Source organism: Bacillus mesophilum (assembly GCF_008923265.1).
Lineage (GTDB): Bacteria > Bacillota > Bacilli > Bacillales > Cytobacillaceae > Cytobacillus > Cytobacillus mesophilum.
In genome coordinates, this window is record NZ_WBOT01000012.1 from 1 (window position 1) to 57,671 (window position 57,671).

A 57,671-nucleotide genomic window follows, 5' to 3' on the forward strand; every position below is an offset into this window, starting at 1 on the left:
CCTTTTTTATAAGTTTCAGTAGGTATTACTTCTAACTTTTCAGTTACGTCATTTATTGGAAAGTCATCTCCAAACAAGCTGAAATAAACCTTTACTTGAGTCTTATTCAAGAGTAAAACACTTCAAACTAAGCCTTATATTTTTACGTTTATATACATTTATGATATCATTCCCTATTCATCTAAATGCCCCGTTAATACAATAAGCATAGCTAGACAATTATGTATAAATATAAAAATCTATACAGTTCTGCCTTGAGTAATGATTCAAAATCATTAATGAACATACTGCCAAAACATGCAATATTTAAATGCCAGAAACAGCTTTATGAGTATTTATTGTAAAGGACATTAAAATAGTTATATAGCTTTATTAGTTATTTGATCAGCTGCCATTCCAGGCAGCTTTTTTATGTAACAAACAAGACAGTTAATTTGAAGATCAGTAGTAGAAAAATGTGGTAATATATAAAAACGTTAAAGGTAATAATACCATATCAATTCTATCAATCTAAATAGGAAGTGGGAAGAAGGATGGAACAGAGTTTAGCAACACTAGCTGAAGGTATTTATCATCAAAAAACAAAGGAATATTTTGAAGAAGTTCTAAGCTCCTACGAAAACAGAAATTACAGATCAGCTATAGTAATGTTATATACCGTAGTTATTTGCGATTTAGTTTTTAAATTAAATGATCTAAGAGATGTTCACAATGATGAAAAAGCTAAAAAAATATTAGAGGACTTGGAAGTAGAAAAAGAAGAAGATCCAGTTTCACCAGCTTGGGAAAATGAACTTATTGAAAAATCGTTTAGAGAAGCTAAACTATTGGAAAACGATGTTTACACACATATTACAACTTTAAAAAAATACCGTAATCTTTCTGGACATCCAGTATTAAATTCATTAGAAATTTTATATCGACCTAATAAGGAAATGACACGTTCCCTAATTATTAATGTATTAGAAGGTTTGCTTAATAAACACCCTCTACTTACTAAAAATGTATTTATTCCATTCATGGTGGAAATGGAAAGGGTTAAAGACGATTTTTCTACTGAAGAACGGTTGCAGACGTATCTAGAATCAAAGTTTTTAGTTTATTTCAATAAGGAACTTGTTGAATACATATTTAAGCACTTATGGAAGCTTGTCTTTAAAAAGAATGACGTAAGAGAAAATAATAATAGGGATATAAATTATCGAGTACTTTTAATCTTATATAAGAAATATCAAGAATTTCTCTCTGAATATATTAAGAAAGAATCTGCTCATTTTAGTGATTTCTTAGATGGAAATACTGGAATACTAAATAAACTGGTAGATTTCTTAGCGAAATATCCAAATGTATACGGTGAATTGCAAGAACACACAAAAGAAATATTAAAAAACCGAATAAAAAGCTCGGATAAATTAGCTATTAAAAGCATCTTCTTGTTCGATACTACAAAAGAGCATTTTACACACCTAGATTCTAAAATCCATGGATACGGACATTATTATAATCAACCTTATATTCAATCATATTTGTTACAAAGCAACGATATATCCTTCTTGTTATCTAAAGCAGGAGAGGAAGATATAGACATTTTTTGTGATCTAATGATAAGTCATTATTATCACAGTGGTTCTTATGGTGCGGCTGATATTACGTTTGATCGCTGTATTAGACCCTTCCATACCAATTTTAATAAAGAACAAATGGAGCAGTTACTCGATAATGTTAACGATAATCCACAATGTTACGAGGGAAGATACGGTAGCAGGAATAAGATTCTTTTAGAAACGGCTAAAAGTTTATTAGGTGATGATGTGGAAGATAAATATTCAAACATCTTTGGATAATAGCAAAGATTGAGTTCCTGACTGTAAAAAAGTTCAGTAAGTATGGTGTTCCACTACTCTTTTCCTTATTTGTATAAAGGTTTGAAATATTGCGATTTGCACTTAAACTATCATAGTAGATAAGGAAGTTCAGTATTAGTTTTTTATAAAATTTTGAACCTATTTAATAAATAGGTTCAAAATTGATTTAAAGCCTTGTACATCTCCAGATTTTCAGGGTTTCTTGAAAGAAACCGATCCTGACGATTAAGGAAGGATCGGCACTTTGGTTGTAGTTTTCTACGTTTTAAAATATATTCAAATCGATCATTATTATAAAAGGTGATATAATCATCATTCCAAATTTTCAATTCTTCTTCATCAGTTTGAAGAAATTCGGCTAAAACATTTAATTTATCCCACATGCTTTTATTTCCTCCTCATAAGGAGAAGGTTTCCCTCCTCCATGAATATGTGAAATGCGCTACTTATTTTTATATTCTTTTTCACACGCTCCACACAAATCAATTTCATAATCAATCATATTAATATCCGATTCAGGATAATCTTCTCCGCAATTTCCGCATGTTGCCATTTCTTCATATGAATAGACTTCCTCGCCATTCAAGAAAATACGTGCATCATCACAGTGAGGATCAAATCCTGAATTTTTATATGCTTCTAGCAGTCTATCTTTGGCTTTATTAAAGTCTACTTCTTCGAATACAGTATCTATTAACCCACCTATTACACATACGCCTATATATTTAAATTGCATTTGAATACTCCTCTTCGTTTCATATTTTCTTATATAAAGCAGAAGGCGTTAGCCTTCTGCTTTGAATTTGGTTCCTAATATGTAGTCGGCTGCTTTTTGCGCCTGTGCTGCAGCTTGTACAATCATTCGACTATCATCTTTTAATTGGCGTAGCCATGACTGTATGTAAGATGCTGAATTTTCAATTGTATGATTATCAATCCCAGCAACACCGCACAGCATCGATGCTCCCAGCTCTGCTACTAGCTCCTCTTTGCTGTACACTTCATCACCAAAGGCAACACCTGCAGTTGTAATCCCTTTACGTTTTAACCTTGTTTGGTGTCCGGTACTGTGGATCATCTCATGAAAGAGAACAGAATAATGTTCCTCAGCTACTTTAAAATCTTTTATAGGCGGACAATTGATTTTGTCTAATGTCGGGTAGTAAACTGCTCTGCCCGGCATATATGTTATATCTGGAGAATTAATATATCCTTTTTTAATCTCTTCAGCCTTTTGAATTGGATCGTGATCGTATTCAATCGATTCACGCTTACTATTCAACCCATCCACTTGTGTATTAATTTCAAAGACTCGGTAATATCTCAAAAAAGGAATTTTTTCAATTTCGCCTGTGTCTGGATCTTTTTTATCCATCCAGTTCCAAAAAACAATAATTTGTGATTTTGCACCCTTTTTAACCTTACCGCCAGCATCTTTTATTTGTTTAAATGTGGCATACTCCCCAGGCTCTAATAGCATGACGTTAATTCCTCTATATGGTTTCTGAGTTACCCAATTCACAGCATTAGCATTTGTCCAAGGTTTTCTCCAAGGAATAACACCATTTTCTAATTTTTCGATTATGTTCTGAGTCACAATTTCATAAACGTTTAGTTTTTCTTTTTTTGCACTTTTTTCTTTTGAATTTGTTGTTGTTGTTTTCATGTTTTTGTCTCCTTCCTTTTGCCATGCGTAGCGTGGCATGCCCGAAAGGGTGAATTTTTCCCCTTTTGACATGGAGCACGAATCAGTAGGATAGACAACCTGTAAAGGGAACAGCACTCAAAAATTTTTCTTCCTTGCTCTTTATAAAATGGGAAGAAAAAATTTTGATGCCCCTTTACAGGTTGGCTGGCCGTCACGGGAGGGAGCTGGGAAGAGAAGCGAAGCCGAGGCTCGCCCAGCTCAAAACCGATGTCGGCCCCGTACTGATACGCTGCGCAAGGCAAAAGGGGGAAAAGGAGACAGGTTTTGACTTTATTCTTTAAAAATAAAAAAGCAGCCGGATGGCTGCTATCATTTTGATATTTAAAGGTCTTATTCGCCTTTCGGCTCGTTCAGTACGGCCGGAGGTAAATGGACCAGGAACCTACCAGGTGTAGCCGATAGGCGTACAGATGGTGGTTATCGGGGCATTTAGTGCTGAAGCGACACGTTACAGCTGGTCGAAAAGGCGATCTTCCTTTTCGTTTCAGCTGTAGTGCTGCCACCCAAAGTGCTCTTAAATCCTTCTTTTACTTGATCTTGACCTTTTAATAGCATCTAAATAGGACCACTTTCAGGACGAATTTGGAAAATTTCATCCTACAAAACACTTTATTGGATAGAAGAACCATTTTTTTACATAAGGAGAAAAGAAATTCTTATTAAAACAATATAAAACCATGGTAACTGAATATGTCTAAAGAATTTATCTATCATCTTAATAAGCCAGAACGAAATCAAAAGATCTCGGCCGGCAAACCAATTTATTAGGTGTAAAGGATCGTAAATTAACTTTTTTTCATTAATTTTAAAAAAAAACATGGAATTAGGGAGTAAACTTTGGACTTTTTTCTTTTATTTATATGAGGACTTTTTTAAGACAAACACATTGCATCAAAAAGCTCAATTGTGTTTGAACAAGTTTTCTTTAAAAGGCTTCGAACAGAGAAATCTTGAAGCTATAATGTTTCAAGCAAAACGATACAAAAAAAAGAAAACTGTCTAATCTACGATCAGTTCAAAAAAACATTAAAACAAAAGGAGCAATTTAAAATGAAAATATCAAATTCAATAGCACTTATCGCTTTAATTGTAATAACTTCTGATTCTATGTATCCGGCTCTATTCCCCACAGTGGGTAGCTTTTTATTGGAAATTAAATGGTATGTATGGGTTATCTCTATACTCATAATCATTGTTTTGGGACAAACGTATATTATTATTTTTAAAAGGGGAGCCGTACCATAAAAAAATCCCCTAATATAGGGGACAAAACAATTAGCAGATGAATAAAATACTGTAAAAAGGGAAACTATAAGCAACAAGAGTGGAATTTCAGACATTCATCATGGTGAATCCCCTGCGTTTAACAGGGGATCCAGTAAGGCTTACTGCCTGCGCCAATGACCTTCTACTTCACAGCCACTACGTAAATAGGCTTTTATCCATGTCCCTTTCCTTGAATGTGCTTTTACCATATGGCTTCTTCTATAATGCTTCGTTACGTATGTCATTTGACATACCTCCTGTTAAATTTATTCAGGAGTGAGAAGAAAGCCATGCTTGCCAAAACCGTACCCAATTTTCTCCTTTCTTGGTCAGATTTTCAGAGAAATGCTGATAATTCTATAAGATATGTCGAAAAAATCGTATGATTTCCTATATTTTCATCATGAAATGCTTTGACATCTACATATTGCATTGGTATACTCTAAAAGTAATTCAAAAAAACATACCGAAAGATACAAAGTTTTCTGACATTCTCTGTTGTTTACGGATGTTGCCCCATCTATAAACAAGCGACTAGGATAGGGAAAATGACAAACTCGTCTTTTGACCCACTCCTGTACATTTCATAGTACCAAAATTTCCAACAATTTTCAACAGAAAATCTGTTTTTTATTTGCGTGCTCTTGTCAGAAAATTCAGAAAGACATCGAATAGATGTCTTTTTTTTTGGTCTAATATACATTATCAACGCAATTTTATAGAATGAATCCAATTTTTTAAAAAATATCATTCTTCATGTTAATAATCCCACTATGTTTGCTAGTATATTATAATCTCCTTTTTTAATCTCTTTTAACACATCTCTCAATCGCAAGGCTATTAAATCCTCAACTGTCATTTCAAGATTAGGATGCAGCTCAGCCAGATCATGCAGCAACAATTCTCCTCTCAATACAGATTGTTTATACACCTTAAAAGTAACAACAGAATAAGACATACGTTTCTTCTTTTGAGCTTTTACTCTTTGCTTCAAGGAATCTAAGTCCATATCCTCTTCTAATGCTAAATAATGCTTCACTTTCAGCGTTTTATTTTCAAGTGCTGCCATCTTTGCTCTAATGGCATTTGCCAGTGTTTCAAGATCCATTCCCTGGTCAACCTGTCTTAAAAAATCCCTATATAGGAGCACAATAAGCTTGTCTACAGTAAAATACTCGTCCACTTCATCCTCAATCAGTTCATTCACTGTATTTACAAAAACTTGTGCACGTTTCAGGTCAGAAGTAGGAATTTCAATTTCTAAACGTGCATATTTGGATTCAAATATACGGTTTATAATTTCACCAGTATTATCAAGGACTGCATTACTTAATAGGTTTAAACGGCTGTATTTCTTCATTATTCAACGATCCTCCTTTTTGCATGTACAAAACAACTGAAAATACGATGCTGTAAAAAACCTTTCTTTCTGACATATTTAAACGTATGGCCAATTCCTCTGTTTCCGTTTTTTCAAGTTGATTAGGTTTGATGGTCTTGTAAATTCCGGTATCTTTATAAGCTAAAGAATCATTTATCAGTTCAGGATGCCTAAGTCCAAACCGTAGCAGCATTGTTATAAATTCAGTAATGGTTTTTGCTTGCAGCTGATCTTTTCTCATTTTAAACATGCGCTTTAGTAATATGTTTTCTTGCTCGCTTACAGGAAATTTCCTTGGATCGGTTTTATCAAAACGAGTTTTGCGTAATGAAGGTTCCTTTTTTGCATTGTTTTTTGCTGGAACGTTAATCGGCACGATTGGTTTTATTCTCATGCTGCCCCTTCCCTCCCTTCTTTCAAAACTGTCTTCCTGGTGTTTTTCTCAGAGTCGTAATTCCATAATTCCAGTTTGTATATATCTATGAGAGAGAGTAGGAGAGTATGATGTTTACTACAAATTATTTATGGCCATAATAATGCTAAAAAATTAAGAGGATGGATCGTATTGAAACTGGATAAAAACTTGGCCAAAAAAATAGCATCTGCAGCTAATAAAGCATCTAAAGATTTGGGTCTACTATCTGATAAAAAAGCTAAAAAATGATCGTAAGAGGTATGCAGCTACTAGTTGAACAATCAATATAACAAAAAACCCTCACTCTTAAGGAGCAAGGGCGAAATCATATTCAATATTTTAATTCCCTCTAAAATCGTGGAGCTTAGTACTTAATTCTTCATTCAAGTTAATGAAATCTAATAAGTATTCCTTCGTAATGACAAACTGAGTTCTATCTTCTTCAAAAGCGAGTAACTTTTGCTCGCCATCACTCGTTACTTGCACACTATTAATAATTTTATTTCTCATTTTAACAATTTCGTAAAATAATGAGGAAATAGATTCATCTGAATGTTTTGTTATAGTTTCCTGTATTGGTTCCCTAAGCCCTCCGGCAGGAGTTTCAATTAACTCATACCAGGTGTATGCTTTATCAACATCCTTTTTTAAGATGTTTTCAATGATAAACCCTTTGTTTGAGTTAAACGCACAGACTGCGCTTCCAATCAGTTCTCTATATTCATCAGATGGTAAAGCTTGCTTCGTGTAATTTTCGTACATCTCCATCTTCCCTTCAGATCTTATATCACAGCAATTAGCGATCCATACCACGCTCTTGCGGAGATAAGAAGTTTTTTTTCAAAGCTAAATTAGGTTGTCTACTTTCTAAACAGTTTTCAATTAGATCTGCCAGAGGATGATGATCTACTTTAGATCTAATAAATGTTTCTAAAGCCTTGTTTTTATCAACCTTGCTCCAATCTAGGTTATAACCATTTCTACAAGCTAATGTTCGAATAAATTCTCTTTGGGATCTCCCATTTCCTTCACGGAAGGGATGAAGTACATTTATTTCGGCCATATAATAGGCAGCACGTTCAGAAAAACTTTTATAATCCAAGCCGGCTAAATGTTTTTCTTTTTTTAACTGGTTAAAAATAACGTCAGCTGCAGGTTGAAGGTAATTTACGTCTGCAAACGGAAAGCCTTTTGAAATATTTTCCGTTCTTATCTCCCCAGCAAATGAGTATAAGTCTTGAAAAATATAGGCATGAATCTTTTTCAGATGCTGCATGTCAAAGGATCCCTTAATAGGATTCTTTTGAAGATCCAACAACCTTTTTGCTGTTAATCCAGCATCCAATGTGTCTAGCACCTGTTGATCCTTCACATTGAACTTATTTTTTAATATTTCTGTTCCTGGATAACAGTATTTAGATTGATATTCACCCATTACCTTTGGCTACCTTCAATAATTCTTTTTTATATTCCTCAAACGAGATTTCTCCCTTAGACTCTTTGATTAGTAACTCTTCCATTTGTCCTGTTAAATACAGGTCTTCAATACCTAACGATGCTTTAACTGATGCGATTTGCTTTTCTAATTTGCTCATAACTTCACCTCGTTATTGTATATAATAATTATAATATAATTATATATAAAAGTCAATATTTCCATTTTTATATGCCTATTTTACCACATTTAACTAGTTATATATTTAGATCGAAATCAGATTGAATAAAGAACTTATGTTCGTATATAATAATAATCATTAAAGGAGTTGGCGATATGTTGCGTGATAGAGGTCTTAAAAAATGGCAGGGTTTTTTTATGCACGAGCATACAGGACTACTTCAAATGGATGCCCAGGAAGATAAAAAAATTGCTAAGCCTGTACTAGATCAGCAAGAGCTAGAAGAGATTGGAATTGTCGTTATGGAGTCTCTTCACTACACATTGGATATAAAGGTAACTGTGTGGCAAAATGGTTATTTTATGAATCATTTAGGTATTGTAAACAAACTAGATTATTTAATGAAGTATATAGTCCTTGAAAAAGATGATGAAAGTATAAAAATTATGATTGTTGATATTACTGCTGTAGAGAGGTATTAATCATGACCAGGATACCTGAAAAAGATCGAGATTTGATTGAAAAAGCTATGTATCTTCCAATGCTGATCGTTGTTTTGGAAAAAGATCTTAAAGTGATTGATAAGGCCTTATTTAAACTTAAGCAGCCGTATATTAACCTTGTTGAGGATACACTAAAGGCTGTTCAGCGTGATCTTAAAGTAGTAAAAGAACGGATGAGAAAAGAAAATATGAAGGTGCAGCAGACCTCTCACGACGAAGCGTTTACGCAATTCAGCTTTATATGGAAGGGTTATGAGGAAAAACACAGCTATTTTAATCCAGCAATAAGAAATAGAGTACATTCATTATTAGAATACTACCTTTACAAGCGATTTAATTCATAATTAAAATTTTCGTATAGCAAAAAAAAGAATTTTCACTATGTTTAAGATGCTGTCATTATGCTATATACTGGTAATATCAGAAAATTCAAATTACGAGGTGGTGTTCATAGTGGAAAAAAGTCAGTCCGAAAAGGTTTCAAATATTAAATACAAAAGAATGGATAATGACCCAGACATAAAAAGGACTATAACAGAAATAGAGCGCTTAATCTTAGGTGAAAAAGGTATCGGTTTAATGGATGCTTTAAAAATAACACCAGGAAGAGTCCAAAAGCAGCTTGATGATGAATGGGATCAGGAGTTTGAACGTATTTTAGAAGACAATAAGGATTATATTTTTTGGGAAGCTCGTAAACGAAGTGCAGCACATGTACATAAATGGATTGAAGAGCAAAAAAATGAAATTAATGAGGAGGATCTTCTAAGCAGAATGCAAGAAGGTCTAAAACTAGCAGAAATTGAAGTTGTCCGTGAGTTACTAGAAAGAGAAGGTTTAATTTAGATTAGTATATTTAAAAATTTCTAAAAACGTATATTGGATAACTCTTTTAATGGTATAATAATAAATAGAGCTATGTGACGGGGTGGCGATCAATATCCTCCGATTGGAGGTGAGATCATGGATTTGCCTACAGCTACATTCGTAGTATTATTTATCGGATTAGTCGTACAAATCATCATTGCAACAAAAAAATAACCCACCCTGTCCTGACCGACTAAGTGGATTATTCTATCCCAATAGTTTATTTCAGATCGCTACTGCGACACATAGTTTGACCAGGGTATGTCCGTACCTTGGTCTTTTTTATTATGCACTAAAACATTTAAAACTAAACGTATTCTCTAGGTGCAGTTATAACATTAATGCATCTTATAATGTTTCATCTGACTTGATTATAGCATATATTACTATGTAATATACAAAAATGAGTAACATGGATCAATTATTTTATATAAAAAATATATAAATTTCATATAAGATGATGATTTGTATCAAGTTATTGTTTTGATTTCTTCTTAGGGAAGATAAAAGTCAGCCTTTTTTCAGTCGTGTTATAGGATAACTTTGCATCAAATGTACCTGTTCCGTCTTTCTTTTTAAACCCTTTAATAACATCTGTCATATTTTGATCCAACAATTTAATTGCTTGCTTAGTTGTTAATTGTTTTTCTAAAAAGATTCCAGGTAATATGAATTCGCATGTTTTTTTATAGTTCTCACAAAGATAATATTGCTTTCCTATCAGCACTTTTCCCCCACATAAACGACATTTCCCTATAGTCCGGTCCTCTACCGTTGGGAATTTAAAAGTGATTTTATTGTCTGAATTAATATGTAGGGATGCCGTATACTCCTTCCCTCCCTTGTTCTGAAATCCAGGCAGGAAATCTGTATAGCCCTTTGTAAGCAACTTCTTCACCTGCACTGTCGGTAACTTTAATCCAGCCACTTCTGCAGGAATACTAAACTGGCAGCCACTTTTAAATTCTGAGCAAGCATAGAATTGTTTCTTATCCTTTGTTTTTACATTCACTATATGACCTTTATTACACTTTGGGCAAACCCCTAAGGATCGATCTTCAGCCGTAGGAAATTTAAACTTAAAGTTACCATCTTCAGCAATTAAAAACGCCTCAAATGTACCCTGTTCACCTTTAAACCCCTTGATAAGATCCGTCTTTCCTTCTTCTATCAATTTCTTTATCTGACCTTCAGGAATTGCTTTTCCTTTTATCTCTTTAGGAAAAGTAATTTTACATTCAGGATAGCAACTGCAGCCGTAAAATTTCCCTTTATTTATGAGCCTTCCCTCTTTGCAAAGGCAGGAGCAAATTTCAATTTGCTCATTGTACTTGACCATTAAATAATTGGTAACATCCTCACTTAAATTGCTCATATTCTTCACAATGAGGTTGGCCAACTCTTTTGATTTTGCAATAAACGCTTCATAAGATAGTTCTTCGTCTTTAATCTGCTCTATGCTGCCCTCTAATTCTGCTGTGAAGTCAGGATTTTTCAATTCTTCGACTGGAAAAGAATCTATATATGCTTTACCTACTTTTGAACATGTAAAAAATCCTTTTTGATCGCTTTCAATGTATCCTCTGTTTAAGAGCTTTGGTAAGAAAGTATGTTCCGTAGCTGTGGTTCCTATACGCTTTCCTTTCAATAAGTGGCTAATATCTTCATCTTCAATGTGTTTACCGGCATTCTCCATAAAAGATAGAATCGATAGCTCATTATGATATGAGGGTTTTCTTGTTTTCCCTTCTTTTATGGTAAAGTCTTTTACACTTATTTTTTGTCCTTCTTTCAACGTTGGTAGTTTAAATGTACTCTTTGTACCATCTTCTACCTCATCTTTAAATAAAGTTAGGTAACCAGGTGACTGAAGTATTTTTTCAGTACAGAAAAACTCATTACCTCTCTCATCGATTAAAATAATACTTCTTGCTAAATAGCTTGCTGACGGTAGAAACTTCCCTAAGAATCTCTTTACAACCATGTCATATAACTTTTTTTCCAAGTCAGGACGATCTTCGGAGTTATAGACTTTAGAGGTCGGCACAATAGCATAGTGAGCTGTAACCTTTTCATCATTGAATACACTATGCTTTTCCGTCACATTATTAGTGTCGATGTTGCTTATAAGCTGCTCGTATTTTTCATTTTTCTGCAACTGCCCTATTGCTTCTTTTACCTTCTCCAATCTAGATGTAGGCAAATACCTGGAATCAGATCTTGGATATGTAATATATCCTGAATCATATAAGTGCTGAATATGTTTCTGAACCACTGCAGTATTGGCTTTTAATTTAGTAATTGCATCTTTATATATGTCTGTTAAATTATAAAGATTTTTAGGGTTTTTCTTCTTTTTCTTTTCTTCAAAACTTTTCACTATTAATTGTTGGCCAACTAATTGCTCCCCTTTCTCTTTCAATGGCTCTGGATTTAATTGCTGCTTTTCTGTTTTTAGTTCTGCCGTGAATCCTTCAGATAGATCAATTTCTAAATTATAAAAAGAGCTTTCTTTAAAACTTTCAACTTCAATTTCACGCTTCCTAATCTCTGCTAATAAACACATTTGAATTCTTCCGGAAGAAAGTAAGAATTGATTGTTAGCTAATTTTGTTGTACTGGCCCTTGTTATAGTAGTACCTAATAAATGATCAAGATATTGCCTTGCCCTTGCAGCTGCAGCTAAAGAATCAAATTGAGATCCAGGTAATAACGCATTAAAAGCAGCCTCTAATTCATCAGCTTCATGAGAAGACTTAAAGATACGTGAGACAGGCTTATTGCTTTGAGCATATTCATATATCTCTCGAAAGATAAGTTCACCTTCACGGTCATTATCTGCAGCATTAATAATGTGTTCTACATCATTTCTGTTGATTAATTTGGTGATAAATTCTAATTGTTCCTTTGTATCCAATTTAGGTTGATATTTTAAATCTAAAAATATGGGAAGATCCTCAAATAAAAACCTTTTATATTTAGGATCGTGATTCTCTGGATTCTGGACTTCTAATAAATGGCCACTAGCCCACGTTACTATATAATCTTTGTTTTCTACATATCCAAAGTAAGGTTTGCTACCTATTTCTCTTTTGGACCCATTAAATCTAGGCAATTGTAAAATTTGGTTAGCTACTTTCGGTTTTTCTGCAATTATTAAAGTTTTACTCAAATTCTCCACCTCCATTTTGTTAATATCATTATAACATAATGATATTTACAAAAAGACGAAGATATTTAAGTTAATGTTGTTTAACAATAAGTAAAAAAAACATTTCGTATCCGACACTTATTAAGAAAATAAGGTCAAACTTTAAAAATTATTTAAAATTTGACCTTACAATATAGAAAATTCTCAATATAATATGTATATCTTTCTCACTTCCCGGTAATACTAGTATAGAAGTTTCTAATGCCACACCTTTGACCATTGATAATTACATATGTCTGAGAATCTCATTTTAAGAGAATTAGATGAGTAACTCATCGAAGGGACACACTTAATTTCGTTCTACTGTTTTACTGGAGACGGAGGGCTTCCGAAGGACTCACCTGTCGAAAATATTACTACTTAAAGTTCTCGTACAGAAGTACATATAATGGTAAAATGAAATCGGCAGGTGCTCATCTTCATCTTTTTTTGAAAGGAGGATGAGCTTTATGAGAAAAAAGAGTATGTCTGAAAAAGAGGCTAACGCTTACAAAGTCCAAGCAGAAGGAAAAGCCGCCCTTGTGGCAGCTTGGGTCCCATTCCTAACACGACTAGTCACCGTTGCAGGTTTGGTTGTCCTGGCCTTACTTGGCATGGATGCTGGACCACTTAAACCAGTTCTCGACCTAGTTACAAGTTTCATGCAGTAATACCTAAACATATTATAAGGATTTATTAACCAAAATATACGAGCCGTAAAGCTGTGAAGTACGTTTTGATGTGGCCTCGTCACCCATATTAAGACTTGAAAAGCAGTATGCCCCTGTCATCGAATACTCCACTCAAAAAGATGGGAGTATATGAGGCGAACGATCCTTTCTAATATGTATATGCGAACACGAAAAAAAGCCCTCTAGTCAGGAGGACTTTTTTAATTGTTGGAATCATTTGCAGTGATGCCAACTAGAACACTCGGTCAAAAGTGTTCTTAACCCCTTGGTTAATTACCTAGTAGGGCTCACCTATGAGCTTCTACTCTATGCTTGTTGGTGGGGATCGAACCCATTACCCAACTTTCTGCGATCTTCGAATGGTTCACACCCATACGAATTCGTAACGATTTCTAAAAAACTCGAAGTCGACTCCACTCGGCTTCATGAGAAAAATATGTCCAATATCAGTATATCACTCCACGAAGGATTGTAAACAATAAAAGATATGACATATGATACCAAGAGTTTTCGACAAAACGAACTTTATTTAACTCTTCTGACATATTAGGCTCCCTATTCAGTAGAAAGGCTATCTACTGCATCTTGTAATCCCTTCTTTTTTGGTGATGTGTAGATTCTTGTAGTATCTAAATCATTATGACCAAGTAATGCTGCCACGTAGGTTATCGGTTGATTATTTTGTAGTAAATCATTCGCAAATGTATGACGCAAAGTGTGCGGTGTTAGATCTTTTATATTGGTTTTTTCTACAAGCTTCTCAAACAAATAATAAATTCCACTAGTCGTTAATCTAGAACCTTTCTGAGAAACCAGCAAAGCATCTGTCTGAAACTTAATATCTTTTCGGACCTTCATCCACTCACTAAGGACGTTTGATAAATTTTTGTTCATCGGAATGTCTCTAGCTGCTTGTCCTTTCCCTTCTCTAACTTGTATATAGCCATCTTTAAAATCATAAATACTTAAATTTACAATTTCACTTATTCTCAGGCCAGCATGTAAACCTAAATAAATGATTAGCTTATTCCTAAGATATCTCGAATAATTTTTAGTTTTAAGTACTGGATCATCTATTACTCTAAGTAGTATTCTTTTTTCCTTATTTTCTAACCATCTAGGAGTATACTCTGTTTTTAATAACTGGGGTTTAATAGCTTCTGCTGGATTATCAAGTATAATGTTTGATTCTTGTAAAAAACGAAAAAAGGATTTTATTCCTTCAATATAATTATTGATAGTTTTAATAGATAAAGGCTCACCATTTTTCTTTTTCTTTTCTTTTAATAAATACTTTTTCCATTCCTCCAAATCAATAGATCTAACTTTTTGAATGTCTATTTCCTCTTTATATAGTTGGAGGAACCATGTACTAAAATAATTAATTACTTTAATATAGCTGTTTGCTGTATTTTCCGTTTTCCCATTCTTTCTTAACCACTCCAAATATTTACCAATTTGAGTTTCAATCAATTTCATCCATATTTGCCACCTTTGTGTTATTCTTTAAAATAGGTGGCTCCTGGAAAAGGATAGTGCTGTAACACTACCCTTTCAATTATTCTTTTTGCTGACCGCAAAGTACCAGGGGCTGCTTTCGTAATAACAAATGAACATTCATCTACACTACAAATATACAGAGGCATCATGCCTTCATCCTCTTCACTTTGTGAAAAAATCAACTCAATCTCTTCACCAGAAATGTATATCCTAACAAACCCAAACTGCTCCAATACCCCATACTTACAATATGGACAATTCATTAGTATACCTTCAATTCATGATTATTTTTATCCCATAATCTAACCTTTAAGCTATCATCAGTGCAAGTAGGCTCTATCCAGGCTATTTCGTTATTTTTATATTTTCCTCCAAATAATTTCTGATATAACTTTGAGTCATACATCAACCTAATTTTTTCAATTTGTTTTGACTCAACGTTTTCATGTACCATTTGACTATGCTGCAGCCCTAAAAACTCGTCGTTATTTACAATTCTCATTTCAGGGATTTCAGAAAGTACCTCTATCCTTTTACGCCCAATGTTCTTTTCTGTTACTTCATCAGCAAAATAATAGTCGCTTGAATACGCTGAAGCAGATCCGAAAATTAACACAAAACCAATATGTACTGTTGAAGTTCCAATTGATTGGTTAGTAAAAAGATCTACTAAGATTTTCAATAGCTTGGTTTTCTCTGTCTTAGCGTTAATTTGATACGAACAATTATTTCTCAGATGACTGACACTAGAAATAGGGTAAATCCATTCTGCTCTGTCTAAATAGATGGGCTTCCTAATAATTAATGGTAAAGACTGTTCTTTCTCAAAGGCCATTATGCAATCCTTAAAATTATTTTCTTCCATCGTTCCCTCCAATTATTCTTTATTAAAACAAAAACGAATTATCTACTGTTTTTGTTAATTATATTATACCGAATTATCTACTGTTTTTCCATGAATAAGCATAAATAAAGAGAAGATAATTCTACATTATCTTCTCTTTATTTTTATGTTAGCTGCAGCCAACTTGTACATTCCAATGTGCTTGTCATTTAGACTAATTTAAATGATATCCAATTTATTCGACAAATGTTCATTTAAGTCTTATTTGAATGAAACTAATTTCTTTATACTTCGTATATGAAATAAAAAAAATTAAGGAGTATTGACTATGCTAAACATCGTTCAAATTTTCAGCATTATTGTTCCAGTAATATTCACCATTTCTGGCGCTTTAATGGGTGTTAATACGTTAAATGCAAAAACAAGTATTGGTAGATCATTAATGACAGATGAGCAAAGAATTAAAGTAAAGTATTACAATTACATACAAATCTCAATTTTATTAGCAACAACAGCTACTTTTATTATGGCATCACACACACTTCCAAATGATATTTCTACCTTTATAGGTGTATTCTTGATTAACCTTGCTTTATTTCTTTTAGCTGTTCCTGTAATTATTATGTGGATTGTCAACTTTTGCTTTAAAAGTCATTATAAATATAAATTTCATCATGATGACCTCGGAGATTTATATATAATAAGAATGCTTGATCAAGAAACCTGTATTTGTTCTACCGATGCTAATTTAATGTACACTGAAGATCCTAACGAATATTATTTAATCCCATTGGAAAAAGTTAAAGATAAGAAACTTATCCAAGAAAAAATCACTAAGCCCAACCGTAAATTTTGGCAAAATTTAATGGACTACTAGTATTAGTTATAAATCAATTTTAATTAAATGGAAATATCATCTCTCTTAACAAAGTTTCCTTTTTCTAAGTCTTTATAAATCGGATGATCCATTGCATCCCACCAAAACAACATCTTAAGATCTGATGGTAATACCTTTTCAATTGCTAACACTAAATCCGTACATGTTTCTAAAACAGAAGGCAAGTCATTATAATTTGAATTTATTAACGGCAATAAGTGTGAACTGTCGCTTTCCTCAAAAGCTGAAGCATGGATAAGTCTATTTCTAGTCTGGTTTAGAGTTTTATAACTCTTATGCAATTTCTTAATGTTAGCAATATCACTTTTATTATGTTCTGTTTTAAATTCTGGAATTATTAACTTATCAATAATCTGATTATCGTCTGGTAATTGAGACTTAATGAACCCTTTTGCCTTTTCTGTTTTTAGAGGGTATTCACCTTTTTGAATATTATAAAATACATAATATATATAAGATTCAACAAAAGTGACACCTTGTATCCATGAAGAGATAAATAAAGCTTGTAACTCACTGTTAAGAAGTCGGAGCTTTTTCATGTCTTTATTAAAAACTTGTTCTATTTGTTCTATTTTCAACTCTTCCTGTTTATCTAAAAACATATTCCATAAAGAAACTAAGTTTGCATATGTAAGAAAGTCCGGAAAAGACGGTACAAGTCCCTGCTTTAGATCAAACTCAATCCAATGGTGATTACTCATATTGGGATTGAAATTTTTTTGTATATGTGAAAATAATAATTTTAAATCTATTATTCGGTCTAATTCTTCAAACTTTAATAAATAGCGTTTGCCTTTTAACTTATGATCAATCGCTTTTCTCATTAATTCTATTATGGTATCTGCTGTTTTTTTTGTACTTGGATCTTTCACAAATAAATTCTTCAATTGACCTTGAACAATTTTTTCAATCTCTTTTGAGTGTTCTTCAGCCAAATACAACTTAGGAAAAGCCAGTATTCCTTCACAAAATTGCATATTTTCTAAGAGTGTATGTTGTTTTTTTTGTTCATTTCCAACCATTAAAGATGCAACAAAAATCATTACTAAGCCATTTTTATATGATTTTTTAGGATTACCACTTAATCTTGATATAGACTTGCTACTATATAAAACCTTCAAAACTTGGTAATTTATCATAAGCTTCTTCCCTCAACTCTTTATCTAGATGTTCCAGTTACGTCTATACATATACTATTTAACTGTTAAAAAAGCTTGAATGATTCTTCCGGAATTTATGAATATACTGTAGTTGGTGTGATGAATCACTTTCAAGTAAACCATCAATATTTCTCCAAAACACCAAAATCTCAGGAATAGTATCTCTTATGTACTTAACATCCTTTTGGAATAATGCGTTTGGCAGCCCTCTTGTTTCTCTAGCGATCCTATTAACAATCCATTGTCGAGTATAAAGATTGGAGCCCATAAGACCAAGGCTAAGTAATTCAATTGTATCTAAGCCACTTTGTAAAAGATCTGCAGTTAGCTTGAATAGGTCCTCACTACTCATTTTTCCGACTTTACTTTCAAACATAAAAATTTCTTCATACGTTATCGGCTGATTCAAGTCTTTAATTTTTTGTTTATTCTGCGTATTCCTGGTTACTTCTTCGAGTATATACTCGCTTACACCTCTTATAGTAGCCAAACTATAATCATACACGCCACTAGGCAGGTCTTTTTGTAGATGAGTCAACAAATCAATTATAACTCGATAAATATAATCCAATTGTCCGGATGATAATGAAACGGATTCCCTATCAATGTTTAAGTAATCTTGGACAACATCCGCCAAAATCATTAATTCATATTTACTTGGCTGATCTGCCAAAGCTTTTAGTTTTTTGACTGGTTCATCTTTGGAATACTTAGTCTGTATATCGAAAGATATATCTCTATATTTTTTTTCTTCATTATGTCTATATATTTCAGGATTTAGTTTTCTATTAAACATATTAACCTCCAATTTTTAAAATGAAAAATTCTATCTTTGATTTAGTAGCTACATACATTAACATGTAGGTAAGACCAGTACTTAGTGACTGGTGGAAGTCTTTTTGTAGAACACATGAAACATTAAAGACTGAGCTTGCAAGTTAGCAGTACCTAAAAATTTATAACCATTTGTAAGATTAGTATCAATGTCATGACCTGTTCCATAAGTTCTAACCTCTACTTTTTGTTGTTTGTCTTCTTTTGTATTCACTAAAGCGTATATAACTATATCTTCTCCTTGTGTTTCTACCGAAAGCAGCTCACAACCAAAAGGCATATCAATTTCATTCAATGTTCCTGCTTTAAGAACATACTTCCAAATTGTATTGTTCATTATAAAAACCTCTTTCCAAATTAGTTGTATTGTTTTTATTACGATTCTAAAATCCCAAACGTTTGCTATTTTCATTATCTATTTAAAATTAATAACTTTACCTTTTCACTCGGACCAGGTGACCTTCTTTAATTAAAAGTTCATCATTACCCGAATGTAACCTTATAGGATCTCCCGTTTTAAAAGACCATTCATATCTACCAGGTATCCAGCCTGTACCAAACTTAATTTCTAATAAAGAACCTGCGTGAATTGGTTTACCATTAATGAAGTGCCTCAATCCCCCTCCATCTGGTCCTACTTCAATCGTTCCCTCTATGTATGAATCATCTACCTTCGTAATCATTGGATCAGTTTCTTTTGTATATTTATAGCATTCATTCCTTGGTCCATTTGATTTAGGTTCTAACCAGTCAACATCATCATATAGTGTTCCATAATTTGAAAAAATCTCTGGACGGAAAAGAAGTCTTACATTATGAAATCCAGGATTTCTTTCCCAATCTTCTTTCTCGTGTTCTCTTCTTAAAGCAAACCAGGTATCTGCAATAAAGCCATCATTACCAATTAATCGAAATTCAGGAATACTGTTATACAAATCAACTCTCTTTTTCCCAATTAAATTCTCTTTTATGTCATCACGAATATAATCACTAAAATATTGGCCATAAATATAAAAGAAACCAAGATGAATAAGGTGTATAGGAGTTTCTCCAAGCTTGTGTAAATCTAATAATTCCTTCAGTTGCTGCCTTCTCACTTCCAGATTGGATGCAAAGTGATAATGAGCTTGATCACGATTAACTAAGTTATAAAAGGTATCACTTGGATAGACATAAGATTGATCTGTTCTATTTCCATAATCTCTGTAAATGCTAGGAATATAGTATCTACTTACTTTTTGTAAAAAACCTGATACATTTAATTTTGTTTCCTCCAATTCCTCAACCCCTTTTATTTAGCTTCCCCTTGATTAGTGCTGCCTTTATTTAGAATGTGATTTCCTTTAACCCATGCCAATACAAAATAAATAACGAATAGCAATCCAATACAGAAAGAAATTATTTCACTCATAGATAATTGTGAAAAAGCATCTACTATCATCTGAATAACACTAAAAACGAAATCAAACATTGTAAGCATAATCCCTCCTTATACAATTGTCGTTACTTCCCAATCATAAAAGTACAAGCAATGACCATTGCCCTTCACCTTAATCATGTCTTTGCGATCGTTAATAAAAACAACCTTTCCACTCATTTGTTTAAGTTCACCATTAATATCTTCAAATTCAATAGTAACCTTTTGATTTGCATTAACTTCTTTAAATGAAACTGTCATGAATAGCAGCTCCTTTCAAATGATAATACAATTTATTTATTTGACTCTTCTTGATCCAATTCTACTTTATATTCTTCTGTTTCATTATAAGGCATAACAATAATTTCCTCTTGCAAATAATAAGTAAATAACATTATTTATCCTCCTTTGTTAAATTATGAAGCCGATCCTAAGACCGGCTTCCCATCCTTTGTTCTTGAATAGAATATATTAATTTATCCAATTTTTGACTAACTTCAATTACACGTTCATCCATGAACCCATATTCATCCGCCAATCCGATCAGTTCACTTCTTAACTTTTCAACTTGCTGATTTATAGAAAACATCTGAAATTTACTCAATACTTCACACTCCCATCTTTCACTTTTACAGCATCTAATTCACGCTCACGTAATGCTTTAGCCTCATGCGAAAAGTTAAAATGTTTTGATAGACACATAGGACAATTTTCGGGTTCTACATTGTTCATCACAGCAAAAAGCTGACCACAATGTCTTTCTCCACAAAAATACATGTCAATTGAGTAAGGCAAGGTCTACACCTCTTTCTTCACTCTCTACTGGAACAATAATTTTTTGGCCAGGATAAATCATTTGATTATGTAGATTATTTTCTTCAACTATCCAATCTGCAATATTATTGGTATTTTTATTCATACTAACATCTAAAGTTTCAGCAATAGACCACACTGTATCACCTGATTCAACTACTATTTCTATGTAATCTTTCTCTTCAAATATATAACTTAGAACAGGGAATAAAAATACTTGTAAAAGTAATATTAACAAAACGGTTTTAACCCATTTTTTCAGTTTCATAATATAACCACCTTTATAATTATAATATAATTATATATAATTTAATATTGAAATTACTTACCATTCTTTAAAATGGTAACTCTACTAAAAACTCTAATGGCATACAGAGTAGACTGTTTATCATCCTTCCTTTTTCCTTAATGATTTGTTGTTTGTTCCGATTTTATAAACCTTTTGCTCACCTCTCTTATTATAATTATAATATAATAATATACAAAAGTCAAAGTCTAATTTTATATTTAATAGAATGATTACTAAAATCTTATATAATTCTTTTCTTTCCTTGCAAGATTTGGCTGCTGCAGCAGACTTACAAAAGATGCTATTAAATTTATTTAATCTTGCCTCGGTAATCAACCTGACAACCATCACCATAAACGAAAAGAGTTTAATATGTAGATTTAAAAGAGAGTTGTACTGTTTGAAAAAATGACGCACCGTTTTAAATAAAGTTATACTGTTCTTATGTAGCAAAGGGTGCAGATTAGTTTGAATATAATGTTAAAATCAGATAAAAAGAGCAATAACGATGCTTACTCTTTCTTTTATAGCGATGATAGAAATGATAGCACACTTTGGTGATATATATACGGAGAATGGGGGAAATAGTCAATGACATTGATAGTCGCTTATACATGGCAGGACAAAATCATTATTATGGCAGACAGCAGGTCATCTGCAAGGAATGATGAAGGGAAAATGATAGATTACAGTGACGAAGAGTATAAAATCATTCCTGTTCAGAACAAAATTGCCATTGGACATGCTGGATTACAAAAAGCGTATCTAGGCGAAGGTCAATATTTCAACTTAAATAAAATAACGGAATATTTTATTGAAGTTAATCAACAAATTATAACGGAGGCAACAGGAGAACAATTGCTAACAGGCCTTGTGGAGATGTGGAACAGAACACTAAGTGAAAAGTTGAAACGAAATCCTTTTACCTTAGACAATCGTTTTTCCCTATTACTAGCAAAGTTTGAAGTAATCGAAGGCGGGGAATTAAAGCCCCAAATCCATGCCTATCAATCACATTTCCAAGAATTTAATTGGCGAGGAAGCAAGGCAATCATAGGAGATGATGCGGTGTATCCAATTATGATGTCATATTATGAAACTAATACAGATGATTGGACATTTAAAAAGACATTAGATTTTTATCTTAAAGGATTTGAGGAAGTTATGGAACAAGTAGAAACCGTCGGAGGTCCAATTGACGTCTATGTACTGGACGCGATTCATAATAATTCCTATTGGCAAAAACATAAACCTAACAACTAGGTTGTTATTGCATATCGAGTTCTTTTTGGCTTAATTAAAGTATTTCTTATTGAACTAAGGGTGTGTTAGTAGTATAAGTTAATTGCATTTTTTCACTATAACTTTACAAATCTACATAATAAAGGTGTCTTCATAATGAAGACACCTTTATTAAACTCCCGATCAATACATAGATTCTATTGGTGTTATTATTTTTCCATCCTTGGTTTTTAAACTAATAAACTTTTTCATGCCATCCCTAAATTCTAACTCAATCTGATATTCTGTAGCTCCATCATCCAAAACCTCCACTGTTAATACTCTTGCTATAACTAGCTCCTTATTGATCTTTATTTTCTCTCCGGCTTCTTTGGCATACTTTATAAATTCTTCTTCACTCATTGGACCAATATCTTTATCTAACATTTCCAGTTCAAACAAATTAATAAGAAGGGTGTAATCTTTCCCTACTAATTCTTGTAAGAAAGCCTTCATAACATAATCGTCAAGTTCTTCAGGTTTTATGTATTCAGTCTCCCCTTCAATTCCTTCAAACTCTTCTTCGTCAGCGTCTTTAGCAGCTGTTGCAGATTCTTGCTGTTGTTGCTGATCTTTATCGAATGAAATGTTATTTAATGCATAAAATACAATCGTCAATATAATGAAAAGGACTATTAGCATTATATTTCGTAACTTCTCATTTTTTAAGAGATTCATATATTCCACCTATCTAATATTAGGGAAGAATTGCAACGGATCCACAGGCTCCCCATTAACTTTAATTTGAAAATCTAAATGGACAGCATAGGCATTGTCTATAATCGTCGTTCTTGTACCTCCTGAACCTCCCATTACACCAATAACTTGGCCTTTTGTTACCTTCTGTCCTACATTGACGTTATATGCTTGCAAATGAATATATCTAGAAATCACATTATTATCATGTTGAACAAACACGCTGCGGCCACCACCTGTTATGGGACCAACTTGAATGACTACACCATCTGCCATACTCCAAACTTGGTCACCAGCAACCCCAGGTGTTACAGCTCCAATGTCTACTGCCCCATGTACTTCACCATATCTAAAATCTGCTGTAGAAATGAATGTGTCGGTAACTCTTGTTGATTTAGTTGGCCATACCCAGTTATTAGCTCCAATCATTTCAGGCGATATACTCCCAGCTGTACAACCAGGATGCTCATAGTACTGAGTTAAAATCTTTTGAGCGTGTGTAGGCGTTCCTAAGCCTTGGCCAGCATTTGCCATTATAGTACTTGAATATAGCTGTGCTACTTCAACTGAATACTTACCTCCATTTTCTTTAATCCAAGTCGCAAAATACGGCCCGAAATTGTAAGTTTGTAATGCTATAGCTATATCATAATTAGCATGTTGGATTACAGATTTAAATTCCAAAACACCTACATGAATAGAATCTTCAGGATTAGTAATACATCCAATTCTGGCTGCACCAAACTTTCCTTTACATGATGATATTATATTGGCACTGCCACTTTCTGAAGCTTGCATTGGATCATTCCCTTTACCTCCGGACTCAGCCATCATCATTGATTTGATTATCTCTGTATATTGGCCAATACCGTAACGATCAGCGTATTTTTTTATTGTAGCTGTATATGCTTGCACTGTAGCATTAGCTTTCGCCTTTCCATCGGGTGACACATTGTTTACACAGGCTCCAGGTATTAATCCCATATACTGATGTTCAGGATATAATTCTTGAAAAACACCACTTTTTTGAATATCGTAAAATTCTTCTATCTGTTTCTTAGTGAAATTCGCATCTGCCATCGCTTCTTCAGCTGTTAGTTGTATTAAAGTAACTCGCCTGGAATTACTGCTATTTATTGAATCAATAATAGCTTTAATTGATGATTCAGATGACATTCCACGTAAAAATGCTTTTACTTGACTATAACCTTTTGCAGTTTCAGAATAAGTTACTTTCTCAGGAATGTGTTCAAACCCTATACACTCACCATCTTTCACTTCTGTACAGTCATACCTAGCTGGCTCAAATTCTTCATAACGTAGTTCTATAAAATGTTTTGCTGAGTCATTAGGATCTCTTCCAACAAGCTCATTATTATACTTCACCATGTCTAAGGTAATAAGATCTTGCCACGATATAGATAACTCATTTCCTACTTGAATATATTTTTGAATATCCTCATCTTCTCCTCCTGGTAAAAAGGCAGCCATCAAGAGAACCGGAATCATTAAAATTAAAGTGATTGCTATAAATAGTACAACTAGTATGTGTTTCCAATATTTCTTTAATAGCAGCCCTGTTTTCACCAAAGCTCCAACTGACAAAATTTCTCCTCCTTTGAAAAAAAGGAGCTAACGCTCCTTTAAATTACTTTTCTATATCTTGATGGTTTCTTATAAATATTTTCATATTCATCTGGATCTACCATTTCTAATTCCCAAGGACTCGCTTTAACTTGCAGCTCCACTCGTTGCGAACCGGCAATAAATATACCTCGCCCTTTTCGCTGCTGTTTTTTCTTTTTTCGCTTTAAAATCTTCATTTCATGCTCAGAGAAGTTGTAAAGTTTCTTAACTAATTCATGGTCATTTTCACCAATACTCAGGAATAACTTGAAATGACTATTATCAATAATAGCTTGTCCATAGCGTTCTATAGATAAGAAGTCTGGTAGGTTTTGTGTAGCTGTGACGATACTAACTCCATATTTACGGCCACGTTTAATAAGAGTCGAAATAAATTCAAGCGTTTGTGGTCGCTTCGGATCAGCAAATTCATGCGCTTCATCGATATAGATCCTTTTTTGCTTTCCTTTTTCAGTTTTGCAAAACTGCCATAAATCCTTCAGGATTAAGTCATATAAAGGCTTTCTAATAGCTTCAGCCACTTTGGAGATATCCAAGACGGTAAAAGGATCGAAATCCCAATTGGTTTGTCCATTAAACATTGGAGCGTAGGCTCCATTTGTATATGGATTAAATACAGCTTTCATGTTGATTAGATGCTCAATTTCTTTGTCAGACCTTGATTCCTCAATCATTTCTTCTAGAACCGTTTCTAACGTAGACAATGTAGGAAATTCAGATGGTAATTCACTGCTGCTAAACGTTAAGTTAAATGGTGGTTTTGCATAGGATTTTCTGATAGCCATTTCTAAAAGTGACTCATCATAAGAGGTCATTTCATGATAAATCCATTTAAAGAAAGTAATTGAATCCATTATTTTTTTAGCTAAATATCCACCAACGTCATGATTTTCGCCACTATTTGTTTCCACTATTGTATTTCTTATATGAAAAGGATTGGTTGTATAAGATTTTGTTGGAGAAAACGAAACTGTTGTCGCAAACGGAAAGTTTAAATCATTTTCCTCATCTTCAACTTTGAACATAATAATGTAATCACGATATGGCATATGCCGAATGGCATCACATGAGAGATAAAATGTTTTTCCCGATCCTGAATAGGCAATGATAGCCATATGAGAGTTGTCATATTTCTTCTTATCGAACGGATCACATATAACTACTCCGTTCGATGTAACATTATCCCCTTGAAGGATCCCTTTACGTTCCATTAGCTCACTGGAATCAAACGGAATCAAGGAAGCAATATCTGAAGTTGTTAAATTCCAGACTATATTTTTATTAATCTCTGATTCATACAAAATAGGCAATGTGAGCCAAAATGGTTCTAACTCTTTGTTTCTTAATACAAAAGATTTACAGCCTATACCAGACAACCTATTTCTCACCATATTGAATAGAGCTTTAAGTTTTTCCTTACTTTCTGCCCGTATACCAATAGTAAAATTGACATCATATAGTGAATTATTATCGTCTGCGATTTCTTCAATCAGCCTATCAGCTGTTTGCTGCTCTTTTTCATATTTGTTTTGATCTTTTTTCTTTTTAGCTTCTCTTGCCTTAACTCCTAATTCTGAAGATGCTGCGGAAAGTTCATCTTGTATCTTTCCTTTATTTTTAGGGTTTAAAGTAATTGCTACATCAATATCACCTTTAACCGTGAAAAGCTTTCGCATCCATCTGAATTCATCAACGGTTTTTGGGAAACGTTCAATGGTTAAATACTTATAGTACATACCATCATTAAAGATAAGATCTCCTTCTGCACTTGAAAACTCTAGAACCTTTGGTTGTATATCTCTTAGAGTAAAATCTTCGTGAAAGTATTCAATTTCAGAAGTTTGAGGATTTATCTGTTCATAGAGAAACCTTTTTAACTCTAAAGAGTTTAATGGTGTAATCTCCATATCTTCATTTGCGAATTCGTGTTTTATTGAATTCATATCATCTTCAAGCATTTGTTTAGCTGTTTCAAATTTTTTCTGCTTACTTTCGATGGTGATATAGAAATTAAAAACGTTTCTACTTTTATCTGTCATTCCTTCTAGGAATGTTTTTTGGTCCTCTAAACCATCTACCTTATGTTCCTCATTAACCTGGGATTTGTAGTCTTCTATAAATCTAATATTTGATTCAATATTAATCTTTTCAGATTGTACATAAATCCCTACTCTTCCATTATCATAACTAGACAGACCAGCCTTTATTGCCTCATATACATCAACTAATTCATCATCAGATATTAACTCTCCATTAATAGCAGAGACTTTTCCTGTAACTCTATAATTTTTATCGGCCAGCTGATAGACTGCACCATCTGGAAAAGCTTCACTTGTTACACCATTGTCTTCAATGAAGATTATCGGGAATTGATTGTATTGCTTCACGTTCTTTGATTTTTCGTCTTTTTCTCTCGTTGATTTCAAAGGTTTTTTCGTTGAACGTGAACTTTTCAAGAATGGTATCATCTACCATACTCCTTTCAAATTGAACATGTTTCTGCTTAATTACTTCAGGAAAAAAGTCTGCTAATAATCCTCTTAAGTCATAAATAATTAATTCTTTTAAAAAGTGTCCACCCGTTTGTTTAAATCGAAACTCCATAAAAGGAATGGCAGATAAGCCAATACCTATAATATTTAGCATTAAGGATATTTCGCCTGGCACTTTGAAAAAAATGAATATAAAAATAGCAGGCAATGGTATCCACATGAAAAAGTTCTTTATAGGGAATGGGCCAACCTTCAACCTTCCATCGACGTTATGAGGTAATGTTCTTTTATTACGCATATTTCCCCCTATTTAACAGCACCCGATGAAATTGCTTTGTATACTGCCATTCTTCCGGCACTTCCGATTTGCTTTACACCAGCCGAACCCGCACCTGTGTTATATACAAATTTCCGTAGCGCATTCGGTCCCATAATCATTATTACCGTTAAACCTATAGCAGGAATAAACATTTCTAAAGGTGCAGAATTCATCTTCCCTATAACATTTGCTAGTACTTGTAATAGGAATATTTGAAGAGCCTGGGTAAATACTATGGCAATCGTTTCTCTTATCCAAGTATCTAATAGCTCTCCTCCTCTTACGATTGAAACTGCAGCAAGTGGAGCAATGAGAGTTAAAATAATAATTTCGATATATCTCATGCCTGCAACTATGCTTAGTCCTATTAAAGCTATAGAAAATATTAAAAGCATTATTATTATCATTTGACTCAGTTGTCTTGGAGCCAACAAAGCTGCGAAAATGTTATCCCCTGGTGTAATGTCAACTCCAACCGATGTAATAAAGTTCACTAAATAGTTGTTTATTCTTACGAAAAAATTCTCAACCGACCAAGGGAGAAAGTAAATACAAACACCTGCAAATCCGGTACGCATGATTAATGTTTGCAATGTAATTTCTTCACCTAATGATCCACTTTGATATTTAACACCTTCCCAGGATATTGCCACTAGTAAAAGTGCCAATGCTATGGCTTGCATAGCATTGAGATATTGAGAGTATTGAAATAGTTCGTCTGGATCTGTCTCGATAACTATATATTTAACGACAAATTCAAAAGCTTCAGAAGCAAAGTTTGAGGCTGCTTGATATATGACTCCCCATATCGCTTCATTTGCTTTTTCACCAAACCAGCTCAATCCATCTTTAATCTGATCAAAATCCATCTTTAAGCAATACCAGAAGCTTTAGTGTATAGGTATGTAGCCAACCAAAGAGCAAATGGTAATCCCATAAACCATAAAACACTTCCACGTATAGCCTTTTTCGCATCTAATTTTTCATCATCTGTTCCAGATTTATACTTTATACCATGAATTACAATGCTTACTGTTCCAATGGCCACGAAAATTAAAAGTAAGTACGTTTTAGCACTATTTATTTCAGTGACAATCATATTTCCCCAAGTTCCCATTTTTACACTCTCCCTAATTTTAAATAAGTATCGATGACAAACCTTAAACCTTCTGATTTCTTCCGATTTGGAAACTTACTTTCAAACCACATGTATTGCTTTTGAGTCATATTTATCTGCACTTTTCGTAAAGATCTTTTAGGATCTCTGTTAGATTTAAACTTTTTGTTCAACTGATTTTCCATTCCAAAATCAATAGAGCGCCTAACTACTTCACTCAATGATTTACCATCTTTACATTCTTCAAAAATGGTTTCGTATTGATCGAGATAAATATTCCACAAAACATCACGGATTGTGTTTCTTTCTTGATGAACTCTCCTCACTTAACCAAGCCCTTTCTTTTCGTGCAGGAAATAAAAAAAGATTGTCTCGATTAGAGACAATCACATGAGTATTATTTGAATTTAACCATGGTTAAACTATAGCGATTTTCATGTTATTTAAACCGAAGAAGTTTTGTTCATCTTCTGTTAAGCGCTCTTTAGCACTTAAATAAATCATAATCTCGAAACATTCTTGAATTTGCCAATTTTGTTTATCGCATAAGTCCATAACAATATTGTTTGTTTCAGTTGATAGATTACCACCAATTACATATCTTTTCCCTTTGTAGTTAGGAAAAAGAATAGTTTTTCCATCTTTAGTGATTTCATCAACTTTATTAATACCTTCAAGAATTATTTTTTCAAAGACATATGATTCACTTTCATTCGATTCTATTTTGAAAGTCGCTCTCAAATAATAATATGCTTTTAATGTTGTTTCTCTAACACGACAAGTACGTGATATTCTCATTTTATTATTACCCCATTACATTTTTATGTTATTTTCACCTCCTATAATATCAAATTTCTGCGCAATTAATATACTACCTTTGTGTATTTGTTAAAAAAATACAATATATACAAAAGGCATATTAATTACAAACTTCTTAATAAAATCATTTTAAAAAACAAAATCTCCTTATTAACTAGATACTAATTGTGAAAAATTTATAGTAAATAATCATCTAGTTGTAATTATTATACTATCTTTATTGTATAATTGTAAATATCATAATAAAATTATGAGGTCATAAAAAATATCCACTCAATCAGTGGATATTTCATAAGTGTTCTACATGTTAATATTTTTTGTTTATGTATAAAAAATGAAGGGATCGATTGAAGAATGGAGATTACCAATACTAAAAAAGGAAATAAAAAAACAGCTTTTACTGGTATTTTAGTTGGCAGCTTTTTAACTTTAGGGATTCTTTACTTCACAAACTCAGCCTTATCAAATCAGACACCTGTAAACGACGTTTGGTATCAAAAAGAAATTGCCGAAAGTGTAACCGATTACATGTTGGTCTTAAATGATTTAAAAGATGATAAAACTTCTAATGACTACGCTGCAGTTCTGATAGAAAGAAACATCGAACATTTAATAGCTACAATGACAACTGGGAATGATCTATTTAATAAAGATGCTCTATCAAGCATCGAGAATATGATCAACAATATGAAATCAAGCACCGATTTAGTTTTAGCAAATGAAATGGATCAACTCACCTATTCGGTTAAAGACTTGCAAACAAAGCTATCTGAGTTTGAAGTAGCCATAAATTAATTCTTATTATAATCCCAAGCGTTTGGGATTATAATAAGAGCAATTTCAGACCAAGCTTTAGATAAGCAATAACCAGCACCTCTTCTTCTATAAATAAGTAAAAAAAAGAGCGTAATCGCTCTTTTTTTACTTCCTTAAATTCCTGCGGTAGTCAGTCCTACATTTCTAATAATTTCTATGATAGTTGTGCGCATTATAGATATTGCCTACGATCTGAATTAGATAAACACCTGAAGATTCAATATAAGGTGCATTAGCAGGATGGTATCCTTTAAACTCAAATGCATATTCACCTTGGGCTATCTTTTCAAAATCTTCACGCCATAGAGTCGTTTCCCATATGTCTTCATATCGGCCCCTGGAAACAAGTTTAAAATCCGAACTTGGTATTGTAATTTCTCCAACCGGTGATCCAAAATGAATTTTCCCTTCCACTCGGTTAGCTGGTGAGGTCTTCAGTCGGATAACAAACTGTTCGCCTGCCATAAAGGTACTTACATCTTCATCGAATCCTTTAGACACCCAATATTCTTTCCAGTTGTCAGTATGTGTAACAAATGGTACTAAGCTTGCTATATTTACCTGAATTCGTTCTGTGTGACTATCCGTTGCCCCATCATTATCCGTTACCGTTAAGGTAACATCGTAATAATCCTCATAAGCAATCTGCTTCAGATACTTTTCTCTGCTGTTGCTAATAATTCTTCCTGCCTCAATATCTACATCCCATCTGTAAGAAACAATCTCCCCGTCAGGATCATATGAAGAATCAGGATTTAATTGAATCTGATCTCCTATTATTGGTCTAAACGGATCCCATTGAAATGCTGCCACAGGAGGCTTATTAGGTGGTTTCGGGCCTACAACTATTTCTTCTACAACTGGTTTTGACTGTAGCCCATCATTATCCCATACTGTCAGTGTTACTTTATAAGTCCCTGCTTTTGCATTATTAATGGTTGGATATCTGAGATTTGATAAAGTTGGTTTTTCATCTGTTGGTGGATCAATTACCCACAGCCACCTTTTAACTTCACCGTCTGGATCAAATGATCTATCTGGATCTAAAGTAATCCGATCCCCTTCTATAACAGGCTTTGGTGTATAGTCAATAATTGCATAAGGCTCTTGTGGGCCTTGTACAACCGTATAGGTTCGTGCAATCCATCCACTCAAAGAAGTTAAAGGATAAGGTGGATCATCAAATACCGTTTGAGTAACACGGTATCTTCCTACTCCTCCAAATTCAGACCAATCCTCAGGTGGCACACCTGTATTCCATGTTTCAATTACCTGATCGTTATCTCCCAGCTTTTCTACTGTCCACGAATAATTCTTTAGATCATGTCCATCTGGATCCATACTAAAGTCTTCATATTGATTTTTTTCATTCAATAGGAGTGGTTCAGGTGATAGTTGAAAATCTGAAACAGGTGGATTATTTTTGATCACCTTAATAACTCTTTGATATGGATCTGAACGTAATGAAGGTGGATTTTTCGGAATATCTGCGACTGTTAAAGTAACAGTATAAGTCCCTTCACCTAATGAGATAGATTCAAAGCTTTCAGGGAACGCATCAAGCGTCATTAAGATTTGTTGTTCCCCTTGTTTTTGGATTTCTATCTTGTAATCTGTTAAATCATCCCCATCTGGGTCATAGCTTCGATCTAAGATATTTAATGGCATATTATCTACAACCAGCTCAGGAGCATCAAACAATGCAATCGGCTTTTGGTTATAATCCAATGTGCTAATACGCTTTGTAACAACCCCGTAAGCACCGTCAATATCCTTTACTTGTAAAGTCACATCATAAATCTTTTTAACCTCTAAACGGCTCGGTGGTGGCCCGTCAAAGGTTTCTCCGTCAACTGAATAACTTACCCACTCATGCTCAACTATCCCTTTATCATCACGGTTAAATTGATGGTCGGGATCATATGAAACGGATGGATCTAACGTAAGATCCATGTTGGCAGGATCAACTTTAAATGTAAAATCTGCGATTGGTCTTCGATGAACATTGATAATATAATCACGTTGCACTTCTTCATCAGACCATTTACGGTAATTATAGAAACGTTCATCATCATCATAGACTGGATCATCTTGCGCTCTTAGTTGAACACGATAGGTTCCAACCTCTGTTAGCTGAAGTGGCGAATCAATAAATAGTCCTGATTGTGGTATAGCTGCAGCTGGCTGATTATCAATCTTACGGCCATTAATCTCTGTGTGATCGTGAGTAAACTTCCACTCCCGTTTAATCTCTGGATCGTCCTCACTATCCGTATATTCTGTGGTGTAATCGAGTTTATCACCTAGAACAATCGTGGTGTTTACACTATCCTCTTCCATGAAAAACCTATTAATAATATAATCTTCAACATCCTGGACATTTCGGCTCAATATAGGATCATATAATTGGAACTGTCCAAACCTAGTGCTGGCAGCTAATGCCGATTGAAAGTTACTGCGGTTGGTTTCAGTGGCCATGTTCCAGAAGTACACATTATCAAGCCTTGTTTTAGTTGCAAAATCCTGAAATTTAGCCGGTGTTCCTGTCCATGTCCAAGGTGCCTTGTCCATTCTTACATAAAGTTTTTGTGCATCTGAACGATAATTTTGTTTCTTATAAGATTCAACAAAGTCAGTTGTATCTACTTTTTCTACAGAATTTAACCCTTGATTTTCATGTCGCACTACCTCAAAACGATTGTCAGGATTATACTTTCTTAAACTTGAAAAATAGCGTGTTCCGACTTGTTGGTACTGTGTATTAGCTTCACTATCACAAGGTGGGGGATGTGAGTGTTCCTTCCCTCCATTTGGCCTGTTGTCAAAATAGCACCAATAAGCTTCCATAACAGGTTGTGTAACTGTTGAAGTAACTTCCCAGCTGCCAGAATACGGCACCATTCCATCATAATTACTGTATGAGTAATAACCATAATCACGCCATCCCCATACAGGAATATTCCTAACGCCAACACCATCAGCATCCGGCTCATGATAATAAGAATTGTCTATAATGACATTCGCATCAATCCCTTTAGCAAGCAGGTTGGCTTCCATCGTTGAAGCATAAGAGGTTAAACGGTTTTTATCTGCTTCATCAAATTGATAATACTTGTGGTCATAAGTACCACCACCACCACCGTTACCTGTACCATTTCCTGGCCTTGAACCGGTTTGATGATACTGTGTCGCTACGTCCATTCCACCAAAATTTAGGACAACATCTATTTTATTTTGTCTACGAACACCAAAATCAATGATTGGATTAACATTTATTACTTCTACAGATTTATCGTAAAGTGGCAGATTAAAATTGGTTGGCTGCTGGTACACTTTAACTGACCCTTTGGGATCCACTACACCGGAAGCATCCTTTAAGTAATGCTCCTCAGTTATAAACTCTTCCAAAGTTTCTTGTCCAAAATCCTCCTGGACTTCTAAGCTAAAGCGATAATTTCCGACTTTATTAGTAATAAATTGAACCTTTGTTTCATTCTCACTTGATATTATCTTTTTAGGTTCATCTGTATTGGTACCAAAATAACCGTCATTATTACTGTCATATTCAACTGACCAAATTCGTTTACTAATAACATCATCATCAGGAGAAACACTGCTGTCGGTTAAAGTGACTACCGCATTTTTCTCACCTTCATTGCTTCTTACATATTTGGCTGAATCGACTGTGAATTTAGCTTCTGGTGCCAGATCAGGTTCTACAGTGATAGTCTTTGAAACAGGTTCCGATGTTTCAGCATAATTATTGGTTACAGTAAGTGTAATCTTATAATCTCCTGGTTTCCGTACTAAGAAATCTTGTTTAGAACGGTCATTACTTTTTCTGATTAATATATCTTCTGAAGTTATCCCTTCAGTAAGTGGCTCTATCTTCCAATCTGTTAAATCATAATCAATTGGAGCAATGTGAATAGGTGAAACACGGTCAGATAGTGTACCATCAAGCGATATTCGACGATTAACCTTATTGGTTCCGTTTATACTAAACTCAGCTGTTGGAGTGGTAGGTAAAATTTTAAATGATTCACTATCAAAACTTGACTCCCCCTCATCATCAAATACTGTTAGCTGTACACTATGATCTTCAACCTCCGTCACCCGACTGAACTTTCTAGGATTGGTAGTATCTTGACGATCTACAGTTAATATCCTATCTACAATTTCTCCATCTGGATCATAACTGTTATCTACAAATGTAACTTCTTGAACCCAGTAATATTCAGGCTCTACAAACACATCAGCATGTGGTGGGGAATTGGGTATTTCTTCTGGATCCGGATCTGGATTTCCAGGCTCTGTTGGAACTTCTCCACCTTCTCCATCAGCACTACCATTAATTACAACGGTACTAGCAGTTGAGGAACGTTCCACCATGTCAGTAACTTTTAATCTAAGGTAATGTTTTCCGTGCTTATCCAGCTTCACAGGTACTTTCAAACCTGTAAATTTATTGGTGAATTTAATTCCTGAATTAAGCAAAGTATTTCCACTATAAACTTCATATTTTATTCCGTCGCTGTGAGGATTAAATTCTTCACCGTTTATACTGACCTCGAATTCCATACCAGCTGAAACTTCTGCTGGAGCTGAAATACTAGCATTTGGAAACTCCGTTGTAATAACTTCAAGATAATCTTTTCCAGAAGCATCTTTTCTAGGTAAAACTTCAGCTCCTGAGCTTCTACCTATCAGAAGAGAATGGTACCTATTAAAAGTCTTTTTATCATCTTGTCTAATCAAACTGGTTGGCTCTGTATTTGAAACTACGAATGACGGATTCCCATTGAAAGCTTCTCCCCATCTAGACAAAGTGCTTTTATGTGCAAAAGTTCTTCCATAAGAATAGTTAGGGTATTCTCCATCACCTGGATTTAAATCAACCGGACGAATAAATCCCATGTTCCCCCTGTATTCACCCTTATAAGTCGAACTGTCTGTTTGTTTCTTTACATAAACTGGCCAGACACTCTCGTACCTATAAATAGCAGGCACAACCAAATTATCAAATTGTGGCACAGGAACATATCGTTCTTGTTTGCTTTCATCTTCAATTAAATTCATACCATCAGGATAGTGAGGTATTGTATCCGTATCCGCACTTACGCCTTGAATAGATGGAATTGTTGAAACGATTGCTGTAGTTAATAACAACGCACAAACTCTAAAAACGTTTTTCTTTCGTCTTTCACTCATAAAGATCCCTACCTTTTATAATCAGCAGGCAATTGAAAATTCGCTAGTTCAATCCTTGTAAGGGTTGTTGGTAACTTAGTATCTAGCCCTGTATAGGTTCTTGTATATAGTCCAATTAAATTAGCTGCTTCTCTAATAGGAATCATAAGTTTCCCATTTGATTTTTCAACAGTATTTTTCATTTGTAATGTTTGGCCATTTACAACTGCTTTATCAGAATCAGAAGTGAATTCTACTGTTTTATCATTATTCTTGATTACTAATTTTGAAGAAGAAGCCGAAATATCTAAGTGTTCTTTTAATAGTGTTTCTAAATCTACCATGACATCACCATTCTTTTGGTCTGGTAAATTAGCCATTTCCTTTGTTAAAACCGTATCTTTTAGATAAGTTGCACTGTCTTTACTTTTCATTGAAATATCTATAGAGAAGTGAGACTCAACGATTGGATTTTCTGGCAAAATTTCATCATCTACAAAATCTAAATCCCCTCTGTATAAGTCTGAAGATTTGTATGATTTACCGTTATAACTAATCAACTCTTCATATGGATAGTAAGCATTATACTGTTGCGCAAAGGTTTGCTTATTACCTTCTAAATAGTGCTTAAAATCCCTTGTATAATCCTTGTAGAATGAGTGATAACTTTCAACTAAATCAACTTCATAAAAGTTGTTATCCCCTCTTGTTCTTCCGATGATTTTGTGTTCACCATACTTCTGATTTAATTCAGCCATAGTCATGTCACTGTCTTTTTTATCTGCAGGAACTTCTATAGGTTGCTTAGTATCAATCGTCTGTAGCAAATTGTAAATTGAGATAACTGTACCCAAACGTGTTCCGTTTGCGCCAGGTTTAAAGCTGTTGCTCTGTAATGCCTCCATGACCCCATAAGCAGCCATTCTTTTTACGCTTTCAAGCGCATAGGCCCCGATGCTCCCAGCATCGGAATACGGCAATGAAACGGTCTTAGTATAGGTTCCTTTTAATTGCATTGCTCGATCTAACATAACAGCCATATCTGATCTAGATACGGTTTGATCAGGTCTAAAATTCCCATCCTTATAACCCATGATAATGCCAGCCGTAGCTGCTTGATTGATTTCTTTATAAAGTGAGTTCCCTTTGCTTACGTCCTTAAAAGTGACAGTTGAAGAGGTTAAATCTAAAGCTCTAGCAACAAAAGCTGCAAACTGTCCTCTTGTGACAACTTGATCCGGTCTAAATGTTCCATCAGGAAACCCAGAAATGACACCATCATTCACTAAATATTCAATTTGTGTACTTGCAGCATGTGTTTTAGGGATATCACTAAAGTTACTTGAAGCACTTGAAACGTTGACTTGACTAAATAAAAGCATTGAAACTAAAGCACCTGAAACTAAGTATTTTTTGTTCATAATTATCTTTCCTTTCGTTTTACAATATTTTATATAATTATAATATATTTATATATATTATTCACTATTTAAAGGAAAAAAATTTTATTTATTCTTTATATTCTTGTATCACCAAAAATGGTGCATAGCCACTTGACCCCTTCACATAAGCATCAACAATTACAGCTATAGAAGGTCCAAAAATGGATCGTTCAAATATTTCATCCTCACTAACTTTCGCTTCCCAGATAAAAGGGAATTCTAGTTCATCCCCTGTTTCAGGAACCACATAACTATCATCTAGGTAAACTATATCTTTTATAATTATTGGCCCTTCAAGAAATATGTTAGAAATCGGATTGAGGTCTTGATCTATATTAAGATTTCTTTGCAAAGTCTCTTTAAAGGTATTTTCGGCTAATTCTGGTAAAAATTTAATACTTCCTTCAGATAAACTGTTACTGTCTATTTGTAATGCTGCATCATGTACAGCATGATCCAAACTGTATTGAACTGTTCTATATCCCCTATCCATAATGTAGATTCCTATATCCATTGTCCATATGTAAACGGTAGAGGCGACAATTATAAAAAACATGACTAACTTTTCCAATAATAAATCTCACCCTCCGATTTCTTTAATTAACATACTCACTCATCCTACTAGCAAAGTGATAATGATATTTTTCAGTAATATCGCCACTAATAATATTTTCAAATAATAGAAATTGATAATGATTAGGAACTTTAATAGCCCCTTCTATATATTCACCACGGGGTGTTGGTGTTAAAGTAACATCAAATTCTATATCTTCCTCGTTATAACCAACCAATGAAAGAATTGCTACCATGTCCATTATGTTCTCATTTGTAAAGTACCCTTCAACAGCTGCCCTCTCTACGCCTCTCTGAATGGCTCCCTGTACTACTTTTTCCCGTGTTTCCTCCACACGATCCAGGCTAGGTTGAAAAAGTAAAATCAATGAAAAAGGCAGTAACATCATGAAAACTATAAGCTTTTCCATATATTACATTCTCCTTAAAATTTATGGACCCTTAGTTATACTAAGAGTCCATATAAAGTTTAATACGGATATTACTTATTCCCTTCAAAATTCACCATTTGAGTGTTAGCTTCTTGTAAGACTGATTGTGTATTGCTTTTCATTTCAATTGCATCAGATTGAATTCCACCTTCATCAAAAATTGTTCCGTTTGTAATCACCACTGCAAATAGTAACAACATGAACAAAATAAATAACTTTTCCATTTTTTCTCATCCTCCTGGATATTTTTTATTTATTGTAAAATCAAACAGATTAAACCATTTGATTACCAACCGACATAACTTCCTTGTACCACATGAAAAATACAACCAATTCATTGTAGAAGACAGGCAGAATACAAATTACTACTGCTATAAAAATCAGAGTCTTCTTTCTGCTTAAATACTCAGTGTATCGATTATATAGATCATTAGAGAATTCTTGCCTTTTCTTTTCTAATATTAATAAGGCTTGTTCGTTAGTTGTGGATTCTACCTGTTTCATTACAATTGATAGCATGGCAGCTTCTTTGATCGATATTTCTTTCTCGAATAGATCCCAAGCCTTGTCCAATTGTTTTTTTTCCAAGTACGGCAACATTTTCTCTAATGGAGCTTTAATATATGAGTAGTAAGGCAAAACTTCTTGAATGATATAGTATGAGTTTGCATTACTGGTATTCAGCTGAAAATTCGATTTTATTTCGTTATAAAGCTGATAAATTTCGTTAGAAACATTGTTGTGATATTTCTGTCTCACTATCTTCATTAAGTAAGACAAAGGATATTTTTTCTTTGGTGTGAGACAAAATGCAATTAATACCCATAAGATAAGGTTTATATCTGATATGTAATCTATTTTTGTTATAAACTCTAAGATTACAATTACAATGAAAATGATCAGGATACCAAACCTTACAGTATTAATTCGTTCACTAGTTACAAAACTTGGTACTCCATTCTGCCTTAAGAAAAGCTCGTGCTCTTCATTGTGTAGCTTCATATGAAGGTAACTCAGTTTACGGATTATATTTTTACGCCTATACCTACTCTTTCTCCGTTCATCAAACTGTGCTCTTTGGAGAAATAAATAGCTGAGGTAAAGAAGAGATCCAACTAATAGGACATATAAAACATCACTATTTTGATAAAACCACTCCAATCAACTCACCCCCTACTTCCTTGGTTTCTTTACGACCAAGGCCAACCCAGTACCCATTAACCCGAATACGATAGCAATTAAGAAAGCTCTTAGTCCTTGCTCTGTTTGAAACTGATATTGAAATGTATTTCCTCCATGGATCAACATTGTTTCGTTCATATAATAAAATATTGCTAATAGAGGTAATGGAGCGTAACCAATTAATGCTGGTTCTCTTGCTTCTGTTTCTGCATTTCTTATACGCTTATTGAATTCAGTGACATCTTCAATTAGATCCTCTAATAATGTGATTACATTGCGCCCATCTTTACAGGCTTTTAGAATAATAGTTGATAAATTCTTACCTCTAATATGTCCTAATTGAAAAGCAAACTCTTCTGCAGCCAGTTCTTTCATAAAATTGTTATCATGCATTCTTGCAAACAACCTGGCGTAAGCAATTTGATTTTGACCACTTGTTTGATCCACTAAAGCTTTCAATGCATATAACATGTGGTAGTGATTTTTTTGGTACTCTTGAAGTAATATAATGGCTGCTGTAACCATTTCTTCTTTCAACGTATTCTGTTTCTGTTTATGCCTTATATACAGAAAAGATATTGGCAATATATATACAATCGTGAAAGAAACTGCTAGTACAAATACAAACGCCTGTAATCCAATGTATAGAGCTGCAAATAAAGAAATAAAGAGAACAAATTGAATGATCACTATTTTAGAGAAGTGATCTAATCGATATTTTGGAATTGCAGAACTAAGCAATAAGTGGTATTGCTTAAGCCAACCTTGTTGAATCCACACCTTATTGTAATTTTGCAACTTTAATTGCCGATCTATCTTTAGTCGTTCTTTATACTTCTGTACATTCAGTCCCAGGCTTAATGAAATCCCCACTACACTAAAAAAACCAACTAAATATACAACAATAGAGACCCACGTTCCAGCAGATGCTATGTTCATATATATTGCTCCGTTTTTACTAAACTCTTATTTTCAAGATCTTTTAATGTAGATACAAAAACTTGAAATTCTTGATAGTGATACTTCTCAACCAAACGTTTAAACTTGGCAGGAATTTCACTGTTGAACATCCAACGTTTGTTATAAATATCGTATTCCATGATTGTATGCAGCTTTATTTTTTCTCTTTCATCGATACTATATAGATGGATGCCGGTTACTTTTTTCTCAAGCCTCTCTGTACCGTTGTCCACAAATAAAAATTCATCCATGGAGATTGAGAAGTGTAGATTTCTAGCAAAGGAATAATATACATCTTTTGCATTCATTGCATTAGGATAATACTGCATATAAAGGTTACTCATAATATTAGGGATTTCAACAGGATCAAGATCATGTAAAGTACCCATTACTTGCTTTATTCCCTGCAAACTTGCCCTTCTGTATAAACCAACCTCATGCTCTCTTATTTCTCCTAAAACAACTCTGCTGATATCGTGTCGCAAAATAGAAGCTGTGATAATGTTCTCAAACTCCTCACCTCTCCCAAGTAAGTGAAAGCAATTTGATCGAGGGTGAAGAGTCCTTACATCCCATTCAGGATTTGTTTCTGCATACACCGTATTAATTCGCTCAGGCTGTTTAACTCCGTTTCTCATTTCATACAATGCGTGGTGAAGGATAGTTTGCAGCATGGTTGATTTCCCGCATCCAGGAGGGCCAGCTATAACACTGTTTACATTGAACCTAGCCAAACTTTTAAATACAGGAATAGATTCATATGGTAATGTGCCTGAGCTCGCAAGCATTTCAAAAGAAAGTTCCTTTATTACTTTTTTTCTTAATGTAATGGCTGGTTCCATATGCATTCTTTCTGGAATCATGATGGATACACGGATATTATCGTATGTCCTAGTTTCTTTTTCTGGACTGCTATGTTCATTTAAAAGAGTTTTATTATCCATATTGGAAAATCGTTGAGCTAACTCAAATACCTTATCAAGATTTCGAAATTGAAACGGCTGCAACTCCCAGCCCCACGATCTTTTAAACTTAATATCTGTCCCAATGACTTGTGCACCTTCAGATTCATGTTCGTAACGGTAGCAAGATAACGGACCCCATCCAAACTCTTCTTCAAATAAACCATCAACAAGGCTTTTATAGTAGGTAGGAAATTCTGTATCTCTTAAACCATTTTCGATTATAAAATCTTCTATGTGTTTTTTAATTAAATTGACAGATGCAGGTATTCCTTTCATTGCATTGTGATAAATATCAACATAATCTTCCTGTGTGTTACCATTTGCTCGCTGCTCTACTTTTTGATCATAAATTTTATAGACATATTCTTTTGATTGCTTACAGATTTCAAAGAAGTTGTCCGTAAGTTTTATGTTCTCTTTTTTATCTTCTTTTCTGAAGGTTTTTATATCTATTGATTTCCTGGTGGAAGGTGCTTCATAATTTCCGAATTTTAAACTCATTAATTTTTCACCTTCTTAAACAAGCCTTTTAAGAAATTAGTAGATTCACTCTTGTATTTTTTGTCTGTGATCTCCGTCGAAATTGTTTTAGCTAAACCATCAATTACCTTTGAATACGCTGTGTATTCAGCAATCTTTAATATTCCATCTTCTAATATTGCATCGTTAGATTCAGGAAAATATGGTACTAATGTAAGTATTGGAAGTTGATGATTTTCTTCCATTTGCTTAGGTGTCATAATCGCTTTTGATGCGAACTTATTTACAACTTGAAAAACTGTTTTAGGATAAAATTCCATACGATTCAGCACTTGCTCTTTCCACATTTTGTACTCTTGGACAGATATAAAGTCCTGAGACGAAACAAGTATGTGAGTGTTTGACATTTTTAAACCTGTTAGGGGTAAAAAGCTGTCATAAAATGATCCAATATCTAAGATCACCACCTGGAAATAATCTTTAGCGAAACGGATCAGTTTTTCAACAGGTTCTGATTCAAACCTTCCAGCCTTATAAAAATCTCGATTCCCCACTAGATAGGAAAATGAATCAAAATGAGTTAAGTATGGAAATAAACTTTGGCCATCATAAATGACATTACTTTGGATTAGATCATATATCTGTTCAAATGAATAAGCTGACTTTCCAACCATAGTTGGAACTTCTCCAGGGTTATATGGATTTAATCCAATGACCAATGTTTTATGATTGAACGTTCCTAAAGTATGACCTACTGATAATGCCAGCTGTGTAACCCCAACTTGTCTATGTGTCCCATGAAACGCGATTACATTATGGAATTCTGTTTGTTCTTGTAAGCCAAACCAAGTCTTTTGAATTTTGTCTAATAACTCTCTTTCTTTATTCATCATGGAGAGCAGCAGCACATCATGAGTGATGCAAGATTTTTCAAAAAAAGCATCGATTTGTTCTGTTAGTATTAGTATTTTTTGATTAATAAACTTTTCTCTTAAAGAGATAATGTCATTAGCAGACATTTCATTTTGCTCTAAAAGAATTACATCAATTCTTTTTTCTCGTTCAAGCTCTTCAAGCGAATGAACTTCCACTGTTTTGGTAAATTGTTGTGTTAGAAGCGCTATTCTTTTCAGTGCTTCTGTCGGCTTTAATATGACTGTTTTCAAAGACTGATCTCCTTTCTAGTAGCTTAAGATAAACCGATATCCTTCTAAGTAAAGACTTTCTAATTCCTTAAATTGCTCCAACGTTAGACTTAATTCGATTTTAGATGGTGTCTGCGCCCCGTTTAATCGATCATTGTCATGAGTTACGCCAGTAACTTCTTCGTTTCTACTATTCTTAATAAAAGCCACTGGTACTTGTTCAAAAATGTATTCAGTCATAGGTCTAGCATTTATACCTTCTGAAGCCTCCAATGTAATTGCTGCTAAATTAACAAGGTCGTAACGGCGAAGAGTCCCCTGTTTTTCTACAAGCCAAGAATCCGGTATTGGAAAGAACTCATGTTCAGCAGTTGGCCTTAAAACTGACTGGTCTACCGATGTAGTTGATATGTACTGATTTGTGTAAATGATTTGAGTTGTAGTTTTCCCTACAACTTGATCCAGGTGTGTAAACATCCCTTCTTGGACCATTTCTTTTGGCATCTTGTGTATCCAGATGTGATCCTCTGTAATGATCGTATCCTTCTCAATGGTACTTTTAGCCATTACTACTGGCGTAGTGGTCATACCCTTTAATAGATCAAATTGATTCGCTACTACAGCCAGTACAAACAACATAAAAAACAGGCCAGATATTATAAATTGCTTATTAAAAATTACCTTCATTCTTTCTTTTATCTCTCCTTTTATCTTCCGATTAACTAGATTTTAAATTCAGAGAAAAAATTTTAAGTACTACTCTATGTAAGTATTATACAACTATATAAGAAAATTTGTAAATATCATAATAAAAGAAAATATAATAAATAAAATAAAAAATAGACACCTATAAAGGTGTCTAAAAAAATATAAATCTCTTCCTTTTTTTTACATTCTGAGTCGATTCATCAGCATATACATCTAACAACGGAGCCAAGCTATCCCTCAATAGACTTCCTGCCTTTTCATGTTCAATTAAATAATTGAAAGCAGTCTTATAATTTTGTTGATAAATAATCTCCGGTTCAATATAGGGAATCTTCATGAAAGGTTCTATTCCGAAACCTTCAATAAACCGTTTTTCATTTATGGTTTCGTGCCATTTATTGAAAACAAACCTTACATCCATTCCTTCTGACTTCAATTTTTCAAATTCTAAGAGTCTTTCTTCATTTTGCACTATTTGGGTAGGGATGGGATCTACAACCACCAAGATAGTTTTTGATGCTTTTATAAATTCATAAATCACAGAATCCTTATAACCCCATCCCAGGTCAAATATACTGATTCCTGAATTAGAGGCCAACAACCGTAAAGAGTCAGTTTCATTCCAATCAATATCATTTGTCTCCGGCTCGTTCACAGCCACGGAAACACCATTTACTACTGGAAGACTTCGTTTATCTATTTTCCCATTCTTCTTCAAATGTTCACGATATGAATAGTAAGATTTATCATAATCATAAAATCCCATTGCGTAATAATAATCTGTAGATCCTACAGGTGTCTCAAACAAGGTAATTTCTTTTCCTTCATCTGAGAAAGCTTTTGCTAAATTTTGAGCTATAAAAGAAGATCCAGCTCTTTGAGATAGATTGACCACAGAGATAATTGAATTAGCTAGGTTTTTTACTACCTCAACCTCAATTTTCTGTGTCTTTATAACTTCTCTTGTCATGACTTTATATTTTGATTCTTCTACATGTGCAGAATGATCAGTTTCTAAAACACGTTCATCTTCTTCTTCCTCTAACAACACCTGATTAACCTTTTGTTTCAAATCAGGCATTATTTCATCATAATTACCTCTAAAAATTAGCATCTTAACATTCTTGAATTCGAGTAAATCAATAATGTCGTCAAAATGATTAATACTATGATCAATTAATGCTAAATCAATATAATCCGTGGAAAGAGTAATTCTTAAATTATCCAACTCAGTTTCATGCTGCCATGTAATCGAATGCTCTTCAAAACTATTTTTAATCCTTTGATACGATGGATTTGAATTGAGCATACATACAATTTTCATAGCTTACTCACCCTTATTATTTAATTTCACTATCCGGCAATTGGATTTCCGTTTCAAAATCTATATTTGATTCAAAATCAAATACATCTTCTTCATCTATTTCAATAGGTTCAACTAGAGACGCATCATTTAAGTTCATGTCTATAAATTCATTTTCCATAACATCATCCAAAATTTCACCAGTTTCAAAATCAATATTTTGATACAACACTTCCTCGTCAGCCAATTTATCATCTAAAGGCTCAATAGTTGAAGGCTCAAAAGATTCATCTGCTGCAGCTACCTCCTTAACTGCAGCTACAGCTGCCATTCCTGCAACTAATTCCTCTTTGTCCAATTTGAGAGCTTCTTTTTCTTCAGTTTCCAATTTAACTTTATTTTCAAATAATCTATCCATTAAGGGTAATTCATGCAATTCTAATGGTTCTACAATTCTATGTGCATCTTCCCAAAACTTATATTGCGTTTTAAAGAAAGTAACCGGCTGCCGGCTTCTTTGAATTACAATAGTACGTTCATTGTCATATCTTTCAACTTCATCTGGGTATAACAATGGTCTTTGGGTTTTACTTTCCGAATGTGTAGTACCTTCAGATGACATTATCCCTCCACCTTTTTCACTGGAACCTTGAATTTTTATTGTCGTTTTTCCCAGTTTTTCAGATATATACTTAGCAGTAAACTGGTCATTAACCCCTAAATAAACCTGGGTATCACATTTAGCAACAATACCTTCCCATGCTTCTCCAAACATCTTCCTCATTTGGTTCAAATCTTGCCATATCATCATTGGATATATTCTGCGACCCCTCATTGTTCCCAGCTGTTCTTCAATACCAGGCAATCTCCCTATATTAGCAATCTCTTCTAATATCATGTAGACAGGATTCGGCAACTTAGAATGGCTTTCACGTGCAGTTGAATACATCGTTTTAATCATCATAGAAATAATAGTATTAATGATTGGTGAATATGTTCTATCTTCATCAGGCATCTGAATAAAAATTGCTAAAGGTTTATCTTTTTTCCTACCAATTTCCTCAAAGTTAAAAGAGTTAGATCCAGTGATTTTTTTAATCCTAGTCAATGAGAATAAGGCCATTTTTATAGATAAACTACCAACTACACCTGAACGCAATTTATCTTCTAAATTTAAAAATTTATTCCAAAGTTCTTCTCCATATCCAGTCACATTATGTCTGATAAATAAAGTTTCAGCTGCTTCAAAATCTCTTATATTAGGAGAAGCTAACAACTTACCAACCTCTTCAAATGTATGTCTTTCTTTTGGAAAGACTTCAATTACAAAGGAAATCAAAGCTGATAACAATAAACCCTCTCCAAGCTCCCAGATAGGATCTGCATTTTGTGACTTTGCATCTTTCATACCAGCAGCTTCAACAAATCCTGTAGCAATCTTCATTATGTCTTCTTCCTCTTTAATATAATGCAGAGGATTTACAGTATCACCGTATTTTAGATGCAAAAAATCAATGATCTTTACATCATAATTTCTTTCCTTCAAATAATTTCCTGTATAAGCTAAAATCTCACCTTTAGGATCTGTACAAATAATATCCGGTTTCTCTGATGAATTTTTGTACGCAAAAGGTATGTAAAACAGCGCTGGATATACAAATCCTGTTGTTTTATTTGATCCTGGTGGCCCTACGGCATTAACTTGCATATTTAATTTCGCTTCATTTTCAACAGCGTGCGCTGCTACCTCTTCAGTTAATCTAAATGGCTCCTTGTCCACAGATCCTAAAAACCATCCCTGGCGAGGGCCTTCATAATAATTTTTCTTTGCTTCTTTCTTATACTGCCATCTTGCTGTACCATGTGATTTATATTCATCTGATAACTCAAATTCATCTTTTTCAGTTGGTCCGATCTTTGAAAGAAAAAACATAAAAAACGCATATGCAATTAACCCCCAACAAGCTACATTTATTGGGTTTAAAGAAAAATACGTTTTGTACAAACCTGCACTCGTAAATAATTCCTTAAAGTAATCCAAAGACAAGGAATCTTGTATACTCATCAAGGTAAAATCTCTTTCCAATATACCAATTAGATGGTATGAAATAACTGGAAGAATGACAAACCCAGCAAACAAATAAAATATAATCACACCAAAATTCTTTTTCAAATCAACCTCACCTACTTCTTCCTCGTTCTTTATTTTTGCGGACCTTTTTGCTTCTTTCTAATTCCCCTTCACGTTTTTTCTTTTCTGCTTCAAATGCTAAGTTTTGCAATGCAGATTCAAATGATTTCCCTAAATCTTTTGATAAGGTTTGAATATCTTCTCTCTCCATAAATTTATACTGAGCATGCCGATCAAGCTCTAAGTCAAAATCTTTTTTCATTGAATCGATATCCTGCTTCGTCATATAAATCCTTTTGTGGCCACGATCACCCAGCGTATCACTAACCCCCTTAATAATCACATGACAATGCGGATGATTTTCAGCCATATTAGTATCATGTATGTGAGCGACCCAATCTAATTTAACACTGTGCTTTTTTTCATAATCATTAAGAACAGCTCTTATGATATCCTTATAATCCTTCCCACTTCTCTTGTAGGCATCATAATCCATTTTTCTTAGAGAAAAGATCATATGATGCGACTTTACACTTTTAGAATGTTTTAAGGCTCTATGATTTTTCACACGATCCACAAACCGTTTAGGATCTTTTATTAAGTCCTCTTCAGGTCCGAACCACTGTTTTTGATTCTCTTTCGAGATGTCTTTTGAATCAACTCCGATATAGTAAACACCTCTCTTGGTAGTACTCACATTCTTTGTAGGTATCCTGTTCTTAATAAAAACTCTTGATGACATTATTTCTTATTCCTCTTCGCTTGTTCATAAGCTGCAGCTTCTTTCCTATAGGCTTGATACATTTCATTACGATCCTTTTCAAATTCTTTTGAGTTTAAGTGCATCAACCCCATTAGCACTGTGCTGGTATCCATATTATTGGTACTCAACATGGCTGCTAATCGATCAGCTACTCTATTAAGCTTGTTGGTGAAAATTTGTTCTAACTTAGAATCAGCAAGGATCATTTCTTGATACTTTCCAGCTAAATGCCGATCTACTGCTTCTGCATATTCATTCTGAATTGTACGGTTATTTTTCTTCGCCAACTCCTTCATTTTCTCATGCCTATGATCTTCGATCTTAACAGGCGTTGTAGTTGCCTTTGCTACCATTTCACACCTCCATATCCACTAGTAGCCTTTGTAAATATTATATTATAAGTAATTATCATAATCCAGTATACGTTTTTTTCAATAGGTGTATACCGTTTCAACCCAAGTGCGAAGCACTTTTCGAGTGTACGGTAGTACACTCTTAATCCTGCACGTTGTGTGAGGTTTAGGTTTTGGCCTTATTTTTTTGCTTTTGACTTTTATTGATCTTTATTATTTGATTTTGACCTTCGATTTTTTGGTTTTGAAATTAGGTTTTTTAATTTCTTCAGGGGTTTCGTTTTGTCTTATTTTTTTGAGGGTTTGACCTGGGTTTTGTACTTTTGAATGCATTTTAATTTTTGTAGTTAATCAATCCACTTCAAATGAATAATGATCCCAAATTAGATTCAATCGTACAGAAAGAATATGTAATCAGGGGGAATTACAAACTAGTTTAACTTAAACTAGTTTAAACTAATTCAAACTAGTTTAGATTAGTTTAAACTAGTCTAAGTTCATTTAAATAAAAAAGGCCAATGCTGCCTGAAAGCAACATTAGCCTTTTATCATTCCATCTTTATGCTTTTAACAAACTTCAAGGCATCTACAGCAGATGCTTTACGTCTGACTTGATTATCTTCTGAAATCGGTTGAGTTTTTTCAGTTGATTTATCAACTGATTCAGCAGCCAGTGGAGGATCAGTTTCAATTACAACAGGCTTTTCAACATTAGTTCTAGTGCTAGCTATTACTTCACTGCCTATCTGTTCATGCGATTCAAGCAACCGATGCAGAAAGTTTTTAATAACGTAACTAAAATCAGGAGAAGTAATCAAACGAATTTCTTCTTCAGAAAAACCATCACACTTAAGTGTGATTGAGTCACCACCAAAGGAAGCTTGACGTGTTTGAGGTTGGTTCACCTTAGCAAAGCCACCTTCTTTTCTGGCCTTTAAAGCTTCTTGGATGAGTCTTTCCGTTAATTTATTTCGGCTGATATCTTCAGAAATAAGCATTTCGTTAAATTCATCTATCCAATTTGCATTTCGAGCAGGCGTAAAAGAAGTTGACTTCCCAGCCTCGTAGCCTTTAGGATCCATTAATCTCCATCCTTTCTCAAAAAGGGGCAACGCCCCTTTTCATTTAGCTCTGAAGCTGCTCAACTTGTAATCTCATTAAATAGCTCACAATTAAATATGCTTTACTAGTAAAATACTGTGATTCTAACAAGTCTGGAATAATTACTTCTTTTTCCTCTAAACCGTTAAGACCGCCGTAATGGCCAAACAACACACCGCCACCTACTGCTACAACATGATCTGTATTTGCCATTGTCCAGGCTAACTCAATGTTAGACGATTGCAACTCAGCGTAGTTTTTCATTTCTTTTAGAACATGTTGTGTTATATCAACATTTTTACTTCTAGCCCAGCTGTATGTGAATTTCGGAGCTGTTCCTTTTCTTATTGATTCTTCAATAACAGGTTTGATTAACTTTTTCATAAAAATTTCTCTAGAAGTTAGCTCAGCCGGCTTTCTTGTATCATCTTTTGTTTTCTCAATAACACTTCGCTGCTGTTCAAACGCCGGATCGTTATATACTGCTTCAATAATACGGTCAATATAAGAATTTGTACCAATTCTGCTCATTTCACCTTGATTATCTTCAGCAAAACGTCTAGTCATTACTTTATCTAATCCAGTCTCGTTAAAAACAGCATAGTCACTTGTACCAGCACCTAGATCGGAAATAACATAAGTAGTTCCATCTAGCTTATTTTTCAATTCCGTTTCAACCAGTTCACCATTTTCAATATCATACATTAATGCAATCGCTGTAGTAACACTTTCAGCGTGAATTTGAGCTTCTTCATCTTTAATTATGATCAGTACCGTTTCGCCAGCATACGGGCCATCAATAAATGTAACCGTATGTTCACCAACAAATCTTTGTTTTAAGGTTTGTTCATGCTTAAGATACCCTTTTGACGGGATTCCTGTAGATAAAGGAGCAATAACTTTTCTCTTAGATACCTTTAATGCAGAGACCGCAATACCTGCTAAAACTGGTAATACAAAAACCTTTCTATTACTATCCGAAAATTTATCTTCAGCATCACCATTTTGCGAAATAGAAGGCTGCACTTTATCAGGTGACTTTTTTGCATTTTCACCTACATACCAGGATCTATTGTTTTCATCCTTATCCATAGCAGCTGAATCAACACGTATATGTATAAAATCTTCGATGTTCGTTTTATCATTCTTATCAACTTGTTGGTTATATGCAACTGCATGAGCTGGCGCTGGTGCAATTACTGTAGGAATTGTAAAATTCTCAGTTTTACCTGACTCATCCAAATAAGAAACTTTAGTCGTAATGTTACCTGGATCGATCCCTGTTAATAAAACATCCTTTTTATATAAATCTTCTACCACAATAATTCCTCCATTTATAAACTAGTTTAAACTAGTTTAAGTTAATTTAAGTTAGTTTAGATTCATTGAAATTAGTTTAAACTACTGGTTAATCAGTTATATTCATTATCTAGTTTAAACTAGTTTAAGTTACACTAGTTTAAACTAAACCAGACTTTGTGGTTTATACTGTTCTAAAGCGACTAATCCAAACTTAGTTATTTTATAGCCAATTATTCTTTTATCAGAGAATTTTCGATTACTAGTAATAAGGACTCCACCTTCTAATCGACTTAATTCTTTGTAACATTTTTCTTGGCTTAGATTCGTCTCTTTTCTAATCTCATAAAAATTTAATTCAGGACTAGTATTTATAAGCTCTAATAATTCCCAGCTAGTTGGAGTTAAAGTATCAATAATTGATTGCAATGGTACTGACAGATCTTTCATTAAATCCACCTTCCAAGTTCTTTTATTATAATGATGATATCATACGATATAAAATAGGTAAAAAATTAAAAGCTATTATCTAGCTTTTAAAACTCTTCTATTTTTCAGTTTAAACCAAATTACAAGGAATGTTAATAAGATTATTGCGAAAACTGTGAAACCAACAAAATATCCTATTAATTCATTCAAATATTGAAGTTCATAGTTTTCAATCATTTCAAACCAAATAGAAGAGACTGTGCTTTTTATATCCTCTATATAATATCCATCTTTATACCAAAAAAGAGCAGCTCCGAAACCCAGGAGTGGAATTGGGGTTAATGATAATACATACAAGAATAAAATCAGTTTGCCTAGTTTCTTAATCATCGATCCCCCCACCTTTAGAGATCACGATAACGGATCTTCACTAAGTTTAAAGTCTACATCATTCTTTTGCTGGGTCTTAGGCTCAAGAAAGTCTAGTTCTTCAACCAGCACTTCTAAAACACCATGCTTCTTCCCGGTTTCTCCGTCTTCGTAAGTTCTCGATCTAAGTGAGCCAGAAATACCAACCAGCATGCCTTTTTTTAGTCTATCAGCATATAACTTCGCCTTATTCCCCCAAGCAATACAAGGTATAAAATCAGCATCGTATTCCTGGTGATTGTTTTTGTAACTTCTTTTAACAGCAACAGAAAAACTAACTACTGCATTATCTTCAGGCAACTTTCTAAATACTGGATCTTTAACCAATCTCCCATTAAAAATCGACTTATTTATCAGATTTAACACTTCCTTATATAATTATAATATAATTATAACATTTAGAGTAATCACTATCAAGAAATATTTTCTAGTAATAACAATATTTATAGAAGGTTTCTATGCACATACGTTCCCCTATTCATATTCTAGTTTTCCATGTAGAATTTCATTAAAAGAAGAACGGAGGAACGCACATGGAAGGAACGGATAAACTCTATGCACCAAAGGAAATCATCTTGCTTCTAGACATAGCTGACAGTACATTACGCAAATGGTCGATTGCTCTAGAAGAACAAGGATATTACTTTGCAAGAACGGTTAAACAAAGACGTATGTTTTCTGATAGGGATATAGTAGTTCTGAAATCACTTCGCAACCTGGTTCAAGTCCAAAACTTATCCTTACAGAACGCTTCAATTATTGTAGCATCAAAGTATAAAGATGAACCGTCCGCACAGGAGAACGGCGAGAACAGCGTTCCTGTAAACCGTTATGATAGCACTCAAATTGACACTTTAATTAAAGAGATCAATTCTTTAAAAGAAGGACAAGAACAGTTAAAAGCCTTTAATAACGAGCTTTTACAGACACTTAAGCAGCAGCAAAAATACATAGACGAACGGTTAAATAAAAGAGATGAAATGTTACTGGAGTCAATTAGGGAAGTTCAAAAGTCAAACACGTTGCTGATCGAACAGCAGCAAAAAGAAAAGAAGCGAAAAGGTTTATTCTCATTCTTTTCTAAAGAATAATTAAAAATCACCCCGGCCTAAATATGACTGGGGTGATTTTTTTATTGATTTCCTCTTTTCAAGGAACTCCAGTACCACTGAACAAAAACAACTGCACCAATCAAAAATAGGAGGCCTATTAACTTTGTTATAAATCTAGCTTGAAAGGTTGCATCTTCATTTCCAATAGACAACACAAAAGCTCCAATTATTACTCCAAGCAAACCTACTAATATGACCAAAATTGTCTTCATTCCGCTTTCAACCTCCTGTATTTTGATAATTTACAAAATCTTTACATTTTTTGAAAACCTTTTCTTTGTAAAATATGGTAGCATTAACCACATCAAATAGAAAGGGGAATTTGACATGAAAAAAAGGTTTTTACTAATTTTTAGTGTTTTACTTTTGTTCTTTGCCACTCCACTTCAATCACTGGCCGCACTATCTAATCAATCAGTACCAAACGGAATTAAAGATTCTCATACTTTTCAACTTGAAGGGGTTACTTATACCCTAACTTTAGAAACCGACGAGGATGTTCAAACTGCTTATATTGAAAGTGAGAAAGATGGTTTACAAACAGTCTCTTATGATCGTGTAAAAGATGAGCTTCGTTTTAATGGTGAGTTAGCAAGTGATGAATACTTGGCAGAAATAAGAGATGCCTCTGAAGATTTGTCTGAAGGCTTACAGAAGGGTGAAGAAAAATTATCTGGAGACCTCCAGATAAGCGATGCAGGATTTAGTACAATGTCTGACTATAATTGGAGACTTGTACATACATTTAATAATAGTTTTAATGTCACACTCTTTACAGTATATGCAGTCACAGCAATAATTTTATTATTGCCAACTGGAACAGGTGCTGTTATGGGGATAATTTTAACTGCAAAAATCATAGCTTCATTGGCTTCAGCTATAGTATCAGCAAGCGATACTAGTGGATCAACAATCTGGTATACATTTAAAATTTATTATAGTCCTAAAGATGGTTACTATAATAATATGTTTACACTTACTACCTATAAGAATAGTGCTAGAACTCAATATATTAAATTAGTTAACCATATAACACGCGCGGGTAAAAAATACGATTAACAATATAATTTGCAACACTGCAATGTTTAATACAGATTCCTAATTCTTTGGGATTTGATTTACATCATCCTAAGTAATAGAATGGGCTTACAACGATTTGTTAAAAGAGCTCTTAGGCTGCTTGCTGGCACTAAAAGCTCTTTTTCTTGTGTCTGAAGGATTCTATAAGCGTGAAGCTTAGATGCTGCTACAATCAGAATTACTTTTCCTTTTCCTCTTTTTCTTCTTCATTAAGGTCTTCAGGAAGAATCAAGTACTCTTTTTTTGTATCGGGAATAATTATTTTTTCTTCTTGCTCCGGATACCTGTATCCACTATCCTTTTTCATTGTCCATTCCTCCTAGTTTATATAGTATACAGTAAAAAAAAAATTATAATTCTGCTTCCATTCTTTTTATTAGCGCACTTACAGCATTTTTATATTTCATTGATTCTTCGGAACCTGATAGCTTTTCTAAGCTTTGTAATATGGTTTCAAAATGTTTAACTAAAGTATTGAAGGCTACATTAAACTCAATAAACTCCTGAGTTGAGGCAGCATGATCACTTTTTTTAACCTTTTCTCTTAGTTGATCCAATTCAATCTGAACCTCTTCTGGAATCTTCTCAATCACTGCAGGAACGTCAATAGGTTTCTTTTTGAGCTGACCTTCCAGTTCACTCATCTTCTCTTGTTTTTTTAATAATTCTTCATCTTTTTCCTTTAGTTCTCCAACAAGTCTTTTAAGTTCAATCTGATCCTCTGTGTTATTCGCCTTATCTAAGTCTTTTTTTAAGGTTTCAATCTGAATCATTGTTTTATCATTTACAGATAATTGATCACCTAATTGACCTTCAAGGTCTTTTGCTCGGCTTTGCTCAGTTCCTAAATTCGTTTCTAGTTCTAACAGTTTCTCTTCTAATTCTTTTTTCTCACTAATAAGCTTCTTTAACTGTCTAGCCGAAAGCTCTTCAACGTTATTCTTTTGGAGAAACTCTTCCCGTTCTTCACTCGGTACTCCTAGCAGCAGTACTGCTTTTGAGTATGTCAAATTCTCAATCGTTTGGGAATTTGGACCGGACAATTGTCCAGCACCATATTCCCTATACAATTTCATAAGATTATTAGCAGAGCTTTGTGAGTAGTCCACATTTTCATCTAACCATTGGGACCATTGGCCATGATCGACCATTTCTTTCGCTTCTACTAATCTACGGCCAATCTCAATGCTGTTACTCAATACGATTTTCTTTGTAGTGTCTTTAATACTATTTATTTCTGTCGCTATGACATCTGCTGTTCTCTTTGCTAAATCATTCATTATCCAGTTTTCCTTCCACTTGTAGATTTCTTCCTATTCAAAACACTATTCTCAAATCTATCTATAAACTGCTGAACCTCTTTTGTCGGCAGCCTTTGACCTTTCCCTCTAACTTGTTTGATCTTGCCTTTCTTTACTTCTACAGTATAAAAAGGAGCTTCCTGGTTCGTTTTTTCACGAATGAGTAAAATAGTCGTTTTTGCATATGCATAATCTTCTGCATATCCACCAACACAATGATTAAGTGCAGCTCCTTCATTTATCAGTTCCCTTGTACTTGCAGCTGGCCGAATAACAAATTGTGAGTCGCTATATTCATAGACTTTTAGCTTATTCATCCTGTTTTTAATATGTCGATCTAGTAAATCATTGGCCTCATATTTAATTTGCTTATTAGTGTTTTGGTGAGCTGTATATAAGTTTGAAGGAAATATAACCATTTCATTATCAAGATCTAGTAACAGCTTCTTACAATCGTTTATATAATCTTTCCAATCAGACAAAACATGGGACATTCGATAATAATGCTTCTTTTTATCTTTATCTAACTGTTTTCTCAAATATTTAATTACTTTTTTTATGTTTGTAGGTCTTAACTTTAAAATTGGATTCAGGTCATTAACAGTGTCTAGTTCTTTACCAATAGATAATGCTTCATCTATGGATAACTTGGAACCATCTTTTTTTCCAAGTTGATACAATCTTAATGCGCTTGTACTTAACTCAGCAAAGTGAGGTCTGATCGTTTTAATATCATTCTTTTCTAGTTTTAAAACTTTATCTATTGTCTTCCCACGCCAATTAATTGCATTATTCGTTTTTCTACCAAACAATTTAGCTTCTACCATACTTTTCAATCCCATTTTTGAAAGATATTCGATACATGGATAATTTGAAAACAAACTGAAAAATTCAGTCATGTCACATTGTCGAAAAGCAAAATCTTCCCATGTTGAATATTGAAACAAAGTATTATTGACTGCATTTTCAATAAAATTTCTCGGACAAAATTTAGATGTTCCAGGAAAACTCTCTTTTAAGGAAAATACGGACTTTCTCTCTGTAAATGAATCATTCCAACCATAGTTAGCATAGAACTGACTTTGGCCTGGTTTAAACAAATATAATCCATACAATTTGATGCTAGTTTCAACCTTCCTGTAATCATCTTTATAATTCCGATAAACGTAAATTCCTCTTGCTATAATAGCTGTAGGATCTACTTCTGATTTTTCATAAAACACTGCATATCCATCATCAAACATAAATTTACGGCCTAAACCACTTGCTTGAATACGGCAATTGGATTGACATTTAGGACATACGGTAAAACCTTTATGTTTCAAACCTTCTGTTCTAAAATCTTTATGACAGTGGGTACAATAGCCAAATTGTTGTTTACCTTTCCTATATGTAAAAATGTATCGACTCTCTAAAAGTACTGTATTATTAATATAATCATGAATTTCATCACTGTAACCTTCCGGAAAGTGTTGTAAAAACTCTCTCGCTTCTTGTGTTGATCCTTTCATTACAATAGATCCTCCAATCTCACATCAAATTTAACCCTAGTTTTATTGACTTGATTTACAACTGCAGCAACCTTATCTGTGCTGTTTTTTTCCTTCAACTGGTCTTTTATCCCGTAATATTTTAAGACAATTTTAAACCCTTCCTCGTCCGTCAAAATCCCACAGCCGTTTACTGCAACTTTCTTAGCTTCTTTTTTCATAGCAGCAATACTTTTACTGATTGTTTTTCCTTCAACCATTATTTTTTCAGATGCTACCGGATTAGTTTCTATACAATCCAACAAAAATTTACCTACATGTTGAAAATAACCGCCTTTTTCCTTATCCATTTCAGCCTTAATTTTTTCAATCGCTTTGTCTTTCATTGGATAACCTCCTTCATTTTGTTGAAATAACGTGTGACCTTTTTGACAACTTTCTGAGCAATACAGAGATTGCTGGCCAGCACCTACAATAAAATCAGCACCACAGCCTGAACATTGGCTATACAGCTTACGCATACTTTAAGGTAGAATCTGCTTCCCGGAATGAAGCAAAAAACATTTCTAACAGATGATTTGTTACTGCTTTCGGTATCGTACCAAGTCTTTCTTTAACTAAACTTTCAATGATTCGAACTTTTTTAGTCCAATATTCATAAAACATATATGAGTCCCTAATTCCCTCCTGAAAAGCAGGACCCAAAGCTTCTTTCCCCTTCTTAATAATCTGCATTAGGTCATAAGCTTCTCTTCTTTCTTGCCGGCAAAACTTTAATAACAAAAGTAAATCATATGTATGATAGAGCTTAAGAAACATGGTCGATTTTTGAGCATCCACACGATCTACAGCACCTTTAAGTTTCTGCATAGTTTGAATTTCAACATCAACTTTAATCTCGCAAAATGAACAATATAGCTGACTATTCATTTTATTTAGTTTTGATTGACAATGCGGACAAAACACCATGATCTAACCCCCTATTTGATTACTGCTCCCTTATATATATATATATACAATTATAATATAATTATATATAAAATGCAATTGCTATTCATCTTTTTATCAAATAAAATTCAAAAAGCCCTCTCAATAGAAAGGGATCCTGATGACTTACAAAATAAAGCTGCAGCTACTTCATTAAGCCCTATTTTTAAATTTTTTTGGTGTAACCTCTATTAAGAGCAATCGATCAACTTCCCTAATTATCTCATCAATCACTGGAAGAGAATCTTTTGTAGAGTCTTTAATGTTTTGTTCAACTAGTTTATTCATTGCTTCAGTGTAACGATCAACATGTCTTTTACCAGTAAAAAATTTCATAATTCCTGAATTCATCAAACCTAAAACTGGACTCCC

Annotated in this window: 65 protein-coding genes (1 of these 65 running past the window's edge); 10 read left to right on the forward strand and 55 right to left on the reverse strand. The window is 33.8% G+C overall.

Annotated features, from left to right (window positions below):
• Positions 1–533 precede the first annotated feature (533 nt).
• Complete coding sequence (locus F7732_RS21040; RefSeq protein WP_151575988.1) at positions 534–1,844, forward strand: hypothetical protein; 1,311 nt, start codon at positions 534–536, stop codon at positions 1,842–1,844.
• Positions 1,845–2,020: 176 nt separating this feature from the next.
• Here F7732_RS21040 and F7732_RS21045 read toward each other — a convergent pair whose 3' ends face one another.
• From F7732_RS21045 to F7732_RS22725, 9 genes are all read right to left on the reverse strand, one after another.
• On the reverse strand, positions 2,021–2,248 hold the full coding sequence (locus tag F7732_RS21045) for a hypothetical protein (RefSeq protein WP_151575989.1): 228 nt from the start codon (positions 2,246–2,248) through the stop codon (positions 2,021–2,023).
• A gap of 59 nt (positions 2,249–2,307) precedes the next feature.
• Positions 2,308–2,601: a hypothetical protein gene (locus tag F7732_RS21050; RefSeq protein WP_151575990.1), complete on the reverse strand. Its 294-nt coding sequence runs from the start codon at positions 2,599–2,601 to the stop codon at positions 2,308–2,310.
• 48 nt (positions 2,602–2,649) lie between these two features.
• A complete protein-coding gene (locus F7732_RS21055; RefSeq protein ID WP_151575991.1) occupies positions 2,650–3,531 on the reverse strand; it encodes an ArdC family protein in 882 nt (293 codons plus the stop codon).
• 1,427 nt (positions 3,532–4,958) lie between these two features.
• Positions 4,959–5,084 carry a hypothetical protein gene (locus F7732_RS23320; RefSeq protein WP_275670941.1) on the reverse strand — a complete coding sequence of 42 codons (126 nt, stop codon included), beginning with the start codon at positions 5,082–5,084 and terminating at the stop codon, positions 4,959–4,961.
• A gap of 509 nt (positions 5,085–5,593) precedes the next feature.
• Positions 5,594–6,199, reverse strand: a complete 606-nt coding sequence (locus F7732_RS21060) for a hypothetical protein (RefSeq protein WP_151575992.1) — start codon at positions 6,197–6,199, stop codon at positions 5,594–5,596.
• The gene (locus tag F7732_RS21065; protein WP_151575993.1) at positions 6,165–6,614 is read right to left on the reverse strand and encodes a hypothetical protein; all 450 of its coding nucleotides are present in this window, start codon (positions 6,612–6,614) and stop codon (positions 6,165–6,167) included. Before F7732_RS21065 ends, F7732_RS21060 begins: the two co-directional genes overlap by 35 nt.
• Positions 6,615–6,974: 360 nt before the next feature.
• The gene (locus tag F7732_RS21070; protein ID WP_151575994.1) at positions 6,975–7,397 is read right to left on the reverse strand and encodes a selenium binding protein; all 423 of its coding nucleotides are present in this window, start codon (positions 7,395–7,397) and stop codon (positions 6,975–6,977) included.
• A 34-nt stretch (positions 7,398–7,431) separates the two neighbouring features.
• The gene (locus F7732_RS21075; RefSeq protein WP_151575995.1) at positions 7,432–8,070 is read right to left on the reverse strand and encodes a Fic/DOC family protein; all 639 of its coding nucleotides are present in this window, start codon (positions 8,068–8,070) and stop codon (positions 7,432–7,434) included.
• Entirely contained in the window at positions 8,063–8,230 is a 168-nt protein-coding gene (locus F7732_RS22725) for an antitoxin VbhA family protein (protein WP_161598926.1), read from the reverse strand. The genes F7732_RS21075 and F7732_RS22725 overlap by 8 nt, the downstream gene beginning before the upstream one ends.
• A 176-nt stretch (positions 8,231–8,406) precedes the next feature.
• Here F7732_RS22725 and F7732_RS21080 point away from each other — a divergent pair, with 176 nt between their 5' ends.
• From F7732_RS21080 to F7732_RS21090, 3 genes are all read left to right on the forward strand, one after another.
• Positions 8,407–8,733 (forward strand): YolD-like family protein, encoded by a 327-nt coding sequence (locus F7732_RS21080; RefSeq protein ID WP_151575996.1) that lies wholly within the window; start codon positions 8,407–8,409, stop codon positions 8,731–8,733.
• Between the two features lie 2 nt (positions 8,734–8,735).
• Positions 8,736–9,098, forward strand: coding sequence for a YhjD family protein (locus F7732_RS21085; RefSeq protein ID WP_151575997.1), 363 nt, complete (start codon positions 8,736–8,738; stop codon positions 9,096–9,098).
• A gap of 109 nt (positions 9,099–9,207) precedes the next feature.
• Positions 9,208–9,600 carry a hypothetical protein gene (locus F7732_RS21090; RefSeq protein ID WP_151575998.1) on the forward strand — a complete coding sequence of 131 codons (393 nt, stop codon included), beginning with the start codon at positions 9,208–9,210 and terminating at the stop codon, positions 9,598–9,600.
• 496 nt (positions 9,601–10,096) lie between these two features.
• On the opposite strand, the gene F7732_RS21095 is transcribed toward F7732_RS21090, so the two are convergent.
• Positions 10,097–12,793: a type IA DNA topoisomerase gene (locus F7732_RS21095; protein ID WP_151575999.1), complete on the reverse strand. Its 2,697-nt coding sequence runs from the start codon at positions 12,791–12,793 to the stop codon at positions 10,097–10,099.
• Between the two features lie 488 nt (positions 12,794–13,281).
• On the opposite strand from F7732_RS21095, the gene F7732_RS21100 reads away from it, so the two are divergent.
• Entirely contained in the window at positions 13,282–13,482 is a 201-nt protein-coding gene (locus tag F7732_RS21100; protein ID WP_151576000.1) for a hypothetical protein, read from the forward strand.
• A 576-nt stretch (positions 13,483–14,058) separates the two neighbouring features.
• On the opposite strand, the gene F7732_RS21105 is transcribed toward F7732_RS21100, so the two are convergent.
• Genes F7732_RS21105 through F7732_RS21115 form a run of 3 tightly spaced genes read right to left on the reverse strand, consistent with a single transcriptional unit; the run spans position 14,059 to position 15,868 of the window.
• On the reverse strand, positions 14,059–14,982 hold the full coding sequence (locus F7732_RS21105; protein ID WP_151576001.1) for a tyrosine-type recombinase/integrase: 924 nt from the start codon (positions 14,980–14,982) through the stop codon (positions 14,059–14,061).
• Positions 14,983–15,002: 20 nt separating this feature from the next.
• Entirely contained in the window at positions 15,003–15,266 is a 264-nt protein-coding gene (locus F7732_RS21110) for a hypothetical protein (protein WP_151576002.1), read from the reverse strand.
• Positions 15,266–15,868, reverse strand: coding sequence for a hypothetical protein (locus F7732_RS21115; RefSeq protein WP_151576003.1), 603 nt, complete (start codon positions 15,866–15,868; stop codon positions 15,266–15,268). Before F7732_RS21115 ends, F7732_RS21110 begins: the two co-directional genes overlap by 1 nt.
• A 307-nt stretch (positions 15,869–16,175) precedes the next feature.
• On the opposite strand from F7732_RS21115, the gene F7732_RS21120 reads away from it, so the two are divergent.
• Positions 16,176–16,724 (forward strand): hypothetical protein, encoded by a 549-nt coding sequence (locus F7732_RS21120; protein WP_151576004.1) that lies wholly within the window; start codon positions 16,176–16,178, stop codon positions 16,722–16,724.
• Positions 16,725–16,747: 23 nt separating this feature from the next.
• Here F7732_RS21120 and F7732_RS21125 read toward each other — a convergent pair whose 3' ends face one another.
• The 8 genes from F7732_RS21125 to yneA form a co-directional block, all read right to left on the reverse strand.
• Positions 16,748–17,884, reverse strand: coding sequence for a hypothetical protein (locus tag F7732_RS21125; protein WP_151576005.1), 1,137 nt, complete (start codon positions 17,882–17,884; stop codon positions 16,748–16,750).
• A 58-nt stretch (positions 17,885–17,942) separates the two neighbouring features.
• Positions 17,943–18,701, reverse strand: coding sequence for a hypothetical protein (locus F7732_RS21130; protein ID WP_151576006.1), 759 nt, complete (start codon positions 18,699–18,701; stop codon positions 17,943–17,945).
• Between the two features lie 81 nt (positions 18,702–18,782).
• Positions 18,783–19,076 carry a DUF7352 domain-containing protein gene (locus tag F7732_RS21135; protein WP_151576007.1) on the reverse strand — a complete coding sequence of 98 codons (294 nt, stop codon included), beginning with the start codon at positions 19,074–19,076 and terminating at the stop codon, positions 18,783–18,785.
• 97 nt (positions 19,077–19,173) lie between these two features.
• Positions 19,174–20,016 (reverse strand): hypothetical protein, encoded by an 843-nt coding sequence (locus tag F7732_RS22890; RefSeq protein ID WP_192913073.1) that lies wholly within the window; start codon positions 20,014–20,016, stop codon positions 19,174–19,176.
• A 14-nt stretch (positions 20,017–20,030) separates the two neighbouring features.
• On the reverse strand, positions 20,031–20,210 hold the full coding sequence (locus F7732_RS21140) for a hypothetical protein (RefSeq protein ID WP_151576008.1): 180 nt from the start codon (positions 20,208–20,210) through the stop codon (positions 20,031–20,033).
• 18 nt (positions 20,211–20,228) lie between these two features.
• Positions 20,229–20,417, reverse strand: coding sequence for a hypothetical protein (locus tag F7732_RS21145; protein WP_151576009.1), 189 nt, complete (start codon positions 20,415–20,417; stop codon positions 20,229–20,231).
• Between the two features lie 169 nt (positions 20,418–20,586).
• The gene (locus F7732_RS21150) at positions 20,587–20,760 is read right to left on the reverse strand and encodes an aspartyl-phosphate phosphatase Spo0E family protein (RefSeq protein ID WP_205068227.1); all 174 of its coding nucleotides are present in this window, start codon (positions 20,758–20,760) and stop codon (positions 20,587–20,589) included.
• Between the two features lie 174 nt (positions 20,761–20,934).
• Entirely contained in the window at positions 20,935–21,237 is a 303-nt protein-coding gene (gene yneA, locus F7732_RS21155) for a cell division suppressor protein YneA (protein WP_151576010.1), read from the reverse strand.
• A gap of 612 nt (positions 21,238–21,849) precedes the next feature.
• On the opposite strand from yneA, the gene F7732_RS21160 reads away from it, so the two are divergent.
• The gene (locus F7732_RS21160; protein ID WP_151576011.1) at positions 21,850–22,521 is read left to right on the forward strand and encodes an Ntn hydrolase family protein; all 672 of its coding nucleotides are present in this window, start codon (positions 21,850–21,852) and stop codon (positions 22,519–22,521) included.
• Positions 22,522–22,683: 162 nt separating this feature from the next.
• On the opposite strand, the gene F7732_RS21165 is transcribed toward F7732_RS21160, so the two are convergent.
• From F7732_RS21165 to F7732_RS21195, 8 genes are all read right to left on the reverse strand, one after another.
• Positions 22,684–23,217, reverse strand: coding sequence for a hypothetical protein (locus F7732_RS21165; protein WP_151576012.1), 534 nt, complete (start codon positions 23,215–23,217; stop codon positions 22,684–22,686).
• A 9-nt stretch (positions 23,218–23,226) separates the two neighbouring features.
• The gene (locus tag F7732_RS21170) at positions 23,227–24,840 is read right to left on the reverse strand and encodes a lysozyme family protein (RefSeq protein ID WP_151576013.1); all 1,614 of its coding nucleotides are present in this window, start codon (positions 24,838–24,840) and stop codon (positions 23,227–23,229) included.
• Positions 24,841–24,878: 38 nt separating this feature from the next.
• On the reverse strand, positions 24,879–27,350 hold the full coding sequence (locus F7732_RS21175) for a VirB4 family type IV secretion system protein (protein WP_151576014.1): 2,472 nt from the start codon (positions 27,348–27,350) through the stop codon (positions 24,879–24,881).
• Positions 27,232–27,672 (reverse strand): hypothetical protein, encoded by a 441-nt coding sequence (locus F7732_RS22730; RefSeq protein ID WP_161598927.1) that lies wholly within the window; start codon positions 27,670–27,672, stop codon positions 27,232–27,234. The genes F7732_RS21175 and F7732_RS22730 overlap by 119 nt, the downstream gene beginning before the upstream one ends.
• 8 nt (positions 27,673–27,680) lie before the next feature.
• Positions 27,681–28,562 (reverse strand): conjugal transfer protein TrbL family protein, encoded by an 882-nt coding sequence (locus F7732_RS21180; RefSeq protein ID WP_151576015.1) that lies wholly within the window; start codon positions 28,560–28,562, stop codon positions 27,681–27,683.
• Between the two features lie 2 nt (positions 28,563–28,564).
• Positions 28,565–28,810: a hypothetical protein gene (locus F7732_RS21185; protein WP_151576016.1), complete on the reverse strand. Its 246-nt coding sequence runs from the start codon at positions 28,808–28,810 to the stop codon at positions 28,565–28,567.
• A gap of 2 nt (positions 28,811–28,812) precedes the next feature.
• On the reverse strand, positions 28,813–29,136 hold the full coding sequence (locus tag F7732_RS21190) for a hypothetical protein (RefSeq protein WP_151576017.1): 324 nt from the start codon (positions 29,134–29,136) through the stop codon (positions 28,813–28,815).
• Positions 29,137–29,227: 91 nt separating this feature from the next.
• Positions 29,228–29,608, reverse strand: coding sequence for a hypothetical protein (locus tag F7732_RS21195; RefSeq protein ID WP_151576018.1), 381 nt, complete (start codon positions 29,606–29,608; stop codon positions 29,228–29,230).
• 375 nt (positions 29,609–29,983) lie between these two features.
• On the opposite strand from F7732_RS21195, the gene F7732_RS21200 reads away from it, so the two are divergent.
• Positions 29,984–30,424 (forward strand): hypothetical protein, encoded by a 441-nt coding sequence (locus F7732_RS21200; protein WP_151576019.1) that lies wholly within the window; start codon positions 29,984–29,986, stop codon positions 30,422–30,424.
• A gap of 165 nt (positions 30,425–30,589) precedes the next feature.
• On the opposite strand, the gene F7732_RS21205 is transcribed toward F7732_RS21200, so the two are convergent.
• From F7732_RS21205 to F7732_RS21290, 19 genes are all read right to left on the reverse strand, one after another.
• Positions 30,590–35,656 carry a PKD domain-containing protein gene (locus tag F7732_RS21205; protein WP_151576020.1) on the reverse strand — a complete coding sequence of 1,689 codons (5,067 nt, stop codon included), beginning with the start codon at positions 35,654–35,656 and terminating at the stop codon, positions 30,590–30,592.
• Between the two features lie 8 nt (positions 35,657–35,664).
• On the reverse strand, positions 35,665–37,056 hold the full coding sequence (locus F7732_RS21210; protein ID WP_151576021.1) for an S-layer homology domain-containing protein: 1,392 nt from the start codon (positions 37,054–37,056) through the stop codon (positions 35,665–35,667).
• Positions 37,057–37,144: 88 nt separating this feature from the next.
• Entirely contained in the window at positions 37,145–37,648 is a 504-nt protein-coding gene (locus F7732_RS21215; RefSeq protein ID WP_151576022.1) for a hypothetical protein, read from the reverse strand.
• A 25-nt stretch (positions 37,649–37,673) separates the two neighbouring features.
• Entirely contained in the window at positions 37,674–38,060 is a 387-nt protein-coding gene (locus F7732_RS21220; protein WP_151576023.1) for a hypothetical protein, read from the reverse strand.
• A gap of 71 nt (positions 38,061–38,131) precedes the next feature.
• Positions 38,132–38,305 (reverse strand): hypothetical protein, encoded by a 174-nt coding sequence (locus F7732_RS22735; RefSeq protein WP_161598928.1) that lies wholly within the window; start codon positions 38,303–38,305, stop codon positions 38,132–38,134.
• Positions 38,306–38,354: 49 nt separating this feature from the next.
• Entirely contained in the window at positions 38,355–39,242 is an 888-nt protein-coding gene (locus F7732_RS21225; protein ID WP_151576024.1) for a hypothetical protein, read from the reverse strand.
• A 12-nt stretch (positions 39,243–39,254) separates the two neighbouring features.
• On the reverse strand, positions 39,255–40,202 hold the full coding sequence (locus F7732_RS21230; protein WP_151576025.1) for a hypothetical protein: 948 nt from the start codon (positions 40,200–40,202) through the stop codon (positions 39,255–39,257).
• Positions 40,199–41,689, reverse strand: coding sequence for an ATPase, T2SS/T4P/T4SS family (locus F7732_RS21235; protein WP_151576026.1), 1,491 nt, complete (start codon positions 41,687–41,689; stop codon positions 40,199–40,201). Before F7732_RS21235 ends, F7732_RS21230 begins: the two co-directional genes overlap by 4 nt.
• Positions 41,689–42,834 (reverse strand): CpaE/TadZ family protein, encoded by a 1,146-nt coding sequence (locus F7732_RS21240; protein WP_151576027.1) that lies wholly within the window; start codon positions 42,832–42,834, stop codon positions 41,689–41,691. Before F7732_RS21240 ends, F7732_RS21235 begins: the two co-directional genes overlap by 1 nt.
• 15 nt (positions 42,835–42,849) lie before the next feature.
• On the reverse strand, positions 42,850–43,500 hold the full coding sequence (locus F7732_RS21245; RefSeq protein ID WP_151576028.1) for an SAF domain-containing protein: 651 nt from the start codon (positions 43,498–43,500) through the stop codon (positions 42,850–42,852).
• A 172-nt stretch (positions 43,501–43,672) separates the two neighbouring features.
• Positions 43,673–44,845 carry a CpaE/TadZ family protein gene (locus F7732_RS21250; protein WP_151576029.1) on the reverse strand — a complete coding sequence of 391 codons (1,173 nt, stop codon included), beginning with the start codon at positions 44,843–44,845 and terminating at the stop codon, positions 43,673–43,675.
• 16 nt (positions 44,846–44,861) lie between these two features.
• Entirely contained in the window at positions 44,862–46,997 is a 2,136-nt protein-coding gene (locus F7732_RS21255) for a VirD4-like conjugal transfer protein, CD1115 family (RefSeq protein WP_151576030.1), read from the reverse strand.
• Positions 46,998–47,004: 7 nt separating this feature from the next.
• A complete protein-coding gene (locus F7732_RS21260; RefSeq protein ID WP_151576031.1) occupies positions 47,005–47,697 on the reverse strand; it encodes a hypothetical protein in 693 nt (230 codons plus the stop codon).
• A complete protein-coding gene (locus F7732_RS21265; RefSeq protein ID WP_151576032.1) occupies positions 47,697–48,071 on the reverse strand; it encodes a hypothetical protein in 375 nt (124 codons plus the stop codon). Before F7732_RS21265 ends, F7732_RS21260 begins: the two co-directional genes overlap by 1 nt.
• 548 nt (positions 48,072–48,619) lie before the next feature.
• Positions 48,620–49,153, reverse strand: coding sequence for a hypothetical protein (locus tag F7732_RS21270; RefSeq protein WP_151576033.1), 534 nt, complete (start codon positions 49,151–49,153; stop codon positions 48,620–48,622).
• Positions 49,154–49,196: 43 nt separating this feature from the next.
• Positions 49,197–50,492, reverse strand: coding sequence for a ParM/StbA family protein (locus tag F7732_RS21275; RefSeq protein ID WP_151576034.1), 1,296 nt, complete (start codon positions 50,490–50,492; stop codon positions 49,197–49,199).
• 144 nt (positions 50,493–50,636) lie between these two features.
• Entirely contained in the window at positions 50,637–50,921 is a 285-nt protein-coding gene (locus tag F7732_RS21280) for a helix-turn-helix domain-containing protein (RefSeq protein ID WP_151576035.1), read from the reverse strand.
• A gap of 75 nt (positions 50,922–50,996) precedes the next feature.
• A complete protein-coding gene (locus tag F7732_RS21285; RefSeq protein WP_151576036.1) occupies positions 50,997–51,290 on the reverse strand; it encodes a hypothetical protein in 294 nt (97 codons plus the stop codon).
• 21 nt (positions 51,291–51,311) lie between these two features.
• Positions 51,312–51,695, reverse strand: a complete 384-nt coding sequence (locus F7732_RS21290) for a single-stranded DNA-binding protein (protein ID WP_151576037.1) — start codon at positions 51,693–51,695, stop codon at positions 51,312–51,314.
• A 167-nt stretch (positions 51,696–51,862) separates the two neighbouring features.
• On the opposite strand from F7732_RS21290, the gene F7732_RS21295 reads away from it, so the two are divergent.
• Entirely contained in the window at positions 51,863–52,420 is a 558-nt protein-coding gene (locus tag F7732_RS21295; RefSeq protein ID WP_151576038.1) for a DUF3967 domain-containing protein, read from the forward strand.
• A gap of 41 nt (positions 52,421–52,461) precedes the next feature.
• Here the strand turns inward: F7732_RS21295 and F7732_RS21300 are convergent, their stop codons facing one another.
• A complete protein-coding gene (locus F7732_RS21300; RefSeq protein WP_151576039.1) occupies positions 52,462–52,653 on the reverse strand; it encodes a hypothetical protein in 192 nt (63 codons plus the stop codon).
• A 115-nt stretch (positions 52,654–52,768) separates the two neighbouring features.
• On the opposite strand from F7732_RS21300, the gene F7732_RS21305 reads away from it, so the two are divergent.
• Positions 52,769–53,500 carry a hypothetical protein gene (locus F7732_RS21305; RefSeq protein ID WP_151576040.1) on the forward strand — a complete coding sequence of 244 codons (732 nt, stop codon included), beginning with the start codon at positions 52,769–52,771 and terminating at the stop codon, positions 53,498–53,500.
• 199 nt (positions 53,501–53,699) lie between these two features.
• On the opposite strand, the gene F7732_RS23325 is transcribed toward F7732_RS21305, so the two are convergent.
• The 6 genes from F7732_RS23325 to F7732_RS21330 all read right to left on the reverse strand — a co-directional run.
• Positions 53,700–53,828, reverse strand: coding sequence for a hypothetical protein (locus F7732_RS23325; RefSeq protein ID WP_275670942.1), 129 nt, complete (start codon positions 53,826–53,828; stop codon positions 53,700–53,702).
• Positions 53,829–53,871: 43 nt separating this feature from the next.
• Positions 53,872–54,801, reverse strand: a complete 930-nt coding sequence (locus F7732_RS21310; RefSeq protein ID WP_151576041.1) for a DUF3102 domain-containing protein — start codon at positions 54,799–54,801, stop codon at positions 53,872–53,874.
• Complete coding sequence (locus F7732_RS21315; protein WP_151576042.1) at positions 54,801–56,333, reverse strand: PcfJ domain-containing protein; 1,533 nt, start codon at positions 56,331–56,333, stop codon at positions 54,801–54,803. The genes F7732_RS21310 and F7732_RS21315 overlap by 1 nt, the downstream gene beginning before the upstream one ends.
• Positions 56,333–56,698 (reverse strand): Cas9 inhibitor AcrIIA9 family protein, encoded by a 366-nt coding sequence (locus F7732_RS21320; protein ID WP_161598930.1) that lies wholly within the window; start codon positions 56,696–56,698, stop codon positions 56,333–56,335. The genes F7732_RS21315 and F7732_RS21320 overlap by 1 nt, the downstream gene beginning before the upstream one ends.
• A gap of 127 nt (positions 56,699–56,825) precedes the next feature.
• Positions 56,826–57,281 carry a hypothetical protein gene (locus F7732_RS21325; protein ID WP_151576044.1) on the reverse strand — a complete coding sequence of 152 codons (456 nt, stop codon included), beginning with the start codon at positions 57,279–57,281 and terminating at the stop codon, positions 56,826–56,828.
• A gap of 171 nt (positions 57,282–57,452) precedes the next feature.
• Positions 57,453–57,671, reverse strand: partial view of a hypothetical protein gene (locus tag F7732_RS21330; protein WP_151576045.1) — the 3' end only. The gene runs 399 nt beyond the window's last position; 219 of the gene's 618 nt are visible here — the last part of the coding sequence; the start codon falls outside the window, past its right edge; it ends in the stop codon at positions 57,453–57,455.

What these genes read in the sequence shown, in the direction of transcription:
- F7732_RS21040 (WP_151575988.1), top strand. Translation starts at nt 534, where the DNA reads ATGGAACAGAGTTTAGCAACACTAGCTGAAGGTATTTATCATCAAAAA.
- F7732_RS21045 (WP_151575989.1), bottom strand. Translation starts at nt 2,248, where the DNA reads ATGTGGGATAAATTAAATGTTTTAGCCGAATTTCTTCAAACTGATGAA.
- F7732_RS21050 (WP_151575990.1), bottom strand. Translation starts at nt 2,601, where the DNA reads ATGCAATTTAAATATATAGGCGTATGTGTAATAGGTGGGTTAATAGAT.
- F7732_RS21055 (WP_151575991.1), bottom strand. Translation starts at nt 3,531, where the DNA reads ATGAAAACAACAACAACAAATTCAAAAGAAAAAAGTGCAAAAAAAGAA.
- F7732_RS23320 (WP_275670941.1), bottom strand. Translation starts at nt 5,084, where the DNA reads ATGACATACGTAACGAAGCATTATAGAAGAAGCCATATGGTAAAAGCA.
- F7732_RS21060 (WP_151575992.1), bottom strand. Translation starts at nt 6,199, where the DNA reads ATGAAGAAATACAGCCGTTTAAACCTATTAAGTAATGCAGTCCTTGAT.
- F7732_RS21065 (WP_151575993.1), bottom strand. Translation starts at nt 6,614, where the DNA reads ATGAGAATAAAACCAATCGTGCCGATTAACGTTCCAGCAAAAAACAAT.
- F7732_RS21070 (WP_151575994.1), bottom strand. Translation starts at nt 7,397, where the DNA reads ATGTACGAAAATTACACGAAGCAAGCTTTACCATCTGATGAATATAGA.
- F7732_RS21075 (WP_151575995.1), bottom strand. Translation starts at nt 8,070, where the DNA reads ATGGGTGAATATCAATCTAAATACTGTTATCCAGGAACAGAAATATTA.
- F7732_RS22725 (WP_161598926.1), bottom strand. Translation starts at nt 8,230, where the DNA reads ATGAGCAAATTAGAAAAGCAAATCGCATCAGTTAAAGCATCGTTAGGT.
- F7732_RS21080 (WP_151575996.1), top strand. Translation starts at nt 8,407, where the DNA reads ATGTTGCGTGATAGAGGTCTTAAAAAATGGCAGGGTTTTTTTATGCAC.
- F7732_RS21085 (WP_151575997.1), top strand. Translation starts at nt 8,736, where the DNA reads ATGACCAGGATACCTGAAAAAGATCGAGATTTGATTGAAAAAGCTATG.
- F7732_RS21100 (WP_151576000.1), top strand. Translation starts at nt 13,282, where the DNA reads ATGAGAAAAAAGAGTATGTCTGAAAAAGAGGCTAACGCTTACAAAGTC.
- F7732_RS21105 (WP_151576001.1), bottom strand. Translation starts at nt 14,982, where the DNA reads ATGAAATTGATTGAAACTCAAATTGGTAAATATTTGGAGTGGTTAAGA.
- F7732_RS21110 (WP_151576002.1), bottom strand. Translation starts at nt 15,266, where the DNA reads ATGAATTGTCCATATTGTAAGTATGGGGTATTGGAGCAGTTTGGGTTT.
- F7732_RS21115 (WP_151576003.1), bottom strand. Translation starts at nt 15,868, where the DNA reads ATGGAAGAAAATAATTTTAAGGATTGCATAATGGCCTTTGAGAAAGAA.
- F7732_RS21120 (WP_151576004.1), top strand. Translation starts at nt 16,176, where the DNA reads ATGCTAAACATCGTTCAAATTTTCAGCATTATTGTTCCAGTAATATTC.
- F7732_RS21125 (WP_151576005.1), bottom strand. Translation starts at nt 17,884, where the DNA reads ATGATAAATTACCAAGTTTTGAAGGTTTTATATAGTAGCAAGTCTATA.
- F7732_RS21130 (WP_151576006.1), bottom strand. Translation starts at nt 18,701, where the DNA reads ATGTTTAATAGAAAACTAAATCCTGAAATATATAGACATAATGAAGAA.
- F7732_RS21135 (WP_151576007.1), bottom strand. Translation starts at nt 19,076, where the DNA reads ATGAACAATACAATTTGGAAGTATGTTCTTAAAGCAGGAACATTGAAT.
- F7732_RS21140 (WP_151576008.1), bottom strand. Translation starts at nt 20,210, where the DNA reads ATGTTTGATTTCGTTTTTAGTGTTATTCAGATGATAGTAGATGCTTTT.
- F7732_RS21145 (WP_151576009.1), bottom strand. Translation starts at nt 20,417, where the DNA reads ATGACAGTTTCATTTAAAGAAGTTAATGCAAATCAAAAGGTTACTATT.
- yneA (WP_151576010.1), bottom strand. Translation starts at nt 21,237, where the DNA reads ATGAAACTGAAAAAATGGGTTAAAACCGTTTTGTTAATATTACTTTTA.
- F7732_RS21160 (WP_151576011.1), top strand. Translation starts at nt 21,850, where the DNA reads ATGACATTGATAGTCGCTTATACATGGCAGGACAAAATCATTATTATG.
- F7732_RS21165 (WP_151576012.1), bottom strand. Translation starts at nt 23,217, where the DNA reads ATGAATCTCTTAAAAAATGAGAAGTTACGAAATATAATGCTAATAGTC.
- F7732_RS21175 (WP_151576014.1), bottom strand. Translation starts at nt 27,350, where the DNA reads ATGATACCATTCTTGAAAAGTTCACGTTCAACGAAAAAACCTTTGAAA.
- F7732_RS22730 (WP_161598927.1), bottom strand. Translation starts at nt 27,672, where the DNA reads ATGCGTAATAAAAGAACATTACCTCATAACGTCGATGGAAGGTTGAAG.
- F7732_RS21180 (WP_151576015.1), bottom strand. Translation starts at nt 28,562, where the DNA reads ATGGATTTTGATCAGATTAAAGATGGATTGAGCTGGTTTGGTGAAAAA.
- F7732_RS21185 (WP_151576016.1), bottom strand. Translation starts at nt 28,810, where the DNA reads ATGGGAACTTGGGGAAATATGATTGTCACTGAAATAAATAGTGCTAAA.
- F7732_RS21195 (WP_151576018.1), bottom strand. Translation starts at nt 29,608, where the DNA reads ATGAGAATATCACGTACTTGTCGTGTTAGAGAAACAACATTAAAAGCA.
- F7732_RS21200 (WP_151576019.1), top strand. Translation starts at nt 29,984, where the DNA reads ATGGAGATTACCAATACTAAAAAAGGAAATAAAAAAACAGCTTTTACT.
- F7732_RS21205 (WP_151576020.1), bottom strand. Translation starts at nt 35,656, where the DNA reads ATGAGTGAAAGACGAAAGAAAAACGTTTTTAGAGTTTGTGCGTTGTTA.
- F7732_RS21210 (WP_151576021.1), bottom strand. Translation starts at nt 37,056, where the DNA reads ATGAACAAAAAATACTTAGTTTCAGGTGCTTTAGTTTCAATGCTTTTA.
- F7732_RS21220 (WP_151576023.1), bottom strand. Translation starts at nt 38,060, where the DNA reads ATGGAAAAGCTTATAGTTTTCATGATGTTACTGCCTTTTTCATTGATT.
- F7732_RS22735 (WP_161598928.1), bottom strand. Translation starts at nt 38,305, where the DNA reads ATGGAAAAGTTATTTATTTTGTTCATGTTGTTACTATTTGCAGTGGTG.
- F7732_RS21230 (WP_151576025.1), bottom strand. Translation starts at nt 40,202, where the DNA reads ATGAACATAGCATCTGCTGGAACGTGGGTCTCTATTGTTGTATATTTA.
- F7732_RS21235 (WP_151576026.1), bottom strand. Translation starts at nt 41,689, where the DNA reads ATGAGTTTAAAATTCGGAAATTATGAAGCACCTTCCACCAGGAAATCA.
- F7732_RS21245 (WP_151576028.1), bottom strand. Translation starts at nt 43,500, where the DNA reads ATGAAGGTAATTTTTAATAAGCAATTTATAATATCTGGCCTGTTTTTT.
- F7732_RS21250 (WP_151576029.1), bottom strand. Translation starts at nt 44,845, where the DNA reads ATGAAAATTGTATGTATGCTCAATTCAAATCCATCGTATCAAAGGATT.
- F7732_RS21260 (WP_151576031.1), bottom strand. Translation starts at nt 47,697, where the DNA reads ATGTCATCAAGAGTTTTTATTAAGAACAGGATACCTACAAAGAATGTG.
- F7732_RS21265 (WP_151576032.1), bottom strand. Translation starts at nt 48,071, where the DNA reads ATGGTAGCAAAGGCAACTACAACGCCTGTTAAGATCGAAGATCATAGG.
- F7732_RS21270 (WP_151576033.1), bottom strand. Translation starts at nt 49,153, where the DNA reads ATGGATCCTAAAGGCTACGAGGCTGGGAAGTCAACTTCTTTTACGCCT.
- F7732_RS21280 (WP_151576035.1), bottom strand. Translation starts at nt 50,921, where the DNA reads ATGAAAGATCTGTCAGTACCATTGCAATCAATTATTGATACTTTAACT.
- F7732_RS21285 (WP_151576036.1), bottom strand. Translation starts at nt 51,290, where the DNA reads ATGATTAAGAAACTAGGCAAACTGATTTTATTCTTGTATGTATTATCA.
- F7732_RS21295 (WP_151576038.1), top strand. Translation starts at nt 51,863, where the DNA reads ATGGAAGGAACGGATAAACTCTATGCACCAAAGGAAATCATCTTGCTT.
- F7732_RS21300 (WP_151576039.1), bottom strand. Translation starts at nt 52,653, where the DNA reads ATGAAGACAATTTTGGTCATATTAGTAGGTTTGCTTGGAGTAATAATT.
- F7732_RS21305 (WP_151576040.1), top strand. Translation starts at nt 52,769, where the DNA reads ATGAAAAAAAGGTTTTTACTAATTTTTAGTGTTTTACTTTTGTTCTTT.
- F7732_RS23325 (WP_275670942.1), bottom strand. Translation starts at nt 53,828, where the DNA reads ATGAAAAAGGATAGTGGATACAGGTATCCGGAGCAAGAAGAAAAAATA.
- F7732_RS21310 (WP_151576041.1), bottom strand. Translation starts at nt 54,801, where the DNA reads ATGAATGATTTAGCAAAGAGAACAGCAGATGTCATAGCGACAGAAATA.
- F7732_RS21315 (WP_151576042.1), bottom strand. Translation starts at nt 56,333, where the DNA reads ATGAAAGGATCAACACAAGAAGCGAGAGAGTTTTTACAACACTTTCCG.
- F7732_RS21320 (WP_161598930.1), bottom strand. Translation starts at nt 56,698, where the DNA reads ATGAAAGACAAAGCGATTGAAAAAATTAAGGCTGAAATGGATAAGGAA.
- F7732_RS21325 (WP_151576044.1), bottom strand. Translation starts at nt 57,281, where the DNA reads ATGGTGTTTTGTCCGCATTGTCAATCAAAACTAAATAAAATGAATAGT.